The following is a 56,633-nucleotide window of genomic DNA, read 5'->3' as shown; positions in this document are numbered from 1 at the left end:
AGGGCGGCGACCACGGCGCCGAGCAGGGCGAGCCCGGCGAAGACGGCCGCGGTGACCCCGGCGGCCCGTCGGGCCCCCCGCCAGACCAGGACCAGCAGCACGACGGCCGGGAGCGCCGCTACCAGGAGCAGGATGAGCAGGGTCTCGCCCAGGGGCGAGTACTCGTCGACGTCGGCGATGCCGGCAGCGATCAGCACCCCCACGACCACCGCGACGCCGACGGTCACCCCGATCCGCCCGACCCGGCCGGCGGGCACCGCGGCGACCCCGAACCAGGCGGCCAGCACCAGGCCGAGGACCGAGGCCACGACGGCGAACGGGAGCGCGCCGTCGCCGAGGTTCACCAGGTCACCGGCGTTGAAGTCCGTCGTCCGGGCGCTGAGCAGCTCCCCGGACGCCCACGGCAGCTGGGCGACGGCGGCGGCGAACGCCGCCACGGCGGTCACCAGCACGAGCAGCCACCCGACCAGCACGCCCGTCCGACCCGGCGCACCGGTGCCGGGCGCCGGCGCGGGCGGCCACGGGCTGGTCACGCGGCAGATCCTGCCCGAGCGGGGTCGACCCGGGCCAGCGACCGGACGACCCACCCGGTGGCGCCCAGGGCCACCAGCAGCAGCCCGCCCATCGCCCAGGCCCCGAGCGCGGGGGAGCCCGCCGAGGTGAGCAGGCGGACGAGCGTGATCGCGTGCGCGAGGACCCCGACGGCCACGGCCACGAGCGCGATGACGGCGCTGGTGAGGCGCCACCGCCGCCAGGCCAGCAGCAGGAGCAGGGCCGCCGGGACCAGCGAGATGACGAGGGCGCCGATCAGCTCGCCGGACGGGGCGTCCTGCTCCTGGGTGAGGGTGGCCACGACCCCGGCGAGCACCACCGCCGCCACGACCGTCGTCAGGGCCCAGCGGGTCGCCCGGGACCAGGGCGCTGCGGCCAGGCCGAAGAAGACGGCGGCACCCAGCCCGGCGAAGGCCAGGATCACCGTCGCCTCGTAGCCGGCGACCGCGACCAGCACGCCCTGGGTCGCGGTCACCTCGGAGCCGCCGTCCATGACGCCGCGGGCCCAGACGGTGTCGCCGGTCAGCGGGATCGACAGCAGGGCGGCGGCCAGGGTGATCAGCCAGCCCACCAGCGGGACCAGCTGCCGTCGGGCGGGGGAGAGGGCGGTGCTCACGGAGAGCGATCCTGCCGGGTGCACCGCTCGCCCGCTGTCGTCGTCCCCACATCGGGCGGGATACTGGCCCGCGAGCAGCTCGTCCTCTCTTCGATCGGAGCGTCACCGTGCCCATCGCGACCCCCGAGGTCTACGCCGACATGATCAGCCGGGCGAAGGAGGGCGGATTCGCCTACCCGGCCATCAACTGCACCTCCTCGGAGACGGTCAACGCCGCGCTGCGCGGGTTCGCCGAGGCCGGCAGCGACGGGATCATCCAGTTCTCCACCGGCGGTGCGGAGTTCATCTCCGGCACCCGGGTCAAGGACATGGTCGTCGGCGCCACCGCGCTGGCCGAGTACGCCCACGTCGTCGCCAAGCAGTACCCGGTCCAGGTCGCGCTGCACACCGACCACTGCCAGAAGGAGAAGCTGGACACCTACGTCCGGCCGCTCATCGCGATCTCCCAGGAGCGGGTGGACCGCGGGGAGAACCCGCTGTTCCAGTCGCACATGTGGGACGGCTCGGCGATCGACCTGGACGAGAACCTGTCCATCGCCGAGGAGCTGATCGCCAAGACCTCCGCGGCGAAGATCGTGCTGGAGCTGGAGATCGGCGTCGTCGGCGGCGAGGAGGACGGCGTCTCCCACGACATCAACGACAAGCTCTACACCGCCCCCGGCGACTTCGTGCAGACCGCGAAGACCCTGGGCCTGGGCGAGAAGGGCGTCTACCTGCTGGCCGCCACCTTCGGCAACGTGCACGGGGTCTACAAGCCCGGCAACGTGCAGCTGCGCCCGGAGATCCTCAAGGAGGGCCAGGAGGTCGTCGTGGCCGAGCTGGGCCTCGAGGCCGGCAGCAAGCCGTTCAACCTGGTCTTCCACGGCGGCTCGGGCTCCTCGCAGGAGGAGATCCGCGAGGCGCTGAGCTACGGCGTGGTGAAGATGAACGTCGACACCGACACCCAGTACGCCTTCACCCGGCCGATCGCCGGGCACATGCTCGCCAACTACGACGGGGTGCTCAAGGTGGACGGCGACGTCGGCAACAAGAAGTTCTACGACCCGCGCACCTACATGAAGGCCGCCGAGCTCGGCATGGCCGCCCGCGTGCAGACCGCGTGCGAGGACCTCCTGTCGGCGGGGAAGTCCCAGGCATGACCCACGCGCACCGGGACCTGATGGGCCCCCCGCCCGAGACGTTGCTGCCCGAGACCCCCGAGGCCAGCGCCGCGCTGGCCGCCGGCACCCCGGCCGCCGAGGTCGCCGCGGCGCACCCGACGGTGAGCGCCGCCTGGGCCGCGCTGGCCGAGGAGGCGCTGGCCGGCGGCCGGACCATCGAGGCCTACGCCTACGCCCGCACCGGCTACCACCGCGGCCTGGACGCCCTGCGCCGCAACGGCTGGAAGGGCTTCGGCCCCGTGCCGTGGCGGCACGCCCCCAACCAGGGCTTCCTCCGCTGCGTGACCGAGCTGGCCAAGGCCAGCGAGGCGATCGGCGAGACCGCCGAGACCCAGCGCCTGACCGAGCTCCTGCGGGACTGCGACCCCACCCTCGCGCCTTAGTCGCACCAGACTCACGCCGTCCAGGGATCTTCCTGCCCTGCAGGGGCACAGGATCCCCGGACGGCGTGAGTCTGCGGCCGGGTGACGGACCGGTTGTCCACAGGGCCGCCGACGGGGCTGGGCGGGCGGCGCACTCCGGGTCACGATCCCGGGCGTGCACCCCCTCGTCCGCGCCGCCGCCGACCGCCAGCACGGCGTCGTCACCCGCCGGGACCTGCAGCGGGCGGGGATCAGCGACCAGGAGATCCGGACCCGGGTGGCCCGCGGCGAGTGGGTCCGCCTCCGTCGAGGCGCCTACATCGCGGCCGCCGACCTCGCGGCCGCCCGGTCCCGGCACCGGCGGCACGTCATCGCCTGTCGCGCGGTGCTGCTGACCCTCGGTCGGGACAGCGCCGTCGTCGGCGGGCTCAGCGCGGCGGTGGTGTGGGGACTGCCGCTCCCAGCCGGCCCCGATCCCGAGGTCACGCTGCTGGACCCGACGCAGACGATGCGCGGACCGGGGTTCCGCATGTCCATGGCCCCGATGCCCCCGGACGCGGCGACCGAGCACGACGGTCTGCCGGTGACCTCGCTCGCCCGGACGGTCGCCGACTGCGCCCGCCTGGAGCGGTTCGACCACGCGATGGTCATCGCCGACGCCGCCCGCTGGGACGACCGGCTGCCGTCGGCCGACCTGGCGGCCGTGGTCGCCGGGATGCAGGGCTGGCGCGGCGCCGCCGCGGCCCGGTGCGTCGCGGAGCTGTGCCGGGCCGGCGTGGAGTCACCGCTGGAGACGAGGGTGCGGCTCCGGCTGCTCGCCTCGGGGATCGTCGAGCCGGAGTTGCTGGTGACGATCCGGGTCGACGGCCGGGCGATCGAGGCCGACGGGTGGTGGGCCGACGCCGCGGTGGTCATGGAGTGCGACGGGCGGGTCAAGTACCGCGAGCCCTGGGGCGGGCTGACCACCGAGCAGAAGCACTGGGAGGAGAAGCGCCGGGCCGAGGTGGCGGGCGCGGCCGGGGTGCGGTTCTGGCGGGTGGCGGAGGAGGACCTGCGGTCCGATGCCGCCTGGGCCGCCGCGGTGGCCCGGCTGGAGGCCATGCTCGCGCACCCGCTGCCCGGACCTCGACGGTTCACGGTGACCCACGAGCCCCGTCGCGTCCGTCGGGCGAGCTGACCCCCGGCGCAGGATCACGCCGTCCAGGGATCTTCCCGCCCTGCAGGGGCACAGGATCCCTGGACGGCGTGAGTCTGCGGGGGAGGGGCGGTCGGCGGGCGCGGGCGGACCGTGATCCGGGTCTCGCGCGGGGTGGGGGTGGCGCGTGGCACGATCCGACGGTGAGCAGCGTGGCTCCACCTGCAGGGGACGGCCCTCCCGCCGTCCCGGTCTTCTTCCTGTCCGACAGCACCGGCATCAGCGCGGAGCTGATGGGCCGCGCGCTGCTGCTGCAGTTCCCGGACCTGGTGTTCGAGACCGAGCTGATCCCGTTCATCTCCAGCGTCGAGATGGCCCGCGACGTGGTGGCCAAGCTGGACGAGGCGGCGCAGGGGCCGGTCATGCCGCTGGCGTTCACCACGGCCGCGGACACCGAGGTCCGCGACGTGCTGCTGACCAGCCGGGTGCCGATCATCGACTTCTTCGGCATGCACATGGACCGGGTCGAGTCCCTGCTCGGTGCCCCGGGCGTGCGCGAGGCCCGGCGGCTGCACGGGGTCGGCGACGTCCGTCGGTACAACGACCGGATGGCCGCGGTCGAGTTCGCCATCGAGCACGACGACGGGCAGACCTTCCGGGCCATCGAGCGGGCCGACGTGATCCTGCTGGCGCCCTCGCGCTGCGGGAAGACCCCGACCGCGATGTACCTGGCGCTGCAGCACGGGCTCTTCGTGGCCAACTACCCGCTGGTCGACGAGGACCTGGAGTCCACCGACCTGCCCCGCCCGGTCCGCGACCACGCCGCCAAGTGCTTCGGGCTGACCACGACGGTCACCCGGTTGTCCCGGGTGCGCCAGGAGCGCCGTCCGAACTCCCGGTACGCGTCGGAGGAGCAGTGCCGCTACGAGCTGCGGCAGGCCATCGCGATGTACGACCGGCACAAGCTCCCCACCGTGGACACCTCGGCGGCCTCCGTCGAGGAGATCGCCGCGGTGGTCATCCAGACCCTGGCCAAGCTGCGCCGCCGGCAGGGCACCGCCCCGAGGAGAGGAACCCCATGAGCACCGAGAACGTCCGCTGGTTCGCCGACCTGGGCATGGGTGACCTGGAGGAGGTCGGGGGCAAGAACTCCTCGCTGGGCGAGATGATCTCCAACCTGGCCGACGCCGGGGTCAAGGTGCCCGACGGCTTCGCCACCACCTCGTCGGCCTACCGCTCCTTCCTCGGCGACACCGGGCTGGCCGAGCGGATCACCGAGAAGCTGGGCTCCCTGGACGTCGACGACGTCCGCGCGCTGTCCGCGGCGGGCACGGAGATCCGCGGCTGGATGGTCGACCAGCCCTTCCCCGAGCAGCTCGAGGCCGACATCCGCACGGCCTACGAGCAGCTCGCCGTGGACCAGGAGCTGTCCTTCGCCGTCCGGTCCAGCGCGACCGCCGAGGACCTCCCCGACGCGAGCTTCGCCGGGCAGCAGGAGACCTTCCTCAACGTGCGCGGGATCGACTCGATCCTGACCGCGATCCGCGAGGTGTACGCCAGCCTCTACAACGACCGGGCGATCGCCTACCGGGTGCACCACGGCTTCGACCACGACGCGGTGGCGCTCAGCGCCGGCGTGCAGCGCATGGTCCGCTCGGACATCGGCTCGTCGGGCGTCATGTTCACCATGGACACCGAGTCCGGCTTCCCCGACGCCGTGTTCATCACCAGCGCCTACGGCCTGGGCGAGGGCGTCGTGCAGGGCGCGGTCAACCCCGACGAGTTCTACGTCTACAAGCCCGCGCTGAAGGCCGGCAAGGCCGCCGTCCTCAAGCGGGGCGTGGGCGCCAAGGCGACCAAGATGGTCTACACCGACGACGCCACCGTCGGCCGGACGACGGAGTTCGTGGACGTCGACGACGCCGAGCGCCGGAAGCTCTCGCTCACCGACGACGAGGTGCTGACCCTGGCCCGCTACGCGGTGACCATCGAGGAGCACTACGGCCGCCCGATGGACATCGAGTGGGGCAAGGACGGCCTGGACGGCGAGCTGTACGTGCTGCAGGCCCGCCCCGAGACGGTGGTCTCCCGCACCGGCAGCTCCCTGGAGCGCTACAAGCTCACCGGGACCGGCTCGGTGGTCGTGGAGGGCCGGGCGATCGGGCAGAAGATCGGCGCCGGCGCGGTGAAGGTGCTCTCCGACATCGACCAGATGGCCGACTTCGCCCGCGGGGACGTGCTGGTCGCGGACATGACCGACCCCGACTGGGAGCCGATCATGAAGCGTGCCTCGGCGATCGTGACCAACCGCGGCGGGCGCACCTGCCACGCCGCGATCATCGCCCGCGAGCTCGGCATCCCGGCCGTGGTCGGCACCGGCGACGCCACGAAGACCCTCGCCGACGGCCAGGAGGTCACCGTCTCCTGCGCCGAGGGCGACGTCGGCAACGTCTACGAGGGCCTGGTCGACTTCGAGGTGGAGGAGACCCGGCTGGACGCGATGCCGGAGATCGCCACCAAGATCATGATGAACGTCGGGACGCCGGAGCAGGCCTTCGCGTTCTCCCGGCTGCCGCACAAGGGCGTGGGCCTGGCCCGCCTGGAGTTCATCATCAACCGGCAGATCGGCATCCACCCCCGCGCCCTGCTGGACTTCGACTCCCTCGAGGGCCGGCTGCGCGAGGAGGTCGCCGAGCAGATCGCGGCCTACCCCAGCCCGCGGGACTACTTCGTGCAGCGGGTCGCCGAGGGCATCTCGATGATCGCCGCGGCCTTCGCGCCCGAGCCGGTGATCGTGCGGATGAGCGACTTCAAGTCCAACGAGTACGCCAACCTGCTCGGCGGCGAGGCCTACGAGCCGCACGAGGAGAACCCGATGCTGGGCTACCGGGGCGCCTCCCGGTACCTGTCGGCGGACTTCGCCGAGTGCTTCGCGATGGAGTGCGCGGCGCTCAAGCACGTGCGCGACGAGATGGGCCTGACCAACGTCAAGATCATGATCCCGTTCGTGCGCACCGTCGCCGAGATCGAGGGCGTGGTGGAGCTGCTGGCCTCGCACGGGCTGGTCCGCGGGGAGAACGACCTGTCGGTGGTGATGATGTGCGAGCTGCCCTCGAACGCGCTGCTCGCCGACGCCTTCCTCGACCACGTCGACGGGTTCTCCATCGGCTCCAACGACATGACCCAGCTGGTGCTCGGCCTGGACCGGGACTCCAGCCTGGTCGCGGCCACCTTCGACGAGCGCAACCCGGCCGTGCTCGCGGTGCTGGAGATGGCGATCAAGGCCTGCCTGGCCCGCGGCAAGTACGTCGGCATCTGCGGCCAGGGCCCCAGCGACCACCCGGACCTCGCCCAGTGGCTGGTCGAGCAGGGCATCGAGTCGATGTCGCTGAACCCGGACACCGTCGTCGACACCTGGCTGGCGATCGCGAAGCAGAAGGACCCCGGCGCCCCCCACCACTCGTGACCTCGCGGCGGGCCCCTGCGCCGGGGCCGTTCCATCACGTCACCAGGGGGTCGGGGCGGCGGCGGAGCTCGGCGGTCAGGGTCGCCAGGGCCTCGCCGCCGCTCACCAGCCGGGTCAGGCCGTCGACGTCGACGTCCTCCCGGGTGAGGTCGGCGGCCACCCGGCCGCCGGCCAGCAGCACGAACCGGTCGCCGACCAGGTGCGCGTAGGCCGGCGTCGAGGTCACGAACAGCACGGCCAGGCCGGCGTCCCGGGCGCCGACGACGGTGCGCAGCACCAGCGCGTGCTGCGCGACGGTCAGCGGTGCCGCGGGCTCGTCGACCACCAGCACCTTGGCCCCGAAGTGCAGGGCCCGGGCCACGGCCAGGCTGTGCCGCTGGCCCGGCGCGAGGGAGGCCGCGGGCTGGTTGACGTTGAGCCCCGGCAGCCCGACCCGGGCCAGCGCGCGGGCCGCGCCGTCCCGGGCGACGTCCACGTCGATCCGGCGGAACGGCCAGATGCCGCGGGTGGGCTCGTCGCCGAGCCAGAAGTTGCGCCAGACGGTCATCAGCGGGATGACGGCCAGGTCCTGCCAGATGGTGGCGATGCCGCGGGACCGGGCCTGCCGGGGACGGCGGAAGCGCACCGGCCGGCCGTCGACCAGCAGCTCGCCCTCGTCGTGCCGGCGGACCCCGGACACCACCTGGACCACCGTGGACTTGCCGGCGCCGTTCTCGCCCAGCAAGCAGGTGACCGTGCCGGGGTGCATCCGCAGGGAGACCCGGTCCAGCGCCGGCACGCTGCCGTAGCGCACGGTCACCCCGCGCAGCTCCAGCACCGGGGCGCCGGGCACCGGGGGCAGGCCGCCGGGGGAGTCGGGGAAGGGCAGCGGCTCCTGGCCCTCGACGGCGCCCACCCGCTCGGGACCGGTCACGACCGCGGCACCGCGACCAGCCGGCGGCGGGCCACGCCGTTGGCCAGCAGGGCCACCACCAGCAGCACGCCGAGCACGACCTGGAAGGACCGCGGGTCCCACCCGGCCACCCCGATGCCGGTCCGGACGGTGCCGTAGAGCAGGGCGCCGGCGGCCGCGCCGACCGCCGAGCCGTACCCGCCGCCGAGCAGGCAGCCGCCGATGACGGCCACCACGATGTACTCGATCTCGTTGCCGAACTCCGGCGTCACCGGCACGCCGGACTGCCGGACCAGGGCCAGCGTGCCCAGGAGCCAGGCCGCGGTGGCGGTGACCAGGTACAGCGCCACGGTGGTCCAGGCGGTCGGCACGCCGAGCTCGCGGGCCGCCCGCCGGGACCCGCCCAGGGCGTAGACGGCGTTGCCGAACCGGGTGCGGCGCAGCAGCCAGCTGGTGAGGCCGACCGCGAGCAGCCACCACACGATCGACACCCGGAACCGGCCGTCGCCGACCAGCAGCCCGGAGCCGAACACCACCTCGGCCGACGCCCAGCCGGTGCCGCCCTCGACCTGGTCGACCAGGGAGGTGCCGGCCACCGACTGCGCCACCACGAGCGTGCCGCCCTGCAGCACCAGGAAGGTGGCCAGGGTGACCAGGAAGCTGGGCAGCCCGGTGAACACCACGAGTGCCCCGTTGACCGCGCCGACGGCCAGCGCGGCCAGCAGCGACACCGCCAGCGCGGGCCACACCCCCCATCCGGCCTCGGAGATCAGCAGCGCGGCGACCACGCTGCTGGCCACCGCGAGCACGCCGATGGAGACGTCGAACTGCCCGGCGACCAGCAGCAGCGTGACCGCCACGGCGCCGATGCCGATCAGGGCGGTGGCGTCCAGCAGCGAGGCGAGCCCCCCGGTGCCCAGCAGCTGCGGGGCCTGCGCGCCGAAGACCACCAGCGCCACCACGACCCCGATCAGCGCGGGCGTGCTGGGCCGGGTGAGCATCCGGCGGCCGCGCGAGGGCGGCCGGCGCGCGGGCGCCCCGAAGACCGGGCGCTGGGCGGTGCTCACCGGGACGGACCAGGGGTGGAGCGCGACAGGGGGGCCTCCTACGGGGGCGGGAGCACCAGTCTCCCCCACGACCCCCCGCGGTGGTGCCCCGCGGCCCTACGGTGCGGGGGTGGACCCCGCCCGGCACCGTCGCCGGCTGCTGGTCGCGCTGTTCGCCACCGCGGTCAGCACCCAGTCGCCGTCCCCCCTCCTGCTGCGCTACGCCGACGTCCTGGACCTCGGTGCGCTGACCCTCACGCTGTTCTTCGCCGCCTACGCCGCGGGCCTGGTGCCCTCGCTGCTGCTGGCCGGCCCGCTGTCGGACCGCGACGGCCGTCGCCGGGTGGTGCTCGGCGGTGTCCTGGCCGCCCTGGTCTGCACGCTGGTGCTGGTGGCCGCCGACGTCGGCGGCGTGACGTTCCTGGTGGTGGGCCGGATCGCCCAGGGGCTGGCCAGCGGTGCGGTGTTCACCGTCGGCACGGTCTGGCTGCGGGAGCTGTCCGCCTCCGACGACGACGCCGGTCCCGCCCGGGTGCGGCGCGCGGCGGCGGTGGCCAGCGCGGTGATGGCGTCGGGGTTCGCAGCCGGGCCGCTGGTCGCGGGCTTCCTGGTGCAGTGGGGTCCGGCTCCCCAGCTGGTGGCGCTCGCGCCCTCGGCGGTGCTGCTGCTGGTCGGCCTGGTCGGGCTGCGCGGGGTGCCCGAGACGATGACCGACCGCCGTCCCGGCCGGCTGGCGCTCGGGGTGCCGCCGGTGGCCCGCCGGGCGTTCTGGGCCTACCTGCTGCCGGTCGGGCTCACCGTCTACACCTACGCCGTCCTGTCGTTGACGGTCTTCCCGCTGCTGGTGGCCGCGGCCGGCTTCGGCGCGGTGTTCGCCCTGGTCGGGGTCTCGGCCCTGCTGGTGCAGGGCAGCGCCGCGCTGGTCACCCCGCTGGCGACCCGGCTGGGACCGGTGCGCGCGGGCCCGCTGGCCGCCGGCCTCGCCGCCGGTGGCTGCGGGCTGGGCTACCTGGCCGTGCAGCCGGGCGGGTGGCCGTGGGTGCTCCCCGCCTGCCTGCTGATCGGCCTGGGGGAGGGCCTGGGGATGACCTCGGGCGTGGCGGTCTGCGACCGGGTCGCCCCGCCGGACCGGCGCGGGGCGTTGCTCAGCGCGTTCTACCTGCCGGTCTACGCGGGCTTCGTCGTCCCGACCGTGCTGGCGCTGGTCAGCGGGGACGCGCTGCGCGGTGGCGTGCCGATCCTGGTGCTCGGCGGCGTCGGGCTGCTGCTCGGCGTGGTGCTGCTCGGCCCGGGGCGGTCCGCGTTGCGCGCCGCCGGGGCGACGACGGCCACCCCGCTGGCGCCGGTCCTCGCCCCGGTGGACGGCACCGACCGCTAGACCGGCCGGTCCGCCGTCGCCCGGGCGTGCGCCCGGCGCGCCTTGGCCCGGTACATCTGCAGGTCGGCGGCGCGCAGCAGGTCGGCCGGGGTCTCGCCGTCGGCCGGGTGGACCGCGACGCCGACCGAGGCGCCGATGGTCACCGGCCCCCCGGGGAGCTCGACCGGCACCGCCAGCACGCGCTCGACGTCGGCGGCCACCCGGTGCGCGGCGGCCAGGGCGCCGGCCAGCGCGGAGGACGGCCCGTCGTCGTCCGCGGGGACGTCGACCTCGCCGAGCACGAGGACGAACTCGTCGCCGCCGAGCCGGGCGAGCAGGTCACCGCCGCGGACCACCGAGCGGAGCCGGTCGGCGACCGCGCCGAGCGCGAGGTCGCCGACGGTGTGGCCGAACCGGTCGTTGACCCGCTTGAAGCCGTCGAGGTCGACGAACAGGACCACGGGCCCGGCGCCGGGGGACCGGACCTGGCGGTCCAGCTCGCTCAGCAGCGCGGTGCGGTTGAGCGTGCCGGTCAGCGGGTCGGTGCCGGCCCGCTCGCGCAGCGCCTCCTCGGCGGCCACCCGGTCGCTGACGTCGTGCTGGAAGCCGACGAAGTGGGTGACCTGGCCGCCGGCGTCGCGCAGCGGGGACAGGTGCAGCTCGTTCCACCAGGTGGTGCCGTCGCGGCGGACGTTGAGCAGCGTCGTCCGGTGCGGCTGCCCGGCGCGCAGCGCGGCGGCGAGCTCGTCCAGCGCGGCGCGGTCGGTCTCCGGCCCCTGCAGGAACCGGCAGTTGCGGCCCACCGAGTCCTCGGCCGGGTACCCGGTGACCTCGGCGAACGCGTCGTTGACGTAGACGATCGGCATGTCCGGGGCCAGGGCGTCGACGACGACCACCGAGCTCCCGGTCAGCCCGACCGCGCGGGCCAGCAGGTCCCGGTCGGCGGGGCGCGCCGGCTCCTGCGGCTGCTCGGCCCGCGGGTCGAGCGCGACGGCGGCGTCGGGCCACGACGGGTCCGGCGCGGTGCCGGGCAGGGCCCGGGTCGGGACGGCGGCGACGGCGGTGGTCGGTCGGACCGGCCGGCCCCACAGCCAGCCCTGCCCCAGGTCGGCGCCCAGCTCGCGGGCGACCCGGGCCTGCTCCTCGGTCTCCACGCCCTCGGCGAGCACCAGGCCGCCGTAGGAGTGGGTGATGTCCACGACCGCCGACACCACGGCGACGGCGGCCGGCTCGGGCAGCGACTGCACGATCGCCCGCTCCAGCTTCACGATGTCGGGCTTCAGGCGGACCAGCAGCGCCAGGGAGGACCAGCCCGAGCCCAGGTCGTCCAGCGCCACCCGGCAGCCGCGGCTGCGGTAGTGCTCGAACACCCGGGCCAGGTGGTCGACGTCGTCCACCACGTGGCCCTCGGTGACCTCGAAGACCAGCTGGTCCAGCCGCAGACCGGCCTTCTCGGCGGCGCGCTCGGTGGTCTGCAGGCAGACCTCGGGGCGGTAGATCGACGTCGGCACGAAGTTGATGAAAAGCAGGTCCTCGGCCAGCCAGGGGCCGGCGTCCCGGATCGCGGTGGTGCGCCCGACCCGGTCCAGCACGTGCGTCCAGCCGGCCTCCTCGGCGGCCGGGAAGAGCTGGTCGGGCATGATCCGCGCGCCGTCGACGCCGGTGGCCCGCAGCAGCGCCTCGTGGCCGACCACGCCGCCGTCGTCCATCCGCACGATGGGCTGGTACTCGGCGTGGAAGCGGGCCTCCTCGTCGGCGAAGAGGGGGACGAGGTCGGCGTGCCGCAGCCGGGCGGCCGCGGCGGCGAGGCTGGGGGCGGTCAGCGCCTGCACCAGCAGGTCGGGCCCGCTGCCGGTGGCGCCGGTCAGCAGGCAGCGCACCTCGGCGGACTCCACCGACGACAGCGCGGCCGCGACCTCGGTGACCAGGGCGGGCAGGTCGTCGCCCTCGGCCTCGAGCAGGCCGGGGGCCAGGGGACGCAGGACGACGCCCTGGCGGCGGGCGACCGAGCGCACCGTCGCCAGGCTGTGGCTCACCCGGGAGGCGAAGAGGGCCCGGCGGGTGTCGCAGGCGGTCGTCGGGGCGGTGCACAGGCAGGTGGCGCAGCGGGACACGGTGGACCTTCCAACGGATTCGGGGGTGCACCGGTGTCGTCGGCGCGCCGGGCCGTCGGCTGGAGGGGGTCTCCCCCCGGAGGGGTCAGGGCTGCAGCCGCCAGCGGACCCGGTCGTCGGCGTACCAGGTCCAGCGCTGCACCTCGCGGTCCAGGGCCACGCCGTCCCGGAGCACCCGCGCCGGGTCGCAGGCCACCTGCAGCGCGCGGCCCGTCGTCCGCCGGGCCGGGCGCATCGGGACGGTGACGACGGCGACGGACAGCTCGTCGGCGTCCCACCTCGGACGGGCCTCGATCCGGGTGACCGGGCCGTCGGCGACCCGGGCGTCGTCGTGGTGGGCCTGGGCGCCGAACCGCTTGCGCAGCGCCGACCCGCCGGCCGCCTCGATCCGGCCGTGGTGCAGCAGCACCCCGCCGTGGTCGTCGCGGACCAGCGGCAGCTCGCGGGGTGCGCCGTCGCCCAGGCCCAGGGCGCGGGCCAGCCCGCGGCAGTCGGCGTCGCCGTCCACCGGTTCCCAGCCCACGGCCACCGCGGGCAGCCGGTCGGTCTTCCACAACCGGGCCAGGACGGCGGCCAGCGCGGGCACCGGTCCCTGCACGACCACGGCGCCGTCGACCCCGTCCACGACGGACGCGACGTGCCGGCGGGAGGGGCCCTGACCGGGGGCCAGCCCCCGCAGGTCGAACCGCGAGACGCTCACGGCAGTACCCTGCCACCTGCCAGCCGGGAGTCTCCGGGGCCCGTTCGACGAAGGAGAACCACCCGATGCCGGCTGTCGTGCTGATCGGTGCCCAGTGGGGCGACGAGGGCAAGGGGAAGGCCACCGACATCCTCGGCGGCCGCGTCCCCTACGTCGTGCGCTACCAGGGCGGCAACAACGCCGGGCACACCGTGATCACCCCGGACGGCGAGCGGTACGCGCTGCACCTGATCCCCTCGGGGATCCTGACGCCGGGCTGCACGCCGGTGATCGGCAACGGCGTCGTCGTCGACCCGCAGGTGCTCATCGGCGAGCTGGCCGGCCTGGAGGAGCGCGGGGTGGACACCTCGCGGCTGGTCATCTCCAGCGACGCGCACCTGATCATGCCGCACCACCGTGCCCTGGACCGGGTCACCGAGCGCTTCCTCGGCAAGGCCAAGATCGGCACCACCGGCCGCGGGATCGGCCCGGCCTACGGCGACAAGGTCGCCCGCGTCGGCATCCGCGCGCAGGACCTGCTGGACCTGGGCATCCTGCGGGACAAGCTCGAGGCCGTGCTCCGGGAGAAGAACCAGATCCTGGTCAAGGTCTACAACCGCAAGGCGATCGACGTCGACGAGGTCGTGGAGGAGTACGCCGGCTACGCCGAGGTCCTCAAGCACCGGATCACCGACACCCGCCTGCTGCTGGGCAACGCCCTCGACCGGGACGAGTGGGTCCTCCTGGAGGGCTCGCAGGGCACGCTGCTGGACGTCGACCACGGCACCTACCCGTTCGTGACGTCGTCCTCGCCGACCGCCGGTGGCGCCTCGGCCGGCTCGGGCATCGGGCCCACCCGGATCGAGCGCGTCGTCGGGATCCTCAAGGCCTATACGACCCGCGTCGGCTCGGGCCCGTTCCCCACGGAGCTCTTCGACGCCAACGGGGAGTACCTGCGCAAGCAGGGCGGCGAGGTCGGCGTGACCACCGGCCGGGACCGCCGCTGCGGCTGGTTCGACGCCGTCATCGCCCGCTACGCCAGCCGGGTCAACGGGATCACCGACTACTTCCTCACCAAGCTCGACGTGCTGTCGGGCCTGGACACGGTGCCGATCTGCGTGGCCTACGAGGTCGACGGCGTCCGGCACGACGAGATGCCGATGACCCAGACCGACTTCCACCACGCGAAGCCGGTGTACGAGGAGATGCCGGGCTGGTTCGAGGACATCACCCACTGCCGCACCTTCGACGAGCTGCCCGCCAACGCGCAGGCCTACGTGCGGCGGATCGAGGAGCTCTCGGGCGCCCGGGTGAGCGTCATCGGCGTCGGCCCCGGCCGCGACGAGAACGTCCTCATCCACGACCTCCTGGACTGAGCTCGGCGTGGATCAGCTCAGCTGATCCACGTCCGTCCTGGCTCACCGACGCCGGTGAGCCAGGACGCACGGTGGTGAACCCAGCTGATCCACGCCGCGGGGGCTACTCGCGGGGGCGGACGGGGGCGAGGGCGGGGGCGGCCAGGGCGGCGCGCTCGCGGACGGCGATCTCCGGGTTGTCGGTGATCAGCCCGTCCACGCCCAGGGCCAGCAGCAGGCGGGCCTCGGTGCCGGCCTCGCCCAGGCCGGCCGGGTCGGTGCCGCGGCGCAGGTGGGCGGGCAGGAAGGCGTTCTCCGCCCGGACGGTGAACGGGGCGACGGTCAGGCCGGCCCGGTGCGCCTGCGCGACCAGGTCGGAGACGCCGATCATCATGGCCCGCTCGTCGCGGAGCAGGATGCGGTGCTTGGAGGGGCCGATCCCGGCGGCGTAGGTGCTGATCTCGCGCAGCCCGACCAGCGTCACCTGGTGGTCGTGGTGGGCCTCGTCGCCGATCAGCTGCACCAGGGTGTCGGCCGACCCGAGCCGGGTGCGCACCTCGCGCATGCCGGCGGCGTCGAAGCTCTGCAGCACCACGTCGGGCGCGGCACCCACCTCGGCGCAGACGAGCTCGGCCAGCGGCAGCCCGATGGACGACGACCAGCTCGGGTTCTTCAGCTCGGCCTGCACCCCGATGCCGCGGGCGCGGGCGAGCTCGACCACCTCACCGAGGGTCAGCACGGTGCCCTCGAAGAGCGTGTTGCCCGGGCGCAGGTGCGGCCAGCGCTCGACCGCCCGCAGGGTGCGCAGCTCGGCGAGGGTGAAGTCCTCGGTGAACCAGCCGGTGCACTCCTCGTCGGCGACCTCCTGGGTGCGCCGGCGGTCGGCGAACTCGGGGCGGGCGGCGACGTCGGTGGACAGCGACAGCTCGTTCTCGTGCCGGACGACGAGGGCGCCGTCCCGGCTCACGACCACGTCGGGCTCGATGCGGTCGGCGCCGAGGTCGGCGGCGAGCTCGTAGCCGGCGCGGGTGTGCTCCGGCCGGTGTGCGGCCGCACCGCGGTGGCCGATCACGACGGGCGGGCGCCGGGGCGCCCGGAGGGTGGTGCCGGGGACGGTCTGCAGACCGGTCTCGCGCATGGAGCCCACAACACCCTCCCCAGGTGTCCTGATGGCGAACACCGGCTGACAATCGCCTGGATATGTCAGTACTTCGGTCTGAACAGGGGTTCCGTACACCTGGTGTGCGCAGCATCACTCCCCGGAGGGGTCCGGGAATCCGGTCGACAGCCACGACCGGCGCGGCGGAGCATCCCCGTGTGACCGTCCTGCGACCTCCCGTGCCGGCCTGGGGCACCGCCGCGCCGACCCCGCCGGCGGGCTCCCGGCTGGGCCGGGTCGTGCGGGTGGACCGGGGTCTGCTCACGGTCGCGACCGCGGAGGGCCGGGCGCGGCTGCCGCTGGACCCGCGGCTCCGGGACGACGCGGCACCGGCGGTCGGCGACTGGGTGACCGTGGCCGTGGCCGCCGAGCGGGTCACCGAGGTCCTGCCGCGGCGCAGCGCGCTGACCCGCACCGTGGCCGGCCGCACCTCGGCCGCCCAGGTGCTGGCCGCCAACCTCGACACGGTCCTGGTCGTGGACACCCTGGTCGCGCACGCCCGGGTGCGCCGGATCGAGCGCTTCCTGGCCATGGCGTGGGGCAGCGGGGCCACCCCGCTCCTCGTGCTCACCAAGGCCGATCTGTGCGACGACGTGCCGGCCGCCGTGGCCCGGGTGGCCGAGGACGCCGTGGGCGTGCCGGTGCTCGCCCTCAGCGCGGTGACCGGCGACGGGCTGGCGGAGCTGCGCGCCCGGCTGGCCCCCGGCAGCACCTGCGCGGTCGTCGGGCCGTCGGGCGCGGGCAAGTCGACCCTGCTGAACGCGCTGGCCGGCGGTGCGCGGGCGACCACCCACGAGATCCGGGCCGACGGCCGCGGCCGGCACACCACGACCGCCGCGGAGCTGCACGTGCTGCCCGGCGGCGCCCTGCTGGTGGACACCCCCGGGCTGCGCGAGCTCGAGCTGGCCGACGACGAGGGCCTGGACGCCGCGTTCGCCGACGTCGCGGAGCTGCTCACCGGCTGCCGGTTCCGGGACTGCGGCCACGGCGGAGAACCCGGCTGCGCCCTGGCCGCCGCGCTGGCCGACGGCCGCCTGGACCCCGCCCGGTACCGCGCCTGGCGCAGGCTGCGCGCCGAGGCGGAGCGGACCAGGCAGCGCAGGGCCGACCGCGGTGCCGCCCGCCGCGGCGGGGCCGGGCAGAGACGGTGAACCGGCCGCGCCGCCCCCGGTAGCGTCCAGCCCCATGCGCGTGCTGGTGATCGGATCCGGAGCCCGGGAGCACGCCCTGTGCGTGGCCCTCCACGACGACCCCGCGGTCACCGCCCTGGCCTGCGCCCCGGGCAACGCGGGCACCGCGGCGATCGCGGAGACGCACCCGGTCGCCGCCGCCGAGCCCGCCGACGTGGCCTCGCTGGCCACGGCGTGGCGAGCCGACCTGGTCGTGGTCGGACCCGAGGTGCCGCTGGTCGCCGGCGTGGCCGACGCCGTCCGCGACGCCGGCATCGCCTGCTTCGGGCCCAGTGCGCAGGCCGCGCAGATCGAGGGCTCCAAGGCCTTCGCCAAGCACGTGATGACCGCGGCCGGCGTCCCCACCGCGCGGGCCTGGCCGGTCGGCGGCCAGGCCGAGCTGCACACCGCCCTCGACGAGGTCGCCGAGCTCAACGCCCCGGGCAGCCCGTACGTGGTCAAGGACGACGGCCTGGCCGCCGGCAAGGGCGTCGTCGTCACCACCGACCGCGCCGCCGCCGAGGCCCACGGGCTGGCCGTGCTCGCCGACGGGCACTCCGTGCTCGTCGAGGAGTACCTGGACGGCCCGGAGGTCTCGCTGTTCGCCGTCACCGACGGGACGACGGTGCTGCCGCTGGTCCCGGCCCAGGACCACAAGCGGCGCGACGACGGGGACGGCGGCCCGAACACCGGCGGCATGGGCGCCTACGCCCCGCTGGACTGGGCGCCGGCCGGCCTGGTCGACGAGGTGCTCGCGACGGTGCTGCAGCCGACGGTGGACGAGATGGCCCGCCGCGGCGAGCCGTTCAGCGGCCTGCTCTACGCGGGGTTGGCGCTGACCTCTCGCGGCACCCGGGTGGTGGAGTTCAACGCCCGCTTCGGCGACCCGGAGACCGAGGTCGTGCTGCCGCTGCTGCGCACGCCGCTGGCCGGGCTGCTGCTGGCCGCCGCCACCGGCACCCTGGCCGACCACCCGCCGCTGGAGTGGTCACCCGGCGCCGCGGTGACCGTGGTCGTGGCCGCCCCGGGGTACCCGGAGTTGCCGCGCACGGGCTCGCCGATCACCGGGGCCGACGGCGAGGGCGTGCTGCACGCCGGCACCCGGCTGGCCGCCGACGGCAGCGTGCACAGCGCCGGCGGGCGGGTCCTCGCGGTGACCGCGGTCGGCACCGACCTGGCCGACGCCCGCCGGATCGCCTACGAGCGGGTCGCCGGCGTCGGGCTGGCCGACGCGCACTGGCGCACCGACATCGGCCTGGCCGCCCAGGAGGGCCGGATCACCGTCTGAGCCCTACCTGCGGTTGGCCACCGCCGCGCGGTGCCGGCGGGTGTCCGGCTCCGGGGGACGCCGGCCCTGGTGCCGCCGGGACAGGTACGTGCCGGCCACGTTGGCGCAGGCGATCACCGGGACGGCGATGAGCGCCCCGAAGATGCCGGCGATGAGCAGGCCGGCGGCGATGCCGAGCACCACGGCCAGCGGGTGCACCGACACCGCGCGGCCCAGCAGCAGCGGCTGCAGGACGTGGCCCTCCAGCTGCATGATCAGCACGATGATGCCCAGCGCGATCAGCGCCTTGACCGGCCCGACCGCGACCAGGGTGACCAGCACCGCGACCGATCCGGCCAGGAACGACCCGATGATCGGGATGAAGGCGCCGAGGAAGACCAGCGCGGCCAGCGGCACCACCAGCGGGGTGCCCAGCAGGGTCAGCCCGATCCCGATGAAGACGGCGTCGAACGCGGCGACCGCGACGGTGGCCCGGACGTAGGAGATCAGCGTCCGCCACGCGCGGCGGGCGGCCTCGTCGACGTAGGCCGCGGAGTTGACCGGGGTCAGCCCGACGAACCAGAGCCAGATGTCGCGGCCGTCCATCAGCAGGAAGAACAGCGTGAACAGGGCCAGCGCGAAGCCGGTGAGCACCTCGCCGAGGGTGGCCGCGGTGGTCAGCGCACCGGCGGTGAGGGTGTCCCGGTTGTTCACCAGGGCGTCCTGGGCGCTGGTGATCGCGTTGGCGATGATGTCGTTGAGCTGGTTCTGCGACACCGGGAAGTTGTCCACGACGAAGGTCTGGATCTGGTCCAGGCCCTCGCCGACCTGCGAGGCGAGGTCGTCGTAGCCGGCGGCGAACTGCTCGACGACGAGCGTGACGATGCCGGCGACGACGCCCAGGCCGACCAGCAGCATGAGCGTGGCGGCCCCGGCGCGCGGCCAGCCGTGCCGGACCAGGAAGGCCGCGCCGGGCTGGAGCAGGGCGGCCAGCAGCAGCGCCACGATCACCGGCACGACGACGACGGCGACGTAGGCGGCGCCCATCAGCAGGAGGTACAGCGCGGCGCCGACCGCGATCGCCCGCCAGGACCAGGCCGCGGCGACGCGCAGGCCGTTGGGCACCTCGGCCGCAGCCTCGGTCGGCTCCTCCGGACCGAGCAGCGAGCCACGGCTGCGGTCCCGCCCGGGGGCGGGGGGTGCTGAACCTGGTGCCGGCGGACCGCTGACGCCGTCCACGACGTCGGCGTCCGGGGCGTCGGGGTGCGGGCTGCCCGCGGGGTGCTCGTCGGCCGGGTCCGGCGCCGAGCTGCTCCCGGTCGGTGCGCCGGCCCCGGCGGCCGGGCGGTCGGGGGTGGTGGTGCGCCCGGCGGCGGCCGTGGCCGAGGACTCCCCGGTCCGGGGCGCCGGGTGGGCGTCCGGGACGTGCTCGACCACGGCGCGGCTGCCGTCGTCCATCAGGAGGACCGTGCCCTCGGGCAGCGCGTGCGGGTCGTGCTCGCGGGCCGCCCTGATGCGTTCGCGAGCCCGGTCGGTGAGGTGGCGGGCACGGTTCAACACGGAGGACCTCGAAGGTGCCGGGCCCGGTGGGGCGGTGGTGGGACGGGTGTGGTGCGGAGCGAGGACAGCGTGCGGGAAGATGTCCCGCGTGCTGCTTCGACACGACCTGGTACCCGCATGATCGACCGCTACACCCTGCCCGAGATGGGGGCGGTCTGGAGCGAGCAGCACAAGTACGAGCTGTGGTGCCGGGTCGAGACCCTCGTCCTCGAGGCGCACGCCGCCGCGGGGCGGGTGCCCGCCGACGTCGTCGAGCCGGTGCGGGCCGCCCCGGCCCCCACGCCGGAGGCCGTCGCCGAGATCGAGGCGACCACCCAGCACGACGTGATCGCCTTCCTGTCGGCCTGGGCGGACAACACCGAGCCGCGCAGCGCCGCCGCCTACGTCCACCACGGCATGACCAGCTCTGACCTGCTGGACACCGCCCTCGCCGTCCAGCTCACCGACGCGACCGACGTCCTGCTGGCCAAGGCCGACCGGCTGGTCGCCGCGCTGCGCGACCACGGGCTGGCCCACCGGAACACGCTCAAGGTCGGCCGCACGCACGGCGTGCACGCCGAGCCCGACGTCTGGGGCCACCGGGTCGCCGACCTCGCGTTCGCCGCGGCTCGCTCCCGCGACCGCCTGCGGACGGCGCGGACCGCGGTCGGCGTGGTCGCCATCTCCGGCGCGGTCGGCACCTACTCGCTGATCGACCCCGAGGTCGAGCGGACCGTCGCCCGGGCCCTGGACCTGCGGGCCGCCGACGCCTCCACCCAGGTGGTGCTGCGCGACGGCATCAGCGAGTGGGTCTCCGCGCTGGCGATCATCGCCACGGTCTGCGAGGCGATCGCGCTGGAGGTCCGGCACGGCCAGCGGACCGAGGTGCGCGAGCTGTCGGAGGCGTTCGGGTCGGGCCAGAAGGGCTCGAGCGCGATGCCGCACAAGAAGAACCCGATCCGCTCCGAGCGCATCGCCGGCCTGGCCCGGGTCGTGCGCGCGGCGATCGTGCCGGTCATGGAGGGCATCCCGCTGTGGCACGAGCGCGACATCTCGCACTCCTCCACCGAGCGGGTCTTCCTGCCCGACGCCTCGATCACCACCGACTACCTGCTGGACCTCACCGCCGGCCTGGTCGAGAACCTGGTCGTGGACGCCGAGCGGATGCGGGCCAACCTGGACTCCACCGGCGGGCTGATCTACACCTCCGCGGTGCTGCTGGAGCTGGTCGAGGCCGGCATGGGCCGCGAGCAGTCCTACGCCCTGGTGCAGGGCGCGGCGATGCAGACCTGGCAGACCGGCACCCCGTTCCGGGAGACCCTGCGGGCCCGGGCGGCCGCCGACGGGGTCGCGCTGGACGAGGCCCGGCTGGACGACATCTGCCGGCCCGAGCGGTACGTGGCGAACCTCGACCCGCTGTTCGAGCGGCTCGCGGCGCTGTCGTGACCCTCGACCTGCCGCTCGTGGCCCGCGGCAAGGTGCGGGAGGTCTACGACGCGGGGGAGGACCGGCTGCTGCTGGTCGCCTCGGACCGCATCTCGGCCTACGACCACGTGCTGCCCACCCCGATCCCGGACAAGGGCGCGGTGCTGACCCGGCTGTCGGTGTGGTGGTTCGACCAGCTCGCCGACGTGCTCGCCGCGTTCGGGGCCACCCACCACCTGCTCAGCGCCACGGACGTGCCGGCCGAGGTGGCCGGCCGGGCGATGCTGGTCCGCCGGCTGGAGATGGCGCCGGTCGAGTGCGTGGCCCGCGGCTACCTGTCCGGCTCGGGCACCGTGGAGTACCGCCGGACCGGCGCGATCGTGGACGTCGAGCTGCCGGCCGGCCTGGTCGAGGGCTCCCGGCTGCCGCAGCCGGTCTTCACCCCGTCCACCAAGGCCGAGGTGGGCGAGCACGACGAGGCGATCTCCTTCGCGCGCACCGTGGAGCTGGTCGGTGCGGACCAGGCCGAGCGGCTGCGCGACCTGACGCTGGCGCTGTACCGGCGCGGCCACGAGGTCGCCCAGCAGGCCGGCATCGTGCTGGCCGACACCAAGTTCGAGTTCGGCGTGGCCGGGGACGCCCTCGTGCTCGCCGACGAGGTGCTGACCCCGGACTCCTCGCGCTTCTGGCCCGCGGTCACCTGGTCACCGGGCGCCGTGCAGCCCTCCTACGACAAGCAGTTCGTGCGGGACTGGCTGACCTCGTCGGGGTGGGACCGGCAGTCCCCGCCGCCGGAGCTGCCCGCCGACGTCGTCGCGGCGACGCGGGAGCGCTACGTGGCGGCCTACGAGGCGCTGACCGGCTCCTCGTTCGACTGAGCAGGCTCGGGCTCGGGCTCGGGCTCGGGCTGCGGCTCGGGCTCGGGCTGGGGACCGGCCGGGACGTCGTCCTCCGGTGCGGCGGCCAGGATGAAGTCGCGCAGCCGGCGCCGGTCGGTGTCCAGGTCTCCGGTCAGGTAGACCCGGACGTCGCGGGTGCCGTCGGGCAGCAGCCCGGACCGGACGACGGTCACCGGGACGGCGGTGCGCTCGCCGGCCACCAGCACGGCCAGGTCCCCCTCCGTCCCGGGCTCGGGCAGCGGATGGGTGGCGAGGTCGGCCGGCGGGAAGCTCAGCCGGACGCCGGCGACGCTGATGTCCACGGTCTCGCCGGCCAGCCGGACGTCGTCGACGACGAGCACCGCGGGCAGCGCGACGGTGTGCCGCGGCACCGCGCGCCGGGTGCCCTCGTCGGCCGGTGCCACCGGGATCAGCCGCCAGTCCGGGCGGCCGCCCACGGGGGTGACCACATCGGCCACCTGGTAGGTCCGGGTGCGGACCTTGCCGCGGGAACCCCAGGACACCTGCAGCATCGCGCCGAGGGCGACCCGGGCGCGTCGGCCCGAGCGGGACAGCGGGACCTCGGCGACCAGCTCGTGCTCGCTGGAGGCGCCGGCGGTGCTGGTCAGGGGCACCCCCTCGAGCACCACGTGGAGCACCGAGCCGCGCTCGGGGCGGTCCTGGCCGAAGACGTCGTTCACGGTCGCGTGTCCCGTCCGTTCACCGGGTCGCGCGCCGCGCGAGCTCGAGGGCGGTGGTGGTGCGCAGCCGGCTGCGGACCTCGTCGGAGAGGTCCTCGAAGGCCACGCGCAGCTGACGGCGTCCGTCGGCCAGTCGGCTGCGGTGCACGACCCGGCAGCGCAGCTCGACCCGGGTGCCGTCCAGCGCGATGGCGAGGACGGCCCGCTCGCCGGTGTCGGGCAGCGGGTGCGCGACGTCGCCGAAGCCGGCGGTGGGCTCGGCCGGGAAGATGACCCGCAGGCCGCCCTCGCTGAGGTCGGCGGTCTCGCCCAGCAGCAGCCCCGAGGGCATGGCGAGCCCGACCGGGACGTGCAGCGGGGCGCGAGGGGTGGCGCGCCGGTCGCCGTCGACGGCCGAGCCGACCGGGCGCAGCCGCCAGGTGGGTACTGTCCCGCCCCGCACGTCGACGATCTGGTAGGGCCGGCAGCGGACCGGGACCTCGACCGGGCTCCACCAGACCGACACCTCGGCGCCCAGGGACAACCGGACCCGCCGGCCGGAGGCGTCGACCCCGACCTCGAGGACCAGCTCCTGCTCCAGGCTGCTCTCCACCTGGCTGTGCGCGGGTGCGGTCGACCCGCCGGTCACCACCTCGACGGTGGAGCCGCTCTCGGGCCGGGACAGGCCGGTGGTCTGCACGTCGTTCACGTCCCTGCTCCGTCCTGCTCCGCTGCGCCGACATGGCGTTCTCGGGGGGACCATCGGCAGGACCGACCCGGAATCGCGTCGAGACGAGGTCTTGCCGCCGGCGGGGCCGCGGTGGGTCCGTTCACGCGGTGTTGGAGGTGACGGGGGTGCCCCGCCAGTTCGTCGCGAACACCGGGGTGACGATGTAGGTCAGCGCGCCGCCGAGGCCCAGCAGGCTGCCGGTGTCCACGCAGGACGTGACGGTCAGGAGGGCGTCGCAGGCGCCCGAGCCCGGCGTGCGGGTCGGTGTGCCGAGGAGCGGGGTGACGTATCGGGCCACCTCGTACCCGCGGACCGGGACCCCCTCCACGGCCACCGCGGTCCAGGACACCGCCACGGTGAAGCCGAGGGTGCCGTCGGTCCGCTTTGCGGTGACCGTCCCCACCGAGGGGATCGTCGCGGCGGCCACGGACGTCGAGCTGCCGATGGCCGTCGACGCCTCCCACGACGCCCGGGATGCGGTGGCACCGCCGACGAGCAGGACCGCGGTGGCCACCACGGCGGCGAGGGGGCCCCACGGGAGTCGGCTCACAGCGAGGTGCCTGAGAGCGTCACCGGCACGGTGAAGGTCGCTCCGGCGCAGCCGCTGGGGGCGTCGGCCCTCATGTAGACCGCGCCGGTCAGGACGACGGCGGCGCTGGTGGAGTTGGCGGCCACCACGATGGCGGCGGCGCCGGAGCGGTTGATCGACGCCACCACGGGCAGCACGTTCCCCGCGGGGCAGGCCGCCGTGTCCGTGGCGACCCCGTTGCCCAGGGTCAGGGTGGTGAGCGAGACCGGGTAGGGGTTGGCGTTGGTGATGGTGAACCCGATCGTCCCCGTGGCCGGGTTGGCGTACGTCGTCCCGGTCCGCGGGAAGATGGGGTTGAGCTGGGGCACCGCGGTGACGGTGAGGTCCACGGGGGTCACGGCGCGGGCCTGCGTGGAACCGCCGCCCGTCGCGCTCCACGCCGCCCAGGCGACCCCGGTGCCGCCGAGGAGCAGGGCGAGCGCGGTCGCCAGGACCACCACCCGGCCCGCCCCCCGGCGGCCGGTGGACCGGCGGTGCCGTCCGCTCACGGCCGTACCCCTCCCTGCCGGAGACGTCCGCGCCGCACGTCAGGCGGGGATGGTCGTGCCCGTGGCGGTGACCGGCACCGTGAACACCGCCCCCTTGCAGCCCTCGGCGGCGGTGGGAAGCATCGTCACCGCCAGGGGCAGCGAGAGCACCGCGCTGTTCGAGTTGGCCAGGACGTCGAGGGTCAGCCCGGTGATCGTCGTCTGGGGCAGCGTGATGTTGCTGGCTGGGCAGCTGGACGAGCTAGTGGTGGGGGTCCCCAGGGTCACCGACGTGACCCGCACCGTGAAGGCGTTGTCGTTGGTGATCGTGCCGGCGAGCGCGGCCGCCCCGCCCGGGTAGAGCACCGAGGACGCCGGGGTGGTGGCGGCGACGGTGAAGTTCACCGTCGTCCCGGCCACGCCGCTGACGGCGCCGGTGCCGGTGACCATCCAGGCCGCGAAGGCCACGCCGCCGCCCAGCATGGCGACGATGATCAGGGCGACGACGCCGGAGCGCTTGCGCAGGTTCACTGGACTCCCTCGGACCGCGGTGCACCGGAACTGGGTCGTCCGGTCATGACACCCGGGGTATCGGCAGCAGTGGTTCCGAAACCAAGTCGAACGGCGAAGTCGCCGCGAGCGATCCGGCCCACCCGGCCGCGCACCGGGGAAGGGCCTGCTCGGGCCCCGGTACCCTCGTCGCGTGCCCCGTGTCGTGGTCGACGTCGTCCTGAAGCCCGAGATCTCCGACCCCCAGGGACAGGCCGTGCTCGGCGCCCTGGGCCGGCTGGGCCACCAGGGGGTGACCGGCGTCCGGCAGGGCAAGCACTTCGTCCTCGACGTCGAGGGCACCCCGGACGAGGCCGAGCTCCGCCAGATCGCCGAGACCCTGCTGGCCAACCCGGTCATCGAGGACGTCGAGCTGCACCTGACGGAGAGCTGACGTGCGCATCGGGGTGGTGACCTTCCCGGGCTCGCTGGACGACGTCGACGCCGCCCGCGCGGTCCGGCTGGCCGGCGGCGAGGCCGTGCCGCTGTGGCACGCCGACGACGACCTGGGCGCGGTGGACGCCGTCGTCCTGCCCGGTGGCTTCTCCTACGGCGACTACCTGCGCGCCGGGGCCATCGCGGCCCGCCAGCCGCTGGTGCGGGCGGTCGTCGACCGGGCCCGCGCCGGCATGCCGGTGCTGGGCATCTGCAACGGGTTCCAGGTGCTCTGCGAGGCCGGCCTGCTGCCCGGCGCGCTGACCCGCAACTCCCACCTGCACTTCCGCAACCGCGACCAGGGCCTGCGCGTCGAGCGGGCCGACACGGCGTGGACGTCGTCCTACGCCACCGGCCAGACGATCGTCGTCCCGGTCAAGAACGGCGAGGGCCGCTACGTCGGCGCCGACGCCGACCTGGACGCCCTCGAGGGCGAGGGCCGGGTCGTCGTCCGCTACGTCGGCGGCAACCCCAACGGGTCCTCCCGCGACATCGCCGGCGTGACCAGCGCCGACGGCCGGGTCGTCGGGCTCATGCCGCACCCCGAGCACGCGGTCGAGGACCTCACCGGTCCCTCCACCGACGGGCTGGGCTTCTTCACCTCCGTGCTCCAGGGAGCCGTCTCCGCATGACCGTCGACACCGTCACCCGCGCCGGGGGCACCCCGGACGAGGAGCAGCCCTGGCGCGAGCTGGGCCTCCGCGAGGAGGAGTACGGCCGGATCCGGGAGATCCTGGGCCGCCGCCCGACCACCGCCGAGCTGGCGATGTACTCGGTGATGTGGAGCGAGCACTGCTCCTACAAGTCCTCCAAGGTGCACCTGCGCCGGTTCGGCGACCTGCCGCGCAGCGAGGCCCTGCTGGTCGGCATGGGCGAGAACGCCGGCGTGGTCGACGTCGGCGACGGCTACGCGGTCACCTTCAAGGTCGAGTCGCACAACCACCCCAGCTACGTGGAGCCCTACCAGGGCGCGGCGACCGGGGTCGGCGGCATCGTCCGCGACATCCTCACCATGGGCGCCCGCCCGGTCGCGGTCATGGACTCGCTGCGCTTCGGCCGGGCCGACGCCCCCGACACGGCGCGGGTGCTGCCCGGCGTGGTGGCCGGCGTGGGCGGCTACGGCAACTGCCTGGGCCTGCCCAACATCGGCGGCGAGCTGCTCTTCGACGACTGCTACATCGGCAACCCGCTGGTCAACGCGCTGTGCGTCGGCGTCATGAAGCACGCCGACGTCCGGCTGGCCAAGGCCGAGGGCGTGGGCAACAAGGTCGTGCTCTTCGGTGCCCGCACCGGTGGCGACGGCATCGGCGGCGTCTCGGTCCTGGCGTCGGAGACCTTCGACGCCGACGGCCCGGCCAAGCGGCCCTCGGTGCAGGTCGGCGACCCGTTCACCGAGAAGCTGCTGATCGAGGCGTGCCTGGAGATCTTCGCCGCCGACCTGGTCACCGGCATCCAGGACCTCGGCGGCGCCGGCCTGTCCTGCGCCACCTCCGAGTTGGCCGCCGCGGGCTCGGGCGGCATGCGGATCGACCTGGACACGGTGCCGCTGCGCGACTCCACGCTGACCGCCGCCGAGATCCTGATGAGCGAGTCCCAGGAGCGCATGTGCGCGATCGTCGAGCCGGGCAAGGTCGAGGAGTTCCTCGCCGTCTGCCGGAAGTGGGACGTGCTGGCCACGGTCATCGGTGAGGTCACCGACGGCGACCGCCTGCTCATCGACTGGCACGGCGAGCGGATCGTCGACGTCCCGCCGCGCACGGTGGCCCTGGACGGCCCGGTCTACGAGCGACCGATGGCCCGCCCGGCCGACCTGGACGCGCTGCAGGCCGCCGTCCCCCCGGCGGAGTCCACCGACCTGCGCGCCGACTGGCTGGCCCTGGTCGGCAGCCCGGACGGCTGCGACAAGTCCTGGGTGACCGAGCAGTACGACCGCTACGTGCAGGGCAACACGGTGCTGGCCCAGCCCGAGGACGCCGGCGTCGTCCGCATCGACGAGACCAGCAACCGGGGCATCGCGCTGGCGCTGGACGGCAACGCCCGGTTCGCCCGGCTGGACCCCTACACCGGCGCGCAGCTGAACCTGGCCGAGGCCTACCGCAACGTCGCTGTGTCCGGCGCGGTCCCGCTGGCGGTCACCAACTGCCTGAACTTCGGGTCCCCCGAGGAGCCCGAGGTCATGTGGCAGTTCGCCGAGGCCGTCCGCGGCCTGGCCGACGGCTGCCGCGCGCTGGGCCTGCCGGTCACCGGCGGCAACGTGAGCCTCTACAACCAGACCGGCGACGTGCCGATCAACCCGACCCCGGTCATCGGGGTGCTCGGGGTGCACGCCGACGTCCGGCAGCGCGTGCGCGGCGGCTGGACGACGGCGGGGGAGACCCTGCTGCTGCTCGGGGAGTCCCGTCCGGAGTTCGGCGGGTCGGCCTGGGCCTCCGTCGTGCACGGCCACCTCGGGGGCCTGCCCCCGCGGCTCGACCTGGACGCCGAGCGCGCGCTGGGCGGGCTGCTCGCGTCGCTGGCCGCCGACGGGCTGGTGTCCTCCGCGCACGACCTGAGCGACGGCGGCCTGGCGCAGGCGCTGACCGAGTCCGCGCTGCGGTACGGGGTCGGCGCCACCGTGTCGGTCGACGGTGACCCCACGGCCGCGCTGTTCGGCGAGTCCGTGGCCCGCGCCGTGGTCACCACCGCCGACGCCGCCGCGGTGCTCGCCGCGGCGCAGGCGGCCGGCGTCCCGGTGACCGAGCTCGGCACCACCGGCGGCGACGCGCTCGTCGTCGAGGGCCTGCTCGAGCTGCCGCTCGACGAGCTGCACACCGCCTGGTCGACGACGCTGCCCACGCTGTTCGACACCCCCGAGGCCGTGGTCGGCTCCGTCCCGGCGGGCGCCGTCCCGACCAGCTGATGGCCGGGACGCCGCCGATCCCGGCCGAGGCGCTGCGCGAGGCCCTGGCGCCGTGCCTGCCCTGGCTGCGCGGGGAGGCCGACCAGCCGGCCCGCGCGGTGCTCGGGGCGGCGGTGAAGACGACGGCGCGCTGGCTGGCGCAGCAGGTCCCGGGGCGGTCGGTCGAGGTCCGGGTGCCCCCGCACGTGGCCGTGCAGTGCATCCCGGGGCCCCGGCACACCCGCGGCACCCCGCCCAACGTCGTGGAGACCGACGCGGCCACCTGGCTGCGGTTGGTGGCAGGCCTGCAGACCTGGGACGAGGCAGTGGCCGCGGGCCGGGTGGCCGCCAGCGGCAACCGCGCCGACCTAGCCGTTGTCCTCCCGTTGCGGCCCTTCCGCGCCGGCCCCCCCGCCTGACACGACGACGCCCCGCCCACCGCGGGGGTGGACGGGGCGTCGGTGCCGGTCGGGTCAGCCGGTGAACAGCGCGCTGGCGGTGCGGATGGTCTGCACCAGGCCGTACAGCAGCGGGATCACCACCAGCGCCCAGGCGACGACGATGAGGGCCATCGGGGTGCTGCTGCGCTCGGGTGAGCTCATCGGGCGGCGCTCCGTTCCGGGGTGGGGGAGGTCTGGGACTTCGGCTCGTGCCACTTGCTCGCGACCGGCTTGACCAGCAGGTTCGCCACGAACCCGACGGCGAGCAGGCCGACCATGATGAACAGCGCGATCCGGTAGTCCCCGGCGACGAGCTCACCGGGGGTGCCCTGGGTGTCCAGGACGCCGTTGACGATCAGCGGGCCGGCGACACCGGCGGCCGACCAGGCGGTGAGCAGCCGGCCGTGGATGGCGCCGACCTGGTAGGTGCCGAACAGGTCGCGCAGGTAGGCCGGGATGGTGGCGAACCCGCCGCCGTAGAAGCTGATGATCAGCGCGGCCAGCAGCACGAACAACCACACGGCCGAGCTGCCGACGGTGGCCAGCGCGACGTAGAGCAGCAGCCCGACGCCGAGGTAGACCATGTAGATGCCCTTGCGGCCGATGACGTCCGACGTCGAGGACCAGACGAACCGGCCAGCCATGTTGAACAGCGACAGCAGGCCGACGAAGCCGGCCGCGGCCGCGGCGGTGACCAGCGAGGCGTCCCCGTCGCGGAAGAAGTCCTGCACCATCGGGCTGGCCTGCTCGAGGATGCCGATGCCGGCCGTGACGTTGCAGAACAGCACGATCCACAGCAGCCAGAACTGCGGGGTCTTGATCGCATTCGCCGCCGAGACGCTGTCGGTGGTGACCAGCGCCTTGCTCTTCACCGTCGAGGGGTCGAAGCCGTCGGGCTTCCAGCCCTCGGCGGGCACCCGGACGATCGCGGCGCCGAACATCATGAAGACCAGGTAGACCAGGCCGAAGGTGACGAACAGCAGCGCGACCGCGGACCCGCTGGGGGTGGTCGCGGCGGTGCCGTCGTAGCTGGAGTCGTAGAGGCTCATCAGCTGGCGGGACAGCGGGGTCGCGATGAGCGCGCCACCGCCGAAGCCCATGATCGCCATGCCGGTGGCCAGGCCCGGGCGGTCCGGGAACCACTTGATCAGCGTGGAGACCGGCGAGATGTAGCCGATCCCCAGCCCGATCCCGCCGAGGACGCCGTAGCCCAGGTAGAGCAGCCACAGCTGGTTCGTGGCGATGCCCGCGGCGCCGACCAGGAAGCCGACCGACCAGAAGCAGGCGGAGGTGAACATGGCGGCGCGGGGACCGTTGCGGTCCACCCACGTGCCGAACAGCGCCGCCGACAGACCCAGCATCACGATGGCGATCGAGAAGATGGCGCCGATCGCGGTGAGCGAGGACTCGAAGTCGGCCACCAGGGCGGCCTTGTAGACGCTCGTCGCGTAGACCTGCCCGATGCACAGGTGGACGGCGAGGGCCGCCGGCGGGATCAGCCAGCGGTTGAAGCCCGGCTTCGCGACGATGCGGTCGCGGGCCAGGAAGCCGGGAACGGCCACGGTGGGTCCTCCTGTCCGGGGTCGACCCCCGGGTGAGCTGGGCGCCCGCTGTGTGACGCGGGCCATGCCGGGGGGACGGTAGTGCGGGGTGCAACCGTTCGCGCGGCGAACGAGACCTCGCCGTGATCGTCCGCAGGGCGGAAGCCGTCGGACCGCCGTCGGACCCCACCCATAGGCTGCGGTGCATGCCGTACGAGGTGCAGGGCGTCGTCGCCCTCAGCAAGGGAGCCCCCGTCAGTCTCGAGACGATCATCGTCCCCGACCCCGGGCCGGGTGAGGCGGTCGTGGACGTGCAGGCGTGCGGGGTCTGCCACACCGACCTGCACTACCGGGAGGGCGGGATCAACGACGAGTTCCCGTTCCTGCTCGGCCACGAGGCCGCCGGCGTGGTCTCGGCCGTGGGCGAGGGCGTGGAGAACGTCGCCGTCGGTGACTTCGTCATCCTCAACTGGCGCGCGGTGTGCGGGAAGTGCCGGGCGTGCGCCAAGGGCAAGCCCTGGTACTGCTTCGACACCCACAACGCCACGCAGAAGATGACGCTCAAGGACGGCACCGAGCTGTCCCCGGCGCTGGGCATCGGCGCGTTCGCCGAGAAGACCCTCGTCCACTCCGGGCAGTGCACCAAGGTCGACCCGGCCGCCTCCCCGACCGCCGCCGGCCTGCTGGGCTGCGGCGTGATGGCCGGCGTCGGTGCCGCGATCAACACCGGTGGCGTGGGCCGCGGGGACACCGTGGCCGTCTTCGGCTGCGGCGGGGTCGGCGACGCCGCGATCGCCGGTGCCCGGCTGGCCGGCGCGGCGAAGATCATCGCCGTCGACCTGGACGACCGGAAGCTCGAGTGGGCCAAGGGCATGGGCGCCACCCACACCGTGAACTCCAAGGAGACCGACGCGGTCGCCGCGATCAAGGAGCTCACCGGCGGGTTCGGCGTCGACGTCGCCATCGACGCCGTGGGCCACCCGGCGGTCTACCAGCAGGCGTTCGACGCCCGCGACCTCGCCGGCACCGTCGTCCTGGTCGGCGTGCCGAACCCGACGATGGAGATCACGCTGCCGCTGATCGACGTCTTCGGCCGCGGCGGTGCGCTGAAGTCCTCCTGGTACGGCGACTGCCTGCCCAGCCGGGACTTCCCGATGCTCATCGACCTGTACCTGCAGGGCCGCTTCGACCTCGACGCGTTCGTCTCCGAGACCATCGGCATCGGCGACGTCGAGGCCGCGTTCGAGAAGATGCACCACGGCGACGTGCTGCGCTCGGTGGTGGTCTTCTGATGCCGGCGCGCATCGACAAGACCGTGGTCAGCGGCGTGTTCAGCCTCGACGGCCAGGACTTCGACGTGGACAACAACGTCTGGCTGGTCGGCGACGACGAGACCGTGCTGGTCATCGACGCCCCGCACGACGCCGCCCCGATCCTGGCGGCGGTCGGCGGTCGCACCCTGGGCGCGATCGTGCTGACCCACGGGCACAACGACCACATCACCGCCGCGGTCGCGCTGCGCGAGGCCACCGGCGCCCCGATCTGGTTCAACCCCGAGGACCGGATGCTCTGGGACGTCGTGCACCCCGACGCCGCCCCGGACCACGACCTGGTCGAGGGCACCACCTTCGACGTCGCCGGCACCCAGCTCGTGGCCATGCACACCCCGGGCCACTCCCCGGGCAGCACCTGCCTCTACGCCCCCGAGCTGGACACCGTCTTCACCGGCGACACCCTGTTCTGCGGCGGGCCCGGTGCCACCGGGCGCTCGTACAGCGACAAGCCGACGATCCTGAACTCCATCCAGGAGCGGCTGCTCACGCTGCCCGGCGAGACCGTGGTCAAGACCGGGCACGGCGACGACACGGTCGTCGCCGACGAGGTCGACAACATCCACTGACGTGGATGCACCCCGGCCCCGCATCGGGACGTCCGGGTGGAGCTACGACCACTGGGACGGCGTCCTCTACCCACCGGGGACGCCGTCCCGGGACCGGCTCGCGCGCTACGTCGCCGAGTTCGACACCGTCGAGCTGAACGCGTCGTTCTACCGCTGGCCGCGCGACACCACCTTCGCCGGCTGGCGCTCCCGGCTGCCCGAGGGCTTCGCGATGAGCGTCAAGGCCGCCCGCGGGCTCACCCACGCCAAGCGGCTGCTGGACCCGGAGACCTGGATCGGCCGGATGGCGGCGGGCTGGCACGAGCTCGCCGACCGCCGCGGCGTGCTGCTGGTCCAGCTGCGCCCCGACCACCATCGCGACGACGACCGGCTGGCCTGGTTCCTGGCCCACCTGCCGCCCTGGCTGCGGGTGGCGGTCGAGCTGCGGCACCCCACCTGGCAGCACGACGACGTGTTCGACCTGCTCGCGCGGCACGGGGCGGCCTACTGCGTGGTCAGCGGCGCCGGCATCCCCTGCGTGCTGCGGGTGACCGCGCCGTTCGCCTACGTGCGGTGGCACGGACCCGACCACGAGCACCTCTACGCCGGCTCGTACAGCGACGAGGACCTGCACTGGTGGGCCGACCGGATCCGGGAGTGGCGGGGCACCGAGGTGTTCGGCTACTTCAACAACGACGGCGAGGGGCACGCCGTCCGCAACGCCCGGCGGCTGCGCGAACTGCTGGGGTGAGCTGAGGTTCACGCGTCGGGGGCTGGTGCGTCCACCTGGCCCCGGTACCCTCGCAACCGTGCCTCGCGGTGATGGACGGCTGACGCACGACCTCGACCCCCAGGATGCCGGACCCCAGGACGCCTGCGGCGTCTTCGGTGTCTGGGCACCGGGGGAGGAGGTCGCGAAACTGACCTACTTCGGTCTCTACGCCCTGCAGCACCGGGGTCAGGAGGCCGCGGGCATCGCGGTCTCCGACGGTGCCTCGGTGGTGGTCTACAAGGACCTCGGGCTGGTGAGCCAGGTCTTCGACGAGTCGACCCTGAGCAGCCTGCGCGGCTTCCTGGCCGTCGGGCACACCCGGTACTCCACGACGGGCGCCTCGACCTGGGAGAACGCCCAGCCGACGTTCCGGACGACGGGGTCGGGGACCGGCATCGCGCTGTGCCACAACGGCAACCTGGTGAACACCGCCGAGCTGGCCAGCCGGGCCGCCGACGAGGGCGTCTCCGGTGCCTTCTCCTCGACCACCGACTCCGACATCGTCACCGCGCTGATCGCGGCGAAGCAGGACCTGTCGGTCGAGGCCGCGGCGATGCAGGTGCTGCCGCTGCTGCGCGGGGCGTTCAGCTTCACCTTCATGGACGAGACGACGCTCTACGCCGCCCGCGACGCCCAGGGCGTCCGGCCGCTGGTGCTGGGCCGGCTCGAGCGCGGCTGGGTCGTGGCCAGCGAGACCGCGGCGTTGGACATCGTCGGCGCCTCCTACGTCCGCGAGGTCGAGCCCGGCGAGCTGATCGCCATCGACGAGGACGGCCTGCGCTCCCAGCACTTCGCGCCCGCCTCGCCCAAGGGCTGCGTGTTCGAGTACGTCTACCTGGCCCGCCCGGACACCACGATCTCCGGCCGCGGCGTGCACGCCGCGCGGGTCGAGATCGGCCGCCGGCTGGCCAAGGAGCACCCGGTCGAGGCCGACCTGGTCATCCCGGTGCCGGAGTCGGGCACCCCGGCCGCCGTGGGCTACGCCGAGGCCTCGGGCATCCCCTACGGCCTGGGCCTGGTGAAGAACTCCTACGTGGGCCGCACGTTCATCCAGCCCAGCCAGACCATCCGGCAGCTGGGCATCCGGCTCAAGCTCAACCCGCTGCGCGACGTCATCCGCGGCAAGCGGCTGGTCGTCGTGGACGACTCGATCGTGCGCGGCAACACCCAGCGCGCGCTGATCCGCATGCTGCGCGAGGCCGGCGCCGTCGAGGTGCACGTGCGGATCGCCTCGCCGCCGGTGAAGTGGCCGTGCTTCTACGGCATCGACTTCGCCTCGCGGGCCGAGCTCGTGGCCAACGGCCTGGACGTCGACGGCGTCCGCGCCTCGATCAACGCGGACTCGCTGGGCTACGTCAGCGAGGCCGGGATGATCGCGGCCACCGAGCAGCCGGCCAACCGGCTGTGCTCGGCCTGCTTCACCGGGGAGTACCCGATCCCGCTGGGCGAGCCCGAGGTGCTGGGCAAGCACGTGCTGGAGGGCATCACCCGGCGCACGCTGCCGGTGCTCGACGACGTCGACCGGGAGGCGGCCCGCGCCGTCAGCGGGTGGACCGGTCAGCAGGCCGGCAGCCCCAGCACCTCCGGTGGCGCCGACGACGCGCTGCGCCGCCCGTGACCGGCGGCTTCACCTACGCGGAGTCCGGCGTCGACATCGACGCCGGCGAGCGCGCCGTGACGCTGATGAAGAGCGCGGTCGAGGCCACCAACCGGCCCGAGGTGGTCGGCGGCCTCGGCGGGTTCGCCGGGCTGTTCGCGCTGGACACCCAGAAGTACCGCAAGCCCCTGCTGGCGTCGTCCACCGACGGCGTCGGCACGAAGATCGCCCTGGCCCGGCAGCTGGACCGGCACGACACCGTGGGCATCGACCTGGTCGCCATGTGCGTCGACGACCTGGTGGCCTGCGGCGCCGAGCCGCTGTTCCTGCAGGACTACGTGGCCTGCGGCAAGGTCGTCCCGGAGCGGATCGCCGCGATCGTCACCGGCATCGCCACCGGCTGCCGGCTCGCCGGTGCCTCGCTGGTCGGCGGGGAGACCGCCGAGCACGGCGACCTGATGGACGCCGACGAGTACGACCTGGCCGCCACCGCGGTCGGCGTGGTCGAGGCCGACGCGGTGCTGGGCCCCGAGCGGGTGCGCAGCGGGGACGTCGTCGTCGCGATGGCGTCCTCGGGGTTCCACTCCAACGGCTACTCCCTCGTCCGCCGGGTGGTCGCCAGCGCCGGGCTGGACCTGCACGCCACCCCGGCCGGGCTGGACCGGGAGCTGGGCGCGACGCTGCTGGAGCCGACCCGGATCTACGCGCTGGACTGCCTGGCCCTGGTCGCCGAGCTGGGTGTCGACGCGGTGCACGCCTTCGCGCACATCACCGGGGGCGGGCTGGCCGCCAACTCCGGGCGCGTCGTCCCCGACGGCCTGGTGGCCGTGCTGGACCGCTCGACCTGGGCGCTGCCCGCGGCGGTGCAGCTCATGGAGGCCCACGGCGTGCCGCGGGGCGAGTCCGAGCGGGCGTTCAACTGCGGCGTCGGCATGGTCGCCGCCGTCGCCCCCGAGGCCGCCGACCGCACGGTCGCCCTGCTCACCGACCGCGGCGTGCCCGCGTGGGTCGCCGGGGAGATCGGTCCCCGCGGCGACGTGCAGGCCGTGCCCAGCCGTCTGGTCGGTTCCTACCGCTGACAGCACGACGACACCGCCGTCCCGGGGGACGACGGTGTCGGCAGTGTGTTCGTCGGCAGTGCGGTGGTGCGTTGCTGTGCCCGGCGGCGCAGCGGATCAGCGACTGGCTGCCCAGTCGTCGTCCGCTTCGTCGTCGATCCACCTCGAGGCGATGTCGTCCTCGTCGTCGTCCTTCGCCACCGGGGTGGTGTAGGTCGACGGCTGACCACCGAGTTCCCGCTGCAGAGCAGTCAGGTCGGTGGATGGTGAGCTGTACTTGAGCTCACGGGCCACGCGTGTCTGCTTGGCCTTCGCTCGGCCGCGCCCCATGGCTCGACCCCCTCGTTACGGAGTGGCGGGCGTCCAGCACTGGGCTTGGACGGCCCGTGTGGCGACCCCGACTGAGTGATTGTGTCCGAGGAGGAGCTTACGTCACGGATCGGGGCTCGGCACACGTCCGACCCGCGCGTCCCCCGGACGGGCTGGTCAGAGCGGCCCGGAGTGAGGTGGATCTCAGCCCGGACGGGGCAACCGGATGGTCGCCAACCGGCCGACGGACCGGATCCGGTCCTCGGCGAGCCGGTCGGCGGCGACCGCGGGGGAGACCCCGTCGGCGTCGGCGGCGGCGAAGACCCGGAGGGCGACGTCGAAGATCGTGGTCGCCTTGGCCTCGGCCCGGGCGAAGGAGAAGCCGTGCCGCTCGTCCTCGACCTGGATGACCCCGCCGGCGTTCACCAGGTAGTCCGGGGCGTAGAGGATGCCGCGGTCGGCCAGCAGCTGGGCGGTGCCCTCGTGGGCCAGCTGGTTGTTGGCGCCGCCGCACACGATCTCCGCCGGCAGCACGGCGACGGTCTCGTCGTCCAGCGCGCCGCCGAGGGCGCAGGGCGCGTAGACGTCGTGCGGGGTGCGCACGAGCTCGGCGGTGTCGGCGGCGGTGCGGACGCCGGGGTGCTTGGCCACCACCCGCTGCACCGCGGTCGGGTCCACGTCGGTGACGACGACCGCGGCGCCGTCCTCGACGAGGGAGTCGACCAGCCAGGAGCCGACCTTGCCGACCCCGGCGACGGCGACGGTGCGCCCGGCCAGCGACGGCGAGCCCCACCGGTGCTGCGCCGCGGCCCGCATGCCCTGGAAGACGCCGAACGCGGTGAGCACCGAGGAGTCGCCGCAGCCGCCGTGGGCCAGCGAGCGGCCGTGCGCGAAGCGGGTCTCGCGGGCCACGACGTCCAGGTCGGCGTTGTAGGTGCCCACGTCGCAGGCGGTCAGGTACCGGCCGCCGAGGGACTCGACGAACCGGCCGTAGGCGCGCAGCAGGGCCTCGGTCTTGTGCACCGCGGGGTCGCCGATGATGACGCCCTTGCCGCCGCCGAGGTCCAGGCCGGCCAGGCTGTTCTTGTAGGCCATGGCCTTCGACAGCGCCAGCGCGTCGGTGACCGCGGCCTCCTCGGAGGCGTAGGGGAAGAAGCGCGTGCCGCCCAGGGCGGGGCCGAGGGCGGTGGAGTAGATGGCGATCACCGCCCGCAACCCGGACTCCGGGTCGGCGCAGAAGACGACTTGTTCGTGACCGGAGGCGAGGACGTCCACGCCCGTGACACTACGAGCCGCCCCCGTGCCAGGCTGGTACCCGACACCAGGAGGAACACGATGGGCTCGGTCGAGGGCACCCCCGACGTCGTCGCGGGGCTGGAGCTCGACCGGACCAGCCCGGTGCCGCTGTACCGCCAGGTCGCGCGATACCTCGAGCAGGGCATCGCCTCGGGTCGGCTGCCGCCGGGCACCCGGCTGGACAACGAGGTCGCGCTGGCCGACTCGCTCGGGCTGTCCCGGCCGACCCTGCGCCAGGCCATGCGCTACCTGGTGGAGAAGGGGCTGATCGTCCGCCGCCGGGGCGCCGGCACCCGGGTCGGCCAGCCGCTGGTGCTGCCGGCGCCCGAGCCGACCAGCAGCTTCGACGAGCTGGTGCGGGCCGACCAGGACCCGGTCACCCGGGTGCTCTCGCTGGACGTCGGCCCGGTCGACCCGGAGATCGCCCGCGCGCTGGCCATCCCCGAGGGGATGGACGCGGTGACCGTGGTGCGGCTGCGCTCGGCGGGCAGCGCGCCGATCGCCCGGCTGACCAACTGGCTGCGGGTCGGCCTGCTGGAGCTCGGCACCGAGGAGCTGGAGCGGACCGGGCTGTACGCGCTGATCCGGTCCTCGGGGATCGTGCTGCACTCGGCCAAGCAGGTCATCGGCGCGCGGGCGGCGACCGAGTCGGAGGCCGACCTGCTGGACGAGCAGGTGGGCGGGGTGCTGCTGACGATGGAGCGCACGTCCTACGACCGGTACGGCACCCCGGTGGAGTTCGGCCGGCACGTCTACGTGGCCGGTCGGTACAGCTTCGAGATGAGCCTGCTCACCCCCTGAGAGCGGGGCGTGCCGGCGTCCGGCGGCGAGGCATACATACTCATCCACTGGTATGCCCGGTCGCGGGCGCTGTTGCAACGAGAGGCACCACCACCATGCGCATCACCCGATCGGCCGGCGTCCTCGCCGTCGCCGGTGTCCTGGCCCTGAGCGGCTGCAGCGGCACCGGCCAGGAGGACACGTCGTCCTCGGACTCCGGGTCGGTCGACCTGGACATCGCCGTCATCACCCACGGCGCGCCCGGCGACTCCTTCTGGGACGTCGTCCGCTCCGGCGCCGACCGCGCGGCCGACGACCTGGGCATCACCGTCGACTACAACAGCGACCCCGACCCGACCCGGCAGGCCGAGCTGATCGACAACGCCGTCTCCCAGGGCGTCGACGGCATCGTGGTGTCGATGGCCAACCCCGACGGGCTGCGCGACTCGGTCGAGGCCGCCGTCGCCGCCGGCATCCCGGTCATCACCATCAACTCCGGGCAGGGCCAGTCGGCCGAGTTCGGCGCGATCACCCACGTCGGCCAGGACGAGACCACCGCCGGCCAGGCGGTCGGCACGCGCCTGAACGACGAGGGCCAGACCGGCAAGGTGCTCTGCGTCATCCACGAGGCCGGCAACGTGGGCCTGGAGGACCGCTGCTCCGCGGTCGCCGCCACCTACGGCGGTCAGGTCGAGAACCTGCAGGTCGACGGCACCGACACCGCCCAGGTGCAGGACACCATCCTGTCCAAGCTGCAGTCCGACCCCGACGTCGGCGTGGTGCTCGCGCTGCAGGGCCAGGTCGCGGTCGCCGCGGTCGCCGCCCAGGGCGACGCCGGCACCTCCGCGGAGATCGACACCTTCGACATCTCCTCCGACGTGACCGACGCGATCACCGCCGGGGACATCACGTTCGCCGTCGACCAGCAGCCCTACGTGCAGGGTTACCTGCCGGTCTCCTTCCTCTACCTCTTCGCGACCAACGGCAACGTGGTGGGCGGTGGCCAGCCGGTCAACTCCGGCCCGGCCTTCATCACCCAGGACAACGCCGCCGAGGTCGCCGAGTTCGCCGCCAACGGCACCCGATGAGCACGGTCGCCCCGACCCGGGACGTCGACGGACCGCCGGCCCCCACCGGGCGGGTCACCCGCGTCCTGCGTCGTCCCGAGGTCGGGGCGGCGGTCGCCGCGCTGGCGATCCTGATCTTCTTCACCGCCGTCGCCGACCAGTTCCTCACGCCCTCGGGCGTGGGCACCTGGCTGAACTCGGCGTCCCGGTTCGGGATCATGGCCGTGGCGGTCGCGATGCTGATGATCGGCGGGGAGTTCGACCTCTCCGCCGGCGCGATGACCGGGGCCACCGGGCTGCTCGTCGGCGTCACCACCACCGGCTTCGGGCTCAACGTCTGGGTCGCGGTGCTGCTGGCGCTGGTCGTCGCGCTGGCCATCGGCGCGCTCAACGGCGTGCTGGTGGTCCGCACCGGGTTGCCCAGCTTCATCGTCACCCTCGGCACGTTCTTCGTGCTCCAGGGGCTGGACCTCGCACTGGTGAAGCTGGTCTACGGCCAGGTCGCGGTGCAGGGCTTCGCCAAGGTGCCGAACTTCGACTCGGTCCGGCCGCTGTTCGGCGGCGTGATCGAGGTGGGCGGGGCCAGCATCTCGGTCTCGGTGCTGTGGTTCCTCGCGGTCACCGCGGTCGCGACGCTGGTGCTGCTGCGCACCCGGGCCGGCAACTGGGTCTTCGCCGTCGGCGGGGCGCAGGACAGCGCCCGGGCGACCGGCGTCCCGGTGGCCCGGACCAAGATCGGCCTGTTCATGACCACGGCCGCGGCGGGCTGGCTGGTCGGCATGATCAGCCTGTTCCAGTCCTCGACCGTGCAGTCCTCGACCGGCGTCGGCGACGAGTTCATCTACATCATCTGCGCGGTGGTGGGCGGGTGCCTGCTCACCGGCGGGTACGGCTCGGCGGTCGGTGCGGCGCTGGGTGCGCTGATCTACGGGATGACCCGGCAGGGCGTGGTCTACGCCGGCTGGGACAGCAACTGGCTCTACGCCTTCCTCGGCGTGATGCTGCTGGCCGCGGTGCTGGTGAACAACTGGGTCCGCACGAGAGCGGAGCGCATGCGATGACGACCGACACGACCGCGCCGCTCATCGAGGTCACCGACCTGGGCAAGACGTACGGGTCGGTGGTCGCGCTGCGCGGGGTCACCACGACCGTGCGGGCCGGCCAGGTGACCTGCGTGCTGGGCGACAACGGCGCCGGCAAGTCCACCTTCATCAAGATCCTGGCCGGGGCGCACGAGCACTCCGAGGGCACGTACCGGGTCGACGGGGTGGAGCAGCACATGTCCAGCCCGCGCGACGCGCTGGCGCTGGGCATCGCGACGGTCTTCCAGGACCTGGCCGTCGTCCCGCTCATGCCGGTGTGGCGGAACTTCTTCCTGGGCTCCGAGCTCCGGAAGGGCCCGTTCGGGATGCTGGACGTCGGCCTGATGAAGCAGACGGCGAAGGACGAGATGGCCGCCATGGGCATCGACCTGCGCGACGTCGACCAGCCCATCGGCACGCTGTCCGGCGGCGAGCGGCAGTGCGTGGCCATCGCGCGGGCGGTGCACCTGGGTGCCCGGGTGCTGATCCTGGACGAGCCGACCGCGGCCCTGGGTGTCCGGCAGTCCGGGGTGGTGCTGCGCTACATCGCGGCGGCCCGGGAGCGCGGTCTGGGAGTGGTCTTCATCACCCACAACCCGCACCACGCCTACCCGGTGGGTGACCGGTTCCTGGTGCTCCGCCGGGGTCGCAGCATCGCGGAGCGGGAGAAGGCCGAGGTCAGCCGGGACGAGCTGACCACGCTGATGTCCGGCGGGGCCGAGCTCGACGCCCTCGCGCACGAGCTGGAGCGCGATCCCCTCCTCGGCTGACGGGGGATTCAAGCTGCTCCGGTTCCGTGTCGATGGGAGTGGGACAGCAACGCACGGGTCGTGACGGACCAGTCCAGGCTGCCTCGGCGTGTTGCGCGTGTGACTCGTGGGGCGGGTGGGACAGTCCAGCGGCTCGTACGCCATCCCTCTTCCCCAGGGAGCGCCACCATGCCGCAGCACCCGCTGCGCACCACGCTCGTCGCCGTCCTGGCGTCCGCCGTCGTCGTGCTCGGCCTCGCCGGGCCTGCCGCGGCGGCCCCGCCGGCCCCGGGCAACCCCAGCGACGGCGAGATCACCGCGGCCCAGGCCGCCCAGGACGCGGCCGCGGCCGAGGTCGGTCGGATCGCCGGTCTGGCCGCCGCCGCCCAGGCCCAGCTCGAGCAGGCCCAGGTGCAGGCCGAGTCGGCCGGCATCGCCTACGAGGTGGCCCAGGAGGCCCTCGCGGTCGCCCAGGCGGCCGCCGACCAGACCGCCGCGCAGCTGGCCGCTGCCACCGCCGAGGTGACCGCCGCGCAGGGCCGCATCTCGGTGTTCTCCCGCGACAGCTACATGGACGGGACCGCCCTCACCACCACCGCGGCCCTGCTGGACGCCGCCGGGCCGGGTGAGCTGATCCAGCGGGCCGCGCTGCTGGACTGGGTCGCCGAGAACCAGGTCGACGTCCTCGGCGAGCTCGAGGTGGCCCAGGTGGCCCAGGCCAACGCCGACTCCGCCGCCCGCCAGGCCCGCGACCAGCAGGCCGCCGCCGAGCAGGCCGCGGCCGACGCCAAGACCACGGCCGACAGTCAGGTCGCCTCCCAGCAGTCGGTGTTCGCCTCGGTGAGCGCCGAGAAGGCCGACTACGACGCGCAGCTGCAGGCCGCGCAGATCCAGCTGCTGTCCCTGCAGGGCGCCCGCAACGCCTACCAGGCATGGGTGGACCAGAAGGCCGCCGAGGAGGCCGCCGCGGCCCGCGCCCAGCAGGCCGCCGCGGCCGCCGCCGCTGCGGCCGCCGCCTCCGCCCGCAACGCGGCCGCGGCCTCGTCGTCCTCGGGCTCGGGCTCGGCCCAGGCCGGGTACGTGCTGCCGGCCGCCGGCCGGACCAGCAGCTGCTTCGGCGCTCGCTGGGGCACCACGCACAACGGGGTGGACATGGCTGCCCCGATCGGGACCCCGGTCTACGCCGCGACCGCCGGGACCGTGCAGCGCGCCGGTCCCGCGACCGGCTTCGGCTACGCGGTCTACATCCTGGGAGCCGACGGGGCGGTCACCGTGTACGGCCACATCAGCCGGTACTACGTCTCTGCCGGGCAGCGGGTGCAGGCCGGTCAACAGATCGCCGACGTGGGCAACGAGGGCCAGTCGACCGGTCCGCACCTGCACTTCGAGGTGCACCCCAACGGGGCGATGTACAGCGGGGCGATCGACCCCGTGCCGTGGATGTCCGCCCGCGGTGTCTCGATCCGCGGCTGCTGAACGCACGAGGCCCGGTCCCCCGAGGGGGGATCGGGCCTCGTGCGTCGTGGTGGGTCAGCTGGTCGGCGAGGCGCTCTCGGTGGGGACGTCGCAGTTGGCGGTCACGTAGGTCTCGACCTGTGCCTGCGCGTCGGTGGCCGTGGTCTGCAGCTGGGTGAACTCCGCGACGAAGGCCTGCTGGCCCTCCGGGGTGTTCAGGTCCAGGCCCTGGACGTTGGCCACGGCGGTGTCCAGCGCGCCGGTCAGGACGCCCCAGGGCTCGCTGATCTCGGCCGGGGGCTCGATGGCGTCCAGGCGGGCGGAGGCCTCGGCGAACAGGGCCGGGATGGTGGAGGGGTCGGCGCTCGTGGTCGCGGACTGGAGGTCGGCGAAGGCACCCTCAGCCTCGCTGCAGAACGCGGCGGCCTCGCTGTCGTCGCCACCGGACTCCTCGCTGGAGCTGGGGGCCGCGGCGGAGGAGGACGAGCTGGAGCTGCCCTGGGCGGTGGTCTCGTCGTCGGAGCCGCCACCGCACGCGGTGAGCAGGGCGAGGGCGGCAGCCGCGGAGAGGGTCGTCTTCAGGGTCGTCGTCAGGCGCATGGGTCCAGGCTACGGACCAGCTGTGCCCCCGGACGGGTGGCGTGGCCGACCCGGGGGCGTCCGGGCTGGCTACCGTCGTGCCGTGGACGCCCCCGTCGATCCCCGCCGCAGCTGGTCGCTGCCTGCCCCCGGTGAGCTGCCCCGGACGGCCGAGCCCGAGCCGCTGGTGACCCGGGTGCTGGCCCCGAACCCCTCGCCGATGACGCTGGACGGCACCAACACCTACGTGGTGGGGGCGCCCGGCAGCGGTCAGGTGGTCGTGGTCGACCCGGGGCCCGACGACCCGGTGCACCTGGCCGCGGTGCGCGAGGTGCTGGCGGCGCGGGCCGCCGAGGTGGTCGCGGTCCTGGTGACCCACCACCACGGGGACCACGCCGAGGCGGCCCTGCCGTGGGCGGCGCGGTTCAGCGTGCAGGTGGCGGCGGGTTCGGCCGAGGTGGCCGGGCCCGACGGGCGGGTGCTCGCCGACGGGGACACGGTCACCCTCGCCGGGACGTCGCTGGCCGTCGTCGCGACCCCGGGGCACACCCGGGACCACCTGGCCTTCCGGACCGAGACGGGGTCGGTGCTGGTCGGGGACCACGTGCTGGGCCGGGGGACGTCGGTGGTCACGCACCCCGAGGGCGACGTGCTGGCCTACCTGGACTCGCTGCGCCGGGTGCACCGGCTCGGGCCGGCGGCGCTGTACTGCGGGCACGGGCCCGAGCTGACCGAGGACGTCGGGTCGGTGCTGGAGTTCTACGCGGCGCACCGGGCCTACCGGGAGTTCCAGCTGCTGGAGGCCCTGCTCGGCGGGGACCGGACGGTCGCCGAGCTGGTCGCCCACGTGTACGCGGAGGTGCCGCGCGCGGTGTGGCCGGCCGCCGAGCAGTCGACCCGGGCGACGCTGGCCAAGCTGTCGGCGACCGGCCAGGTCGTGTGCGGTGCGGGGGACAACTGGCGGGTGGCGTGATCGCCGACCTGCGGACCGGTGCGCCGGAGGGCTACCTCGCCGGTGACGACGTGGTCGACCTGGACCACCCGGTGGTGCGGGCGCTGCACGACCGGTTGGCCGCCGACGGCCCGGACGACGCGACCTACGCCCGACGCGCCTTCGAGCACGTGCGGGACCGGGTGGCGCACTCCTCCGACGTCGACGACCCACGGGTGACGGTCCGGGCCTCCGAGGTGGCCGAGGCGGGCGTGGGGCTCTGCTACGCGCAATCGCACCTGCTGGTGGCGCTGCTGCGGTCGCGCGGGATCCCGTCCGGTCTCTGCTACCAGCGGCTGGCCGACGGCTCCGGCGGGCACGTCGTGCACGGCCTGGCGGCGGTCTGGGTGGACCGGCGGTGGCACCGGCTGGACCCGCGCGGGGTGGACGTGCCGTTCGACTTGGTGCGCGAACGGCTGGTGTACGTCCCGGACCCCGGCCTGGGCGAGCGGGACGTCCCGGGTGTCTTCGCCGCGCCGGTCGTGGAGGTGCTGGCCCCGCTGCGGTCGGTGACCGATGTCCGCCGCGCCCGGCTGGCCCACGACGTGCCGTCGATGATCGGGGATCGCTGCCCCTGACCGGGCATCCCACCCCGAGCCCGCCGGGCTGTCCAGGCCGGAGGAACGTCCGTCGTGGCCGGGGTTCTCCGACGTGCCGCCCGGCCTCGGATTGCTCCGTCGACTCCGGTGCCCCCGTCGTGCCGCCCGGCTGCGGATCCGGACGGTCAGAAGGGTGGGGGGTCCGCGCTGGGATCGCTGCCCTCTGCGGCTCGGTGCTCGGCGGCCCGCTCGGCGGAGTCGGTCGAGACGTGGTCGCCGCGCTGGGTCTCGTCGGCTCGACGAGCGAGGGCGGCGTCGAGCTCGGCCTCGATCTCGGCGGCCAGGCGCGCGCGGTCGGCGGCTGCTGCTCGGCGTTCGGCTCGCTGTTCAGGCGTCGGGGATCTGAACCGCTGGGGGGTGGGCCCGAGGAGGTCGGTGAGGGTGTGGAGGTGGGTGGGTGTCGACATGTCGACCTGGGCGATGCCGGCGGGTCGGGTGGTGCGGGTGCGTCCGCCGGGTGGGGTGACGTGCAGGGTGCCGTCGGGGTCCATGGCGAAGACCCAGCCCGGTGCGTGGGTCTTGAGCCGGTGGTGCCTGCGGCACAGGCACACCAGGTTGGTCACGCAGGTCGGGCCGCCGGCGGTGGGGTCGTCGTGGTCGCGGGGGATGACGTGGTCGAGGTCGACGTACTCGGCTGTCCGGGCACAGCCGGGGAACCGGCAGTGTCGGTCGCGGGCTTTGACGAACCTGATCTGGGCGGCGGTGGGGACGTAGTTGTCGATGGCCGGTGGTGGTCCGAGTCCGGTGCCGCGGCGGAGGGCGGCGCGGGCGTCGGCGGGGGTGATGAGGGCGCGCAGGCGGCCGGTGGCATCCACGATCTCGAACCACACGTCCCCGCCCCGGACCCGACCACGGGCACCGGAGGCCAGGAGCGCGTCGTAGCGGGCCAGCAGCTCGGCCACCGCGACCGGGGACACCGGCAGCCCACCGATCTCACCGACCCCGGAACCAGCGCCGCGCTCGTGCTCGCCGTGCCCGTGCCCGTGCCCGTGCCCGTCATCCTGCTCGTGCTCGTGCTCGCTGAGCTCGTGTTCGTGCTGCTTGTCGTGCTCGCCCTGCCCCTCAGGCCCCTCAGGCCCGTCGTGGCCGGCTCGTCGGGGTCTGCTGCTCGTGCTGCCCGCCGGTGCCGGCCGGTCATTGCGTCCGTCGGTGCCCGGCTCGGACGCCGTATCGACGTGTGGACCGCCCTGAGAGCCGCCGCCGGCGGTCGGTGCGGCAGACCCGGGGGGTGCGCCCAGCGAGCCCAGGCCGTCGAGGTCGGCCAGCTCCACCCGCATGGCGAGTTGCCAGCGGGCGCGGGCGACGTCGTCGGGGAGTGCCTCCCAGGGGCGGAGGACCAGCTGCCGGTGCGCATCGACCCGCAGCTGGCCGATGGGGCGGCGGTCACCGGCCTTGCGCATCGTGGCGGCCATCGCATCGACCACTGCCTGCATCTGTGCGGCATCGGCGGCGTCGAGCAGGTCTGCCCGGAACCCGGCGAGGCCGTCGCCGCAGCCGACGGTGGTGACGTTCTGCTTCTTCTTGCGCCGCTCGGCCCGGCGGTCGGCCTCTGCGGGGTCCGCGGCGATCAATGCGCCACCGATCCGGTCGGCCAGCGGGGTGGGGCCGATGCCTTCACCGATCCACCGCAGTCCTTGCCGGGCGATGTCGTCCACCAGGTCGTCGGCCAGGTCGCCGCCGGCGGATTGCTTGCGGTGGGCGAGGGCGTCGACGAGCACCTGGCAGCGGCGGACGTCGATGACCCCGTCGGCCAGCGCCTCCCACACCTGCGGCAGCTGCTCCACCAGCACCCGCTGTTTGTCGACCAGCGACACCGCCGAGCTAACCCCGATGCCCAGCACGACGGCGACCTCGTCGGCGACCCAGTCGTCGGGCCGGTCGGCGTCGGCCGGGTCATTGCGGCGGCTGCCGGGCAGCGGTTCTTGCGCCGGTTGCAGCTCGGCCAGGCGGGCGATCGCTGCAGCCTGCAGGGCGTGCAGCTGCGCCTGGGCGTCGGCGACGTCGCGCAGCACGGCGTGCACCCTGGCCCGGCCGGTGTCGGGGGTGACCAGCAGCTCGGACAACCGGGTCGATCGCAGGGTGGCACCCGCGGGCGCGAGGCCGGCGGCGATGCGGGTCGCCTGCTCGGCCTCCAGCACCGCCGCGTGGGCGGCGGCTGACGCGAAGACCTCGACCTGGGCAATGCCCACCGACAGCCCCATCCGGGTCCCGACCACCTGCTGCTGCACCGCCACCACCTCCTCGCGCTGTTCGAATATGTGTTCGAAGTCTACCGGGCCTGATCAGCCCGAGCAAGATAAATCCGCAGCTCAGAAGGTTGTCCACAGGCTGTCGACCCGGTGTCTGAGGTAGCTGCGATGCTGGGGTGCCGGGTTGCGCGGGGGCCATCGGGGACCGCAGCGACGAGCGCCTGCGCCGCCCCGAGCCTTCCCGTGCGTCCCTGCAGCGACGGACGCCTGCACCGCCCCGAGCCCTCCCCTGCGTCCCTGCAGCGACGGCCCGCGCGGGAGGTCGTGAGGGAAGGTCCGCCGCGGAAGACGGAAGGCGGAAGGCGGCAGGCGCAGGCGGCAGGGCCCTCCAGGACGGCAACCGCGACGACGGTGGGAGGTCGTGAGGGAAGGTCCGCCGCGGAGGGCGGCAGGCGGCAGGCGTATGCGCAGGCGGCAGGGTTCGCCAGGAGGGTGACCGCGACGAAGGCGGGATGCCAGACTCGGCCATGGTGTTCTGGGCTGCGGTGGTGGGCGTGCTCGTCGTCCTGCTGGTGGTCGGCTGGTCGATGGACCGGGCGGTGCGCAAGCGAGGATCCACGGTCACCCACTCCGGCGACATCTCGTACCAGGCGCGCGAGGGCCGGCGGGACGCCGAGGTGCTCGGCAACGCGCACAACCACGACGTGTCCTGGAGCAGCTGGAGCCGGCGCAACGGCCGTCGCTGAACCGCGTGGCCCGTGCGAGGGTGCAGGGATGAACGAGGTGCCCGTCGTCCGGGCGGCGGACAGCACGGCCGCCCAGCGGCGGGTCGCCGGCGCGCTGGCCGACCGCGGCATCGGCCGGGGGGACCGGCTCGTCGTCTCCGCGACCGCCTCGCCGGAGCTGCTGGCCGTCGTCCTCGGGGCGCTGCGGACCGGCGTCGTCCCCGTGGTGCTGGACCCGGCGCTGCCGGCCGCCGAGCGGGCCGAGCTGGTCGCCGACGCCGACCCCGCGCTGGACGTCGGCGACGACCCCGGGCAGCTGCTCGGCGACACCGAGGCCGACCTCGCCCCGTTCCCGCTGGCCCGGCCGATGCACTACACCTCGGGCACCACCGGACGGCGCAAGGGCGTGTGGTCCGGCGTCCTGGCCGACGACGACGCCCGCGCCCTGGCCACCGAGGAGATCAACCTCTGGGGCTTCGGCCCGGACGACCGGCACCTGGTGCTCTCCCCGCTGCACCACTCCGCGCCGCTCCGGTTCGCCGCGCACACCCTGCTCGCCGGGGGCGAGGTGCTGCTGCCCGGGCCGTTCGACGCAGCGCGCGCCGCCCGCACCATCACCGACCAGGCCCCCACCACGACCTTCTGCGTGCCGACCCACCTGCAGCGGCTGCTCCGCGAGGACGTCGACTGGTCCAGCTTCCGGCTGCTCGCCCACGCCGGCGCCCCCTGCCCGGAGCCGGTCAAGCGGGCGGTCGTCGCGGCCCTCCCCGACGGCGCCGTGCACGAGTTCTACGGGTCCACCGAGGCCCAGTTCACCGTCTGCACGACCGAGGACTGGCTGGCCCGCCCGGGCAGCGTCGGCCGTGCCCGCCCCGGCCGCACGCTGTCCACCGACGAGCGCGGCCAGCTGTGGTGCGCCGTCCCGCGGTGGGCCCGGTTCGAGTACTGGCGCGCGCCGGAGAAGACCGCGGCCGCCTGGGACGGCGACTGGGTCACCGTCGGCGACCTGGGCCGGGTGGACGACGACGGCACCGTCTGGTTGGACGGCCGCCGCGAGGACCTGGTCATCTCCGGCGGGGTCAACGTCTACCCGGCCGAGGTCGAGGCGGTGCTCGACGCGCACCCCGGGGTCGTGGAGTCCGCCGTGTTCGGCGTCCCGGACGACGACTGGGGCCAGCGGGTCGTCGCGGCCTACGTGGGGACGGCGACCCCCGACGAGCTGGCCGCCTGGGCGCGGGAGCGGCTGGGCCCGGCCAAGCGCCCCAAGTCGACACGTCGACTCGACGAGCTCCCGCGCACCTCCACCGGCAAGGTCCGCCGCCTCGACCTCCCGGGTGTCCTCGGGCTGTGACCGACGTCGTCGTGGTGGGCGCCGGGTCCGCCGGGTGCGCGCTGGCCGCGCGCCTCGTGGACGCCGGTCGCTCGGTGCTGCTGCTGGAGGCCGGCACCGACCACCGCCGTCCCGAGGACTTCCCGGCCACGATCCGGGAGGCCGCCACCATGGGGGCCGCCGTCCCCGGGCACCCGGCCAACTGGGACCTCACCGGCGAGCTGACCGACGGCGTCCGCTGGCCGGTGCCGCGCGGCAAGGTGCTCGGCGGCTCCAGCGCGCTCAACGGCACCTACTTCATCCGGGCCACGCGGGAGGACTGCGACGGCTGGGCCGCCCTCGGCAACGACCTGTGGTCCGCCGACGCCCTGCGCCCGGCGTTCGACCGCAGCGAGGCCGACCCGCTGCACGGCACCACCGGCCCGCTGCCGGTCAGCCGGGTCACCGACCCGCACCCGATCACCGACGCCTTCACCGCGGCCTGCCTCGAGCTGGGCTTCCCGGCCGAGCCGGACAAGAACGCCGACGCCCCGCCCGGGGTGGGGCCGGTGCCGCTGAACGTGCGCGACGGCGTCCGGGTGAACGCCGCGATGGCCTACCTGTCGCCCCGCCGGGACTCCCCGGGGCTCACCGTCCGCGGCGACAGCCCCGTCGTCCGCGTGCTGGTGGAGCACGGCCGGGCGGTCGGCGTGCGCACCGCCGACGGCACCGAGCACCGGGCCGCGGAGGTCGTGCTGAGCTGCGGGGCGGTCGGCACCCCGCACCTGCTGATGCTGTCGGGCATCGGACCGGCCGACGCGCTGCGGGCGGTCGGGGTCGACGTGCTGGCCGACGTCCCCGGCGTGGGCGCCGACGTCACCGACCACCCCGACCTATACGTCACCTGGTCACCCACCCGTCGGACGCCGATGCCCCGCGGCATGCTGCCGCTGACCACCGCGCTGAACACCCCCGACCACCTCGAGGTCATGCCCTGGCTCAAGCCGTTCTCGAAGGTGATGCTGTCCCGCTCCGACGGGCACGCCCTGTCCGGGCTCGCGGAGGTGCTGCGCCGGCCGGGGGCCACCCTCCGGGCGCTGCGCGGGACCTCGCCGGCCAAGGTCTGGCAGCAGGCCCGCACCCGCGACGACCTGTACCTCGGCGTCGCGCTGCAGGCCGAGGACAGCCGCGGGACGGTCGGCCTGACCAGCGCCGACCCGTCGGTCCAGCCGCGCATCCGGTACCGCTACCTGTCGACGGCGACCGACCGGGAGCGGATGCGCCGGGCGGTCCGGCTGGCCGCCGACCTGCTGGGCACCGGCGCGATGGCCGGACTGGTGCAGGGGCGCACCGACCTGCCCGACGACGTGCTGGCCGACGACGCCGCCCTCGACCGCTGGACCCGGGCGCACCTGGCGACCGCCATCCACCTGTCCGGCAGCGCGCGGATGGGGCCGGCCGGTGACCCGGGTGCCGTGGTCGACCAGCACCTGCGGGTCCGCGGGGTCGAGGGGCTGCGGGTGGCCGACACGTCGGTGCTGCCCACCGTGCCCACCCGGGGCCCGGCGGCCACCGCGGTGGCCGTCGGCGAGCGGGCCGCGGAGCTGATGACCGAGCTGTGACCCGGACGAGTGCGTCGGGGCCGCGGACGGACGGGGCGGCGTCGTATCTTGACCGCATGTGGTCCGAGGAGTTCCTGGCACCGTGAGCTCGCCGTACCCCCCGATGCCCTACTCCGGCCAGCACGGAGCCCCGCACCTCGACCCCGGTGTCGCCGGCCTGGACGCCCCGCGCCCGGCGCCGCGCCGCCGGCTGTTCGGCCGTGGCCTGGCCGAGGGCGAACCCACCCCCAGCAACGCCGACCTCACCGCCTGGACGGCGTTCCTCGGGACGCCGGTGCCCTCGCCGCGGCGGGTCGGCGTGATCGCGCTCAAGGGCGGCGTCGGCAAGACCACCCTGTCGGTCCTGCTGGCCAGCACCATCGCCCGCTCCCGGCAGGACCCGGTGCTGCTGTTCGACACCGACACCACCTTCGGGTCGCTGGCGCTGCGCACCGGCGTCCCGCTGCAGGCCTCGGCCCACGAGCTGGCCGCGGCCGGCGACCCGGGCCGGTTCGAGGTGCTCGCCGGGGCCCTGGCCCGCTCGGCCGACGGCGCGTGGGTGCTGCCCAGCGGCCGGGACCCCGAGCAGAGCGCGGCGCTCACCGAGGACGTCTACGTCCAGGCGATGAACGCCGTCTTCCGGCACTTCGCGGTGATGGTGACCGACTGCGGCGCCGGGCTCGCCACCCCGCTCATGCGCCGGGTGGTCAGCGGCTGCCACAGCCTGGTGCTGGCCACCTCGCCCAGCGTCGACGGCATGCTGGCCGCGCACAACGTGCTGCGCTGGCTGCGCACCAGCGGCTTCGAGGCGCTGGCCGACCGGAGCATCGTCACCGTCACCAACGTGCCGGCCGGCGGGGCGGCGATCGACCTCGCCGAGGCCCGCGCCCGGTTCGCCGGGCTGGCCGGGGACTTCCTCTCGGTGCCGGCCGACCGGCACCTGGCCACCGGCAGCCAGCTGCGTCTGGAGCTGCTGGACCACCGCACCCGGGCGGCCGCCGTCCGGCTGGCCGCCTCGGCGTTCGGGGCGTCGCTGGCCACGAGCTGACGGCTACGAGCTGACGGCGATCGCCACGTCGTCGGCGGTGATGGTCTGCAGCTGGGCCACCGTCGGGCGCTCGCCGAGCTGGCGCAGCCGGGCCGACTGCACCTTGCGCAGCTTCTCGAACAGCTTGCGGGCCTCGCGGGCGTTGCCGAAGTCGGCCCCGCGCTGCACCCCGGCGAAGTGGTCGTGCAGCAGGGGGACGGCGGCGTCGTCCAGCAGGTAGTCCCCGGCGCTGATCATCCGGGTGATGATCAGGGTCAGCTCCTCGGGCCCGTAGTTCTCGAACTCCACGGTCTTGACGAACCGCGACGCCAGGCCGGGGTTGGCCTCCAGGAACTGGATCATCTCGGCGGTGTAGCCCGCCGCGATCACCGCGAGGGTGTCCCGCCGGTCCTCCATGAGCTTGACGATCATGTCCACGGCCTCCTGGCCGAAGTCGTTGCCGCCGCCCCCGGCCTGCCGGGTGAGGGTGTACGCCTCGTCGAGGAACACCACCCCGCCGGCGGCCTCGTCGAACACCGCGGCGGTCTTCTCCGCCGTGTGCCCGATGTACTGGCCGACCAGGTCCCGCCGGGAGACCTCCTTCAGCGGGCCGCCGGGCAGGGCGCCGAGCGCGGCCAGCAGCTGCCCGTAGATCCGCCCGACCGTGGTCTTGCCGGTCCCGGGCGCCCCGGCGAACACCAGGTGGTGGCTGGCGCCGCCGACCGCGAGCCCGGCGCTGCGCCGCCACTCGTTGACCTGGATCTCGTCGATCATCGAGCGGACCTCGGCCTTGACCCCCTCCAGGCCGACCATCGCGTCGAGCTCGGCGAGCAGCTCCTCGACCCGCTCGGGGTCACCGCCGGCCGAGCCGTCGGACCCGACGCCCGCCGCGGCGGCCGTGGCCGCCTCGACGACGGTGACGTCGGCGTCCGGGTCCACGTGCACGCCCGGCTCGGCGGTGCGCTCGGTGCGGCAGCCCTCGACCCGGCCGGCCGTGCCCGCCGCGAAGTCGATGCCCACCCCGCCGGTCCCGCGGACGGCGCACCGCTGCAGCACTGCGGTGCTGCCCGAGGCCACCGCGATCCCGGTGCCGCCGCTGCCGGTGATCTCGCAGGAGACCAGCGTCGGCCGCGCCGACTGGTACAGGTACACCCCGCGGGCACCGCTGTCGCGGACCACGCAGTCGCGCAGCTCCGGGTCCGCGCCCAGCCGGACGACGACCCCGTCGTCGGCGGACCCGGTGATCGTGGTCTGCACGACCGTTCCGCCGCTGTCCTCCACGACCAGGCCCTGCGCCCCGCCGACGAGCACGCACCCGGTGACGATCAGCCGGCTGCGGTCGGTGGCCCGCAGGGCGGCGCCGACGCCGGCCTCCAGGCGGCAGGCCTCGACGACCAGCTCGGCGTCGACGGCGTCCAGGACGTGCCCCTCGTCGGCGGTCAGCACCAGCCCGCGCAGGGTCAGCCGGCCGCCGTGCACCCGGACGGTGGGGTCGTAGCCCCGGCCGGTCAGCCGGACGGCGCCCTCGGCGGGTGCGTCGGTGCCCTCGCCGACGGCCGCGGTGGCCGACGGGTCGGCCTCCAGCACCAGGGCCCGGCCGCGGAGGTCGAGCTCGCCGACGTGCTCGCCGGACGACAGGACCACGGTGTCGCCGTCGGCCGCGTCGAGGAGCGCCTCGGCGAGCGTCGGGTAGCTACCGGGACGGGTGGCGGACACCTGCAGGCGTGGGCTCATGGGGCTGCTGACGGTACCGGAGCCCTAGGCTGGGGACCGATGGACGACGAGCAGCCGCCGGTCGACGACCTCCCGTTCGCCGAGCTGTGGGCCTTCGCCGCCGAGTCCGGGGACGAGGCCGCCCGACTGGCGCTGCTGCGCGGCGCCGACCTGGTCGTGCCGGCCAGCACGGACGGCGCGGCCTCCTGGCCGCTGGCCCAGTCGGAGGGTCGGGACTGGGTCACGGTCTGGACGTCGCCCGAGCTCATGGCGGCCGGCGCGCCGGCCGGTCCCTGGCAGGTGGCCTCCTTCGCCGAGCTGGTGCTGCACTGGCCGGACCCGGCCTGGGGCCTGGCCGTGGACCTCGGCACCCCGCACCCGCTGCTGCTGGAACCGGGCACGGTCTCCCGGCTGCTGGCCCCCGACCTGGCCGACGAGGTGGCGGCCGCCCCCGGCGAGGTGGTCTGGGTGCAGCAGGTGGTCCCGATCGCCGGCATCGACCCGCTGCTGCACGAGCGGGACGCCCGTGCCTCGGGCCAGGTGCAGCGCGCCGCGGACCTCGAGCACGTCGGGGCGCCGACGGTGCTGCTGCAGGCCCTGGGACGGGCGGACGAGGAGCTCGCGCTGGTCACCGACGAGGGATCGGTGCACCTGCTGCGCTGGCCGGTCCTGGGCGCCGGGCTGTACGGCGTCGACCGCGACGCCATGGGCCTCGGGCCCGGCCGGACGACGCCGGTGCGCGAGTACCGGGTGGACCAGGTCGCCCTGCCGCACGGCGCGGGGCTCGTGGAGCTGGACCGGCACGGCGCGGAGACCCAGCGCGCCCGCTACGACGCCCTGCACGGCCGGTGGCGGCTGCTCGTGCCGGTGCCGGCGGGGGAGCGGGCATGAGCTGGCGGGCCCGGGTCGAGGGCGAGGAGCACCGGGCGGCGCCGGAGCTGCGGGCGGACGGCTGGTGGGTCTGGCTGCTGTCCCCATCCGAGCGACCGGGCTTCGTCCCCGGCCCGGCCGCCGGGGAGTGGGTCCGCGAGCTGCCGCTGGCCGGGTGCGAGGTGCTGGTGCACCTGCGCCGGGTCGGCACCTGGCGCGGCGCGGACTGCGCCGTGGTCGACGAGCGGGGCACCGAGCTGCTGCTGCAGCACCTCGGCACCGGCGCGCCGGCCCGGGCACTGGGGTTCGAGCAGGTCGAGCGCGGGGTGCACCGGCGCTGGGTCCCGGCCGACGAGGTGCGGGGCGTGCGCGAGGAGCAGACCCTCGCCGCTGGCTGACCGGGTCAGCCGCGGCCGGTGGCGGCGCCGACGAGCCACTGCTCGACGCCGGTGACCCGGTGCTGCACCTGCACGACACCGGCCCGCGAGGCCAGCAGCAGGGCGTCGTCCCGGCCGGTGGACCGCAGCAGCGTCTCGTCCAGGTTGAGCACCCGCGCGAGCTGCCGGGCCTCGGTGCGGGACAGCGGCCGGGAGACCACGACGTCCGCGGAGCCGAGCGCGCCGCGGCCCCACTCGTGCGTGCTGTCCACGCAGGTGAGCACCGCCGACCAGCGCCCGGCCCGGCGGGAGTCCCCCGCGGCCGCGGCGTCGCCGTCCAGCACGAGCAGGCGGGGCCGGCCGGGCGTGCCCGGCTGCTCGTCGCCGGCCGGTGCCTGGCGGCCGCGGTCGTGCGGGACCACCACGACCTGGCCGTCGGCGGCGGCCAGCCGGACCAGCGCCGTCCACGCCGAGGGGCGGTCGGACTCGATGCTGACCACGGCGCCCAGGGCCATCGCCCGCAGCACGAGCCGCTGCACCAGACCCAGCCCGCCCAGGCACACCGCGGCGGTCGGCTCGGACCGGAACAGGCTCAGCACGACCGGCAGGCCGGCGTCGTCCACGCCGACGACCAGCCCGCCGCCGCCGACGAGCGACCGGGTGCCGGCGGCCGTGGTCGCGGTGGCCGGGAGCACCTCGAGGGCGGGCACCGGCAGGGTGCCGGGTTCGCCGCTCACCGGAGGAACCCGCCCAGGGGGAGGGTGGCGGCGACGCCGGCGCGCTGCCGGCCGTCCAGCCGCCGCAGCACACCCGCGCCCACGGCGCCGGCCAGCACCTCGGGCCCGGTGCCCCCGTCGGGCACGACGGTCCGCAGCGTGACCTGGGTGTCGACGAAGCCGTCGTCACCCCGGCGGGCGGCCACGGCCAGCATGGTCGCGGTACCGGCGGCGAGGGTGCGCTCGCGCAGCTCGGCGACCGCGGCGGGGAGCTCGGACACCCGGTCGGCCGGCAGGTCGAGCGCGCTGGTCACGCACCGGTGGCCGCCGGCCGACCAGCTGGACCAGCGCTCGTGCACGGCGGGGGCGGGCCCGACCTGGTCGCCGAGCAGGCCGAGCACCCCGGTCACGGCGTCCTCGGGGGCGAGCGGGACGGCCCGCAGGCCGGCCTTGCGCAGCCGCCGCACCACCCGGCGGGCGGCGTTGGCCAGGTCGGTGCGCAGGGCCGGGTCCTCGTCGTCGGCCCCGCGGAGCACCTGCACGGCGACCCAGCAGCGGGAGACGGCGGGCACCCGCCCACCGGTCAGCTCCCGGTAGGACAGGGCGGCTGGTCCCTCGCCGACGCCGGCCGGGTGGACCTGCTCGAGCACCTGCAGGGTGAACCGGGTGCCGCCCTCGTCCGCGGCCGGCAGCAGGGCGGTGACCGGCGGCAGGACGACGGTCCGCGCCAGGTAGGGCCGGTCCCCGGTCGAGGTGACCTCCACCGCCACGGACAGCCCGCCGTCGTGCACCCACAGCGCGGCCGGGACGCCGTCGAGGTCCAGCTGGTCCAGCCAGCCGCCGTCGACGACCGCGTCGAGCACGGCCTCCGCGAGGCGGGGTGCCGGGGCCTGCGCGGGCAGGGTCCGGCGACGCCGGCGCAGCCCGTGCCGGAGGCGGAGGCCGGCCCACTCGTAGCCCCAGCGGCCCGACCAGCGGGTCAGCGACAGGGCCAGGACGGCGACCACCGAGACGGCGACCGGCACCAGCACCGGCCAGGGCTGGCGGTGTGCGGCGACGGCGGCGACCAGGGCGATCTCGACGGCGACGACCTGCCCGGCGCGCAGGCGGCCGGTCCGGGTACGGCGGCGGGGCCGGGGGTCCTCGGGGGTGGGCCGCCGACGGACGGTGCCGGGGGCGGCGACGGGTTCGCCGTCGGCGGCCGCGCGGGCCCGGGCCTGGGCGGCGGCCGCGGCGCGGACGGTGGCACCGGGTGCGGCGAGGGCCGTCCCGGCCACGGTCGCCCGGGCGGCCGTGGCACCGCGACCGGCCAGGTCGTGGGCGGGGGCGGCCGCGGCCGGGTCGGCCCCGCCGGCGTCGGCGGCGGTGTCGGCCGGTGCGCTGCACCCGGCCGCGGGCGGGGCTGACTCGGGC

55 protein-coding genes (1 of these 55 running past the window's edge) are annotated in these 56,633 nt (G+C 74.8%); 33 read left to right on the top strand and 22 right to left on the bottom strand.

The genetic code is table 11. The features are described 5' to 3' along the window. Together UXQ13_RS16670 and UXQ13_RS16665 are read right to left on the bottom strand one after the other, a co-directional pair. Nucleotides 1-533 carry the 5' portion of a hypothetical protein gene (locus UXQ13_RS16670; protein WP_225233202.1) on the bottom strand. The gene continues 139 nt to the left of window position 1, outside the view, so only the first 533 of its 672 coding nucleotides appear in the window; its start codon is at nucleotides 531-533; its stop codon lies off the left edge, out of view. Continuing rightward, complete coding sequence (locus tag UXQ13_RS16665; protein ID WP_225233201.1) at nucleotides 530-1,168, bottom strand: hypothetical protein; 639 nt, start codon at nucleotides 1,166-1,168, stop codon at nucleotides 530-532. Before UXQ13_RS16665 ends, UXQ13_RS16670 begins: the two co-directional genes overlap by 4 nt. A 107-nt stretch (nucleotides 1,169-1,275) precedes the next feature. On the opposite strand from UXQ13_RS16665, the gene fbaA reads away from it, so the two are divergent. From fbaA to ppsA, 5 genes are all read left to right on the top strand, one after another. Then, the gene (fbaA, locus tag UXQ13_RS16660) at nucleotides 1,276-2,307 is read left to right on the top strand and encodes a class II fructose-bisphosphate aldolase (RefSeq protein WP_225233200.1); all 1,032 of its coding nucleotides are present in this window, start codon (nucleotides 1,276-1,278) and stop codon (nucleotides 2,305-2,307) included. Further along, complete coding sequence (locus UXQ13_RS16655; protein ID WP_225233199.1) at nucleotides 2,304-2,711, top strand: DUF3151 domain-containing protein; 408 nt, start codon at nucleotides 2,304-2,306, stop codon at nucleotides 2,709-2,711. The genes fbaA and UXQ13_RS16655 overlap by 4 nt, the downstream gene beginning before the upstream one ends. A gap of 154 nt (nucleotides 2,712-2,865) precedes the next feature. After that, a complete protein-coding gene (locus UXQ13_RS16650; protein ID WP_336392568.1) occupies nucleotides 2,866-3,867 on the top strand; it encodes a type IV toxin-antitoxin system AbiEi family antitoxin domain-containing protein in 1,002 nt (333 codons plus the stop codon). Between the two features lie 170 nt (nucleotides 3,868-4,037). After that, the gene (locus UXQ13_RS16645; RefSeq protein WP_336392567.1) at nucleotides 4,038-4,907 is read left to right on the top strand and encodes a pyruvate, water dikinase regulatory protein; all 870 of its coding nucleotides are present in this window, start codon (nucleotides 4,038-4,040) and stop codon (nucleotides 4,905-4,907) included. Next, complete coding sequence (ppsA, locus tag UXQ13_RS16640) at nucleotides 4,904-7,291, top strand: phosphoenolpyruvate synthase (RefSeq protein WP_225233196.1); 2,388 nt, start codon at nucleotides 4,904-4,906, stop codon at nucleotides 7,289-7,291. The genes UXQ13_RS16645 and ppsA overlap by 4 nt, the downstream gene beginning before the upstream one ends. 34 nt (nucleotides 7,292-7,325) lie before the next feature. On the opposite strand, the gene UXQ13_RS16635 is transcribed toward ppsA, so the two are convergent. After that, on the bottom strand, nucleotides 7,326-8,204 hold the full coding sequence (locus UXQ13_RS16635; protein ID WP_225233195.1) for an ATP-binding cassette domain-containing protein: 879 nt from the start codon (nucleotides 8,202-8,204) through the stop codon (nucleotides 7,326-7,328). Next, the gene (locus UXQ13_RS16630) at nucleotides 8,201-9,250 is read right to left on the bottom strand and encodes an ABC transporter permease (protein WP_225233194.1); all 1,050 of its coding nucleotides are present in this window, start codon (nucleotides 9,248-9,250) and stop codon (nucleotides 8,201-8,203) included. The genes UXQ13_RS16635 and UXQ13_RS16630 overlap by 4 nt, the downstream gene beginning before the upstream one ends. Nucleotides 9,251-9,359: 109 nt before the next feature. On the opposite strand from UXQ13_RS16630, the gene UXQ13_RS16625 reads away from it, so the two are divergent. Then, nucleotides 9,360-10,607 carry an MFS transporter gene (locus tag UXQ13_RS16625; protein WP_225233193.1) on the top strand — a complete coding sequence of 416 codons (1,248 nt, stop codon included), beginning with the start codon at nucleotides 9,360-9,362 and terminating at the stop codon, nucleotides 10,605-10,607. On the opposite strand, the gene UXQ13_RS16620 is transcribed toward UXQ13_RS16625, so the two are convergent. Together UXQ13_RS16620 and UXQ13_RS16615 are read right to left on the bottom strand one after the other, a co-directional pair. Next, nucleotides 10,604-12,700: an EAL domain-containing protein gene (locus UXQ13_RS16620; protein ID WP_318249969.1), complete on the bottom strand. Its 2,097-nt coding sequence runs from the start codon at nucleotides 12,698-12,700 to the stop codon at nucleotides 10,604-10,606. The two genes, UXQ13_RS16625 and UXQ13_RS16620, sit on opposite strands and share 4 nt — an antisense overlap. Before the next feature lie 85 nt (nucleotides 12,701-12,785). Beyond that, the gene (locus UXQ13_RS16615) at nucleotides 12,786-13,400 is read right to left on the bottom strand and encodes a hypothetical protein (protein ID WP_225233192.1); all 615 of its coding nucleotides are present in this window, start codon (nucleotides 13,398-13,400) and stop codon (nucleotides 12,786-12,788) included. A gap of 65 nt (nucleotides 13,401-13,465) precedes the next feature. Here UXQ13_RS16615 and UXQ13_RS16610 point away from each other — a divergent pair, with 65 nt between their 5' ends. Next, nucleotides 13,466-14,755 carry an adenylosuccinate synthase gene (locus UXQ13_RS16610; RefSeq protein WP_225233191.1) on the top strand — a complete coding sequence of 430 codons (1,290 nt, stop codon included), beginning with the start codon at nucleotides 13,466-13,468 and terminating at the stop codon, nucleotides 14,753-14,755. A 103-nt stretch (nucleotides 14,756-14,858) separates the two neighbouring features. Here the strand turns inward: UXQ13_RS16610 and UXQ13_RS16605 are convergent, their stop codons facing one another. After that, on the bottom strand, nucleotides 14,859-15,872 hold the full coding sequence (locus tag UXQ13_RS16605; protein WP_336392566.1) for a glycerophosphodiester phosphodiesterase family protein: 1,014 nt from the start codon (nucleotides 15,870-15,872) through the stop codon (nucleotides 14,859-14,861). 179 nt (nucleotides 15,873-16,051) lie between these two features. On the opposite strand from UXQ13_RS16605, the gene rsgA reads away from it, so the two are divergent. Together rsgA and purD are read left to right on the top strand one after the other, a co-directional pair. Continuing rightward, a complete protein-coding gene (gene rsgA / locus UXQ13_RS16600) occupies nucleotides 16,052-17,044 on the top strand; it encodes a ribosome small subunit-dependent GTPase A (RefSeq protein WP_336392565.1) in 993 nt (330 codons plus the stop codon). Nucleotides 17,045-17,078: 34 nt separating this feature from the next. Further along, complete coding sequence (gene purD, locus UXQ13_RS16595; protein ID WP_225233188.1) at nucleotides 17,079-18,350, top strand: phosphoribosylamine--glycine ligase; 1,272 nt, start codon at nucleotides 17,079-17,081, stop codon at nucleotides 18,348-18,350. Between the two features lie 3 nt (nucleotides 18,351-18,353). Here the strand turns inward: purD and UXQ13_RS16590 are convergent, their stop codons facing one another. Beyond that, a complete protein-coding gene (locus tag UXQ13_RS16590) occupies nucleotides 18,354-19,787 on the bottom strand; it encodes an AI-2E family transporter (RefSeq protein ID WP_336392564.1) in 1,434 nt (477 codons plus the stop codon). Between the two features lie 219 nt (nucleotides 19,788-20,006). On the opposite strand from UXQ13_RS16590, the gene purB reads away from it, so the two are divergent. Continuing rightward, entirely contained in the window at nucleotides 20,007-21,314 is a 1,308-nt protein-coding gene (gene purB, locus UXQ13_RS16585; protein WP_225233186.1) for an adenylosuccinate lyase, read from the top strand. Continuing rightward, a complete protein-coding gene (locus UXQ13_RS16580; protein ID WP_225233185.1) occupies nucleotides 21,311-22,171 on the top strand; it encodes a phosphoribosylaminoimidazolesuccinocarboxamide synthase in 861 nt (286 codons plus the stop codon). The genes purB and UXQ13_RS16580 overlap by 4 nt, the downstream gene beginning before the upstream one ends. On the opposite strand, the gene UXQ13_RS16575 is transcribed toward UXQ13_RS16580, so the two are convergent. The 5 genes from UXQ13_RS16575 to UXQ13_RS16555 form a co-directional block, all read right to left on the bottom strand. Next, nucleotides 22,138-22,872 carry a PilZ domain-containing protein gene (locus UXQ13_RS16575; protein WP_225233184.1) on the bottom strand — a complete coding sequence of 245 codons (735 nt, stop codon included), beginning with the start codon at nucleotides 22,870-22,872 and terminating at the stop codon, nucleotides 22,138-22,140. The two genes, UXQ13_RS16580 and UXQ13_RS16575, sit on opposite strands and share 34 nt — an antisense overlap. A gap of 19 nt (nucleotides 22,873-22,891) precedes the next feature. Beyond that, nucleotides 22,892-23,560: a PilZ domain-containing protein gene (locus UXQ13_RS16570; protein ID WP_225233183.1), complete on the bottom strand. Its 669-nt coding sequence runs from the start codon at nucleotides 23,558-23,560 to the stop codon at nucleotides 22,892-22,894. Between the two features lie 121 nt (nucleotides 23,561-23,681). Continuing rightward, the gene (locus UXQ13_RS16565) at nucleotides 23,682-24,131 is read right to left on the bottom strand and encodes a hypothetical protein (RefSeq protein ID WP_225233182.1); all 450 of its coding nucleotides are present in this window, start codon (nucleotides 24,129-24,131) and stop codon (nucleotides 23,682-23,684) included. Further along, nucleotides 24,128-24,658 carry a hypothetical protein gene (locus UXQ13_RS16560; RefSeq protein WP_225233181.1) on the bottom strand — a complete coding sequence of 177 codons (531 nt, stop codon included), beginning with the start codon at nucleotides 24,656-24,658 and terminating at the stop codon, nucleotides 24,128-24,130. Before UXQ13_RS16560 ends, UXQ13_RS16565 begins: the two co-directional genes overlap by 4 nt. Before the next feature lie 39 nt (nucleotides 24,659-24,697). Next, a complete protein-coding gene (locus UXQ13_RS16555) occupies nucleotides 24,698-25,168 on the bottom strand; it encodes a hypothetical protein (protein ID WP_225233180.1) in 471 nt (156 codons plus the stop codon). Nucleotides 25,169-25,340: 172 nt separating this feature from the next. On the opposite strand from UXQ13_RS16555, the gene purS reads away from it, so the two are divergent. Genes purS through UXQ13_RS16535 form a run of 4 tightly spaced genes read left to right on the top strand, consistent with a single transcriptional unit; the run spans nucleotide 25,341 to nucleotide 28,918 of the window. Next, a complete protein-coding gene (gene purS, locus UXQ13_RS16550) occupies nucleotides 25,341-25,580 on the top strand; it encodes a phosphoribosylformylglycinamidine synthase subunit PurS (protein WP_225233179.1) in 240 nt (79 codons plus the stop codon). 1 nt (nucleotide 25,581) lies between these two features. Then, on the top strand, nucleotides 25,582-26,253 hold the full coding sequence (gene purQ, locus UXQ13_RS16545) for a phosphoribosylformylglycinamidine synthase subunit PurQ (protein ID WP_225233178.1): 672 nt from the start codon (nucleotides 25,582-25,584) through the stop codon (nucleotides 26,251-26,253). Beyond that, on the top strand, nucleotides 26,250-28,520 hold the full coding sequence (gene purL, locus UXQ13_RS16540; protein ID WP_225233177.1) for a phosphoribosylformylglycinamidine synthase subunit PurL: 2,271 nt from the start codon (nucleotides 26,250-26,252) through the stop codon (nucleotides 28,518-28,520). Before purQ ends, purL begins: the two co-directional genes overlap by 4 nt. Continuing rightward, nucleotides 28,520-28,918: a sterol carrier family protein gene (locus UXQ13_RS16535; protein ID WP_225233176.1), complete on the top strand. Its 399-nt coding sequence runs from the start codon at nucleotides 28,520-28,522 to the stop codon at nucleotides 28,916-28,918. The genes purL and UXQ13_RS16535 overlap by 1 nt, the downstream gene beginning before the upstream one ends. A 54-nt stretch (nucleotides 28,919-28,972) precedes the next feature. On the opposite strand, the gene UXQ13_RS16530 is transcribed toward UXQ13_RS16535, so the two are convergent. Then, nucleotides 28,973-29,101, bottom strand: a complete 129-nt coding sequence (locus UXQ13_RS16530) for an MFS transporter small subunit (RefSeq protein ID WP_263639364.1) — start codon at nucleotides 29,099-29,101, stop codon at nucleotides 28,973-28,975. Next, entirely contained in the window at nucleotides 29,098-30,501 is a 1,404-nt protein-coding gene (locus UXQ13_RS16525; protein WP_225233175.1) for an OFA family MFS transporter, read from the bottom strand. Before UXQ13_RS16525 ends, UXQ13_RS16530 begins: the two co-directional genes overlap by 4 nt. Nucleotides 30,502-30,686: 185 nt before the next feature. On the opposite strand from UXQ13_RS16525, the gene UXQ13_RS16520 reads away from it, so the two are divergent. From UXQ13_RS16520 to purM, 5 genes are read left to right on the top strand one after another with little or no spacing between them, the layout of a single operon-like run. Beyond that, nucleotides 30,687-31,772, top strand: a complete 1,086-nt coding sequence (locus UXQ13_RS16520; RefSeq protein ID WP_225233174.1) for an S-(hydroxymethyl)mycothiol dehydrogenase — start codon at nucleotides 30,687-30,689, stop codon at nucleotides 31,770-31,772. After that, complete coding sequence (locus tag UXQ13_RS16515) at nucleotides 31,772-32,380, top strand: MBL fold metallo-hydrolase (protein WP_225233173.1); 609 nt, start codon at nucleotides 31,772-31,774, stop codon at nucleotides 32,378-32,380. Before UXQ13_RS16520 ends, UXQ13_RS16515 begins: the two co-directional genes overlap by 1 nt. 1 nt (nucleotide 32,381) lies before the next feature. After that, on the top strand, nucleotides 32,382-33,110 hold the full coding sequence (locus tag UXQ13_RS16510) for a DUF72 domain-containing protein (RefSeq protein ID WP_336392563.1): 729 nt from the start codon (nucleotides 32,382-32,384) through the stop codon (nucleotides 33,108-33,110). Nucleotides 33,111-33,168: 58 nt separating this feature from the next. Then, nucleotides 33,169-34,749: an amidophosphoribosyltransferase gene (gene purF, locus UXQ13_RS16505; protein ID WP_225233171.1), complete on the top strand. Its 1,581-nt coding sequence runs from the start codon at nucleotides 33,169-33,171 to the stop codon at nucleotides 34,747-34,749. Beyond that, complete coding sequence (purM, locus tag UXQ13_RS16500) at nucleotides 34,746-35,807, top strand: phosphoribosylformylglycinamidine cyclo-ligase (protein ID WP_225233170.1); 1,062 nt, start codon at nucleotides 34,746-34,748, stop codon at nucleotides 35,805-35,807. Before purF ends, purM begins: the two co-directional genes overlap by 4 nt. Before the next feature lie 96 nt (nucleotides 35,808-35,903). Here purM and UXQ13_RS16495 read toward each other — a convergent pair whose 3' ends face one another. After that, complete coding sequence (locus UXQ13_RS16495; RefSeq protein ID WP_225233169.1) at nucleotides 35,904-36,116, bottom strand: DUF3073 domain-containing protein; 213 nt, start codon at nucleotides 36,114-36,116, stop codon at nucleotides 35,904-35,906. A gap of 183 nt (nucleotides 36,117-36,299) precedes the next feature. After that, nucleotides 36,300-37,370 carry a Leu/Phe/Val dehydrogenase gene (locus tag UXQ13_RS16490; protein ID WP_225233168.1) on the bottom strand — a complete coding sequence of 357 codons (1,071 nt, stop codon included), beginning with the start codon at nucleotides 37,368-37,370 and terminating at the stop codon, nucleotides 36,300-36,302. Nucleotides 37,371-37,430: 60 nt separating this feature from the next. On the opposite strand from UXQ13_RS16490, the gene UXQ13_RS16485 reads away from it, so the two are divergent. From UXQ13_RS16485 to UXQ13_RS16465, 5 genes are all read left to right on the top strand, one after another. Then, nucleotides 37,431-38,192, top strand: a complete 762-nt coding sequence (locus UXQ13_RS16485) for a GntR family transcriptional regulator (protein ID WP_225233167.1) — start codon at nucleotides 37,431-37,433, stop codon at nucleotides 38,190-38,192. Between the two features lie 95 nt (nucleotides 38,193-38,287). After that, complete coding sequence (locus UXQ13_RS16480) at nucleotides 38,288-39,259, top strand: substrate-binding domain-containing protein (RefSeq protein WP_225233166.1); 972 nt, start codon at nucleotides 38,288-38,290, stop codon at nucleotides 39,257-39,259. After that, complete coding sequence (locus UXQ13_RS16475; protein WP_225233165.1) at nucleotides 39,256-40,299, top strand: ABC transporter permease; 1,044 nt, start codon at nucleotides 39,256-39,258, stop codon at nucleotides 40,297-40,299. Before UXQ13_RS16480 ends, UXQ13_RS16475 begins: the two co-directional genes overlap by 4 nt. Then, entirely contained in the window at nucleotides 40,296-41,090 is a 795-nt protein-coding gene (locus tag UXQ13_RS16470; RefSeq protein ID WP_225233164.1) for an ATP-binding cassette domain-containing protein, read from the top strand. The genes UXQ13_RS16475 and UXQ13_RS16470 overlap by 4 nt, the downstream gene beginning before the upstream one ends. A 168-nt stretch (nucleotides 41,091-41,258) precedes the next feature. Then, nucleotides 41,259-42,545, top strand: a complete 1,287-nt coding sequence (locus UXQ13_RS16465; protein ID WP_225233163.1) for a M23 family metallopeptidase — start codon at nucleotides 41,259-41,261, stop codon at nucleotides 42,543-42,545. Between the two features lie 54 nt (nucleotides 42,546-42,599). Here UXQ13_RS16465 and UXQ13_RS16460 read toward each other — a convergent pair whose 3' ends face one another. After that, nucleotides 42,600-43,124: a hypothetical protein gene (locus UXQ13_RS16460; protein ID WP_225233162.1), complete on the bottom strand. Its 525-nt coding sequence runs from the start codon at nucleotides 43,122-43,124 to the stop codon at nucleotides 42,600-42,602. Between the two features lie 82 nt (nucleotides 43,125-43,206). On the opposite strand from UXQ13_RS16460, the gene UXQ13_RS16455 reads away from it, so the two are divergent. Continuing rightward, nucleotides 43,207-44,076, top strand: coding sequence for an MBL fold metallo-hydrolase (locus tag UXQ13_RS16455; RefSeq protein WP_225233161.1), 870 nt, complete (start codon nucleotides 43,207-43,209; stop codon nucleotides 44,074-44,076). Next, nucleotides 44,073-44,672, top strand: coding sequence for a transglutaminase-like domain-containing protein (locus UXQ13_RS16450; protein WP_225233160.1), 600 nt, complete (start codon nucleotides 44,073-44,075; stop codon nucleotides 44,670-44,672). Before UXQ13_RS16455 ends, UXQ13_RS16450 begins: the two co-directional genes overlap by 4 nt. Nucleotides 44,673-44,818: 146 nt before the next feature. Here UXQ13_RS16450 and UXQ13_RS16445 read toward each other — a convergent pair whose 3' ends face one another. Then, complete coding sequence (locus UXQ13_RS16445; RefSeq protein WP_336392562.1) at nucleotides 44,819-46,921, bottom strand: HNH endonuclease signature motif containing protein; 2,103 nt, start codon at nucleotides 46,919-46,921, stop codon at nucleotides 44,819-44,821. 473 nt (nucleotides 46,922-47,394) lie between these two features. Between UXQ13_RS16445 and UXQ13_RS16440 the strand changes: the two genes are divergently transcribed. From UXQ13_RS16440 to UXQ13_RS16425, 4 genes are all read left to right on the top strand, one after another. Next, nucleotides 47,395-47,628, top strand: a complete 234-nt coding sequence (locus UXQ13_RS16440) for a hypothetical protein (RefSeq protein ID WP_336392561.1) — start codon at nucleotides 47,395-47,397, stop codon at nucleotides 47,626-47,628. 28 nt (nucleotides 47,629-47,656) lie between these two features. Next, on the top strand, nucleotides 47,657-48,958 hold the full coding sequence (locus tag UXQ13_RS16435) for a class I adenylate-forming enzyme family protein (protein ID WP_336392560.1): 1,302 nt from the start codon (nucleotides 47,657-47,659) through the stop codon (nucleotides 48,956-48,958). Beyond that, a complete protein-coding gene (locus UXQ13_RS16430) occupies nucleotides 48,955-50,538 on the top strand; it encodes a GMC family oxidoreductase (RefSeq protein WP_225233157.1) in 1,584 nt (527 codons plus the stop codon). Before UXQ13_RS16435 ends, UXQ13_RS16430 begins: the two co-directional genes overlap by 4 nt. An 82-nt stretch (nucleotides 50,539-50,620) precedes the next feature. Beyond that, nucleotides 50,621-51,565 carry a MinD/ParA family ATP-binding protein gene (locus UXQ13_RS16425; protein WP_225233156.1) on the top strand — a complete coding sequence of 315 codons (945 nt, stop codon included), beginning with the start codon at nucleotides 50,621-50,623 and terminating at the stop codon, nucleotides 51,563-51,565. Between the two features lie 3 nt (nucleotides 51,566-51,568). Here the strand turns inward: UXQ13_RS16425 and UXQ13_RS16420 are convergent, their stop codons facing one another. Further along, complete coding sequence (locus UXQ13_RS16420) at nucleotides 51,569-53,278, bottom strand: right-handed parallel beta-helix repeat-containing protein (RefSeq protein ID WP_336392559.1); 1,710 nt, start codon at nucleotides 53,276-53,278, stop codon at nucleotides 51,569-51,571. Between the two features lie 39 nt (nucleotides 53,279-53,317). Here UXQ13_RS16420 and UXQ13_RS16415 point away from each other — a divergent pair, with 39 nt between their 5' ends. Then, a complete protein-coding gene (locus UXQ13_RS16415) occupies nucleotides 53,318-54,148 on the top strand; it encodes an SseB family protein (RefSeq protein WP_225233154.1) in 831 nt (276 codons plus the stop codon). Then, nucleotides 54,145-54,525: a hypothetical protein gene (locus UXQ13_RS16410; protein ID WP_225233153.1), complete on the top strand. Its 381-nt coding sequence runs from the start codon at nucleotides 54,145-54,147 to the stop codon at nucleotides 54,523-54,525. The genes UXQ13_RS16415 and UXQ13_RS16410 overlap by 4 nt, the downstream gene beginning before the upstream one ends. 5 nt (nucleotides 54,526-54,530) lie before the next feature. On the opposite strand, the gene UXQ13_RS16405 is transcribed toward UXQ13_RS16410, so the two are convergent. Beyond that, nucleotides 54,531-55,241, bottom strand: a complete 711-nt coding sequence (locus UXQ13_RS16405; RefSeq protein ID WP_225233152.1) for a hypothetical protein — start codon at nucleotides 55,239-55,241, stop codon at nucleotides 54,531-54,533. After that, a partial coding sequence (locus UXQ13_RS16400; RefSeq protein ID WP_336392558.1) for a type VII secretion protein EccE occupies nucleotides 55,238-56,633 on the bottom strand: 1,396 nt, incomplete at its 5' end. The genes UXQ13_RS16400 and UXQ13_RS16405, both read right to left, overlap by 4 nt.

The sequence above is a fragment of the Klenkia terrae genome, assembly GCF_037083865.1.
Classification (GTDB): domain Bacteria; phylum Actinomycetota; class Actinomycetes; order Mycobacteriales; family Geodermatophilaceae; genus Klenkia; species Klenkia terrae.
Note: the sequence above shows the minus strand (reverse complement) of the source record. Positions and strands in the feature narration are given on the sequence as shown.

Coding starts and splice junctions, on each gene's coding strand:
- UXQ13_RS16655 (WP_225233199.1), top strand. CDS start 2,304: ATGACCCACGCGCACCGGGACCTGATGGGCCCCCCGCCCGAGACGTTG.
- ppsA (WP_225233196.1), top strand. CDS start 4,904: ATGAGCACCGAGAACGTCCGCTGGTTCGCCGACCTGGGCATGGGTGAC.
- UXQ13_RS16610 (WP_225233191.1), top strand. CDS start 13,466: ATGCCGGCTGTCGTGCTGATCGGTGCCCAGTGGGGCGACGAGGGCAAG.
- UXQ13_RS16605 (WP_336392566.1), bottom strand. CDS start 15,872: ATGCGCGAGACCGGTCTGCAGACCGTCCCCGGCACCACCCTCCGGGCG.
- purD (WP_225233188.1), top strand. CDS start 17,079: ATGCGCGTGCTGGTGATCGGATCCGGAGCCCGGGAGCACGCCCTGTGC.
- UXQ13_RS16590 (WP_336392564.1), bottom strand. CDS start 19,787: ATGGACGACGGCAGCCGCGCCGTGGTCGAGCACGTCCCGGACGCCCAC.
- purB (WP_225233186.1), top strand. CDS start 20,007: ATGATCGACCGCTACACCCTGCCCGAGATGGGGGCGGTCTGGAGCGAG.
- purL (WP_225233177.1), top strand. CDS start 26,250: ATGACCGTCGACACCGTCACCCGCGCCGGGGGCACCCCGGACGAGGAG.
- UXQ13_RS16535 (WP_225233176.1), top strand. CDS start 28,520: ATGGCCGGGACGCCGCCGATCCCGGCCGAGGCGCTGCGCGAGGCCCTG.
- UXQ13_RS16530 (WP_263639364.1), bottom strand. CDS start 29,101: ATGAGCTCACCCGAGCGCAGCAGCACCCCGATGGCCCTCATCGTCGTC.
- UXQ13_RS16520 (WP_225233174.1), top strand. CDS start 30,687: ATGCCGTACGAGGTGCAGGGCGTCGTCGCCCTCAGCAAGGGAGCCCCC.
- UXQ13_RS16515 (WP_225233173.1), top strand. CDS start 31,772: ATGCCGGCGCGCATCGACAAGACCGTGGTCAGCGGCGTGTTCAGCCTC.
- UXQ13_RS16495 (WP_225233169.1), bottom strand. CDS start 36,116: ATGGGGCGCGGCCGAGCGAAGGCCAAGCAGACACGCGTGGCCCGTGAG.
- UXQ13_RS16485 (WP_225233167.1), top strand. CDS start 37,431: ATGGGCTCGGTCGAGGGCACCCCCGACGTCGTCGCGGGGCTGGAGCTC.
- UXQ13_RS16480 (WP_225233166.1), top strand. CDS start 38,288: ATGCGCATCACCCGATCGGCCGGCGTCCTCGCCGTCGCCGGTGTCCTG.
- UXQ13_RS16475 (WP_225233165.1), top strand. CDS start 39,256: ATGAGCACGGTCGCCCCGACCCGGGACGTCGACGGACCGCCGGCCCCC.
- UXQ13_RS16470 (WP_225233164.1), top strand. CDS start 40,296: ATGACGACCGACACGACCGCGCCGCTCATCGAGGTCACCGACCTGGGC.
- UXQ13_RS16465 (WP_225233163.1), top strand. CDS start 41,259: ATGCCGCAGCACCCGCTGCGCACCACGCTCGTCGCCGTCCTGGCGTCC.
- UXQ13_RS16460 (WP_225233162.1), bottom strand. CDS start 43,124: ATGCGCCTGACGACGACCCTGAAGACGACCCTCTCCGCGGCTGCCGCC.
- UXQ13_RS16440 (WP_336392561.1), top strand. CDS start 47,395: ATGCCAGACTCGGCCATGGTGTTCTGGGCTGCGGTGGTGGGCGTGCTC.
- UXQ13_RS16435 (WP_336392560.1), top strand. CDS start 47,657: ATGAACGAGGTGCCCGTCGTCCGGGCGGCGGACAGCACGGCCGCCCAG.
- UXQ13_RS16420 (WP_336392559.1), bottom strand. CDS start 53,278: ATGAGCCCACGCCTGCAGGTGTCCGCCACCCGTCCCGGTAGCTACCCG.
- UXQ13_RS16415 (WP_225233154.1), top strand. CDS start 53,318: ATGGACGACGAGCAGCCGCCGGTCGACGACCTCCCGTTCGCCGAGCTG.
- UXQ13_RS16410 (WP_225233153.1), top strand. CDS start 54,145: ATGAGCTGGCGGGCCCGGGTCGAGGGCGAGGAGCACCGGGCGGCGCCG.